Source organism: Austwickia sp. TVS 96-490-7B, from assembly GCF_019331795.1.
Classification (GTDB): domain Bacteria; phylum Actinomycetota; class Actinomycetes; order Actinomycetales; family Dermatophilaceae; genus Austwickia.
In genome coordinates, this window is record NZ_JAHPZL010000007.1 from 90,597 (window position 1) to 148,267 (window position 57,671).

The window sequence follows — 57,671 nt, forward strand, 5'->3', positions numbered from 1 at the left end:
CCAATGATCTCAAAGCGGCCGATGTTTTTATATATGTGTATGGCGACAGGTGTGTATCGATTGTTTCCCGGAGTGTAGGGGGTGGGTCGCTAACGCCTCGTGAATAACGCCCTAAGGTTACCACTAAAATTATACCCCAACATGCTCAGCTGGATAACCCTAAATCATCAACGAGCCAACCCCGCTGGACTGGAGACGGCGCCATCAATGCACCCTGCGAGGCTCCACGCGAATAGGATTTCCCCTTCACCAGTATCCTCGCGCCCTTAGATAGCGGAATCTGCAGTACGATGACGATGACGATGACCGTGCAGGCAATAATTGACCCATTCGCGACCCATGATAGGTCTGCATTGGGCCGCACTACCTACATGGGTATTGCCCCTCTAGGGTCCACCCCTGGAGATACATGAAATTTACACATATGACACTGCAATAAAGGTAGGGGTAGATAAGAAGGAGGCGAGTCGTCGACGCTGCTTTTTGCCGCGTAACGGGTGTTGGACATTCTGCGATCCGGGAGATGGGGTTCCATCCGCTCGACGGGGCGCGGCACCTCCAACGCTTGGGCATCGACGATGAAATCGTGCGCCTGGTTGCCTGGCATACGGGTGCGGGGTTCGAGGCCGAGCAGCGGGGGTTGATCGACGACTTGAACTGCTTTGCCCTACCGGAGCAGGTGGAACTGGACGCGTTGACGATGGTGGACTTGGCGACCGACCCAGACTGCACGGCTGTGTTGGACTCGCGACGCATCGTCGAGATGCTCAGTCGCTACGAGGACGTGATCCGGCGTATGAGGCCGTCACGCGATCTACGTCGTTCCTACTGGCGTCGTCAGCGAAGGCGAAGAGGCGATTGGGGCTACCGGAGGAATGGCCCGCCGTCTGCTAGGGCATCGTCGCTGGTGGCACGACTGCCGCCAATGTGCCTGGCGCGGAAGGCGGGCGAGAACTGCTGGCGCACCTCGCCGTTGTCGTAGGCCATGACGTGGTGTGGGTTGGTGTAAGTGCCGGTGGAGGTTTCGACGTCGATGTCGTAGCCCGTCTCTTCCTTGACCTCGCGGACGACGGTCTGGGTGATCGACTCGCCGGGTTCTTGGTCGGCGCCGGGGAGTGCCCACTTCTTGTTGTCGGTCTTGTGGATTAGGAGGATGCGCCCCTCATCGTCGCGAACGATCGCGACAACGGAGGGGACGACGCTGTTGATCGCGGGGGCGTTGGGGTCGTCGATGTGGTCGATGCGGGCCACGTCTCGACCGTACCTGACATCCGCTCTCAGGGCCTGTCAGGCACCGTGCGCACGAGAGCTCGGCGGGAGGCTCTGCGCAGATGTGGTGAAGAGGAGCGGGTGGCGCGAGGGGAGAGGAGGGGAGAGCTGTTCAGAGTGGGCCAGAGTTTGTGGGGTGCCTGACGGTTAGCTCGTAGGAGCGGTAACTGGTCGCGGTGGCGAGGGGAGGCAGAACTCGACCGTTCGGTGACGTCGTTCGCTCCTGTCTTGGAGCCAGACAGATTTGGCAGCGCGTGCTTCAGGCAGCGACGGCGGCCCATCTGCCGCCATTCGCTTGAGGCCATGGTCTTCCCACCACACACCCGTACGGTCGACACGCCACCTTCCGCACAAGTGACGGCGTCTCCTGGCAACCTTCGTAAAACTGCGGGCAGCAATGACCAAGCAGCCCTAGGCTCTGCTATTGGTGGCGCTACATCGGGCCGCGCTGCTCTCTGCAGGGTGGAAGGGGGCGGGATTCATGAAGGTTACTTCTCAGGTGACGAACACGAGCAACCATGCCGCATCACTGCTGGCTGGGGGCGTGCTCTTCAACTCGTCCATAACTAAGAGATGGCTGGAAGTGAGCTGTCTAGAGACAGCAACGGTGCGTCCTTGAAGGAGTAGTAAGCGGATCGCTCAGCGGAGTGGAACTGCTAATCCGATCTGCCGCCCGTCGGGGGCCGGTGACGGCGCCTTCTTTATGCAGGCGTCGTCACCGTGCTCCGATGCCGGGTTTGATCTGCTCCAGTTGCAGCGCGCAGGACCTTACCGATTCGATCGGGACAGGAATAATAATGTTCACTTTTGCGGCGGATGACTTCGCGTTCCGACAGGAATACTTTGGCGGACTATTGATTCGAAAGTCCAATAATGAAATCTTCGAAATTTCTAAATGGGACTATATCTTCTTGTCGTTAGTTCGTGAGGGAGTCTGGCCCGACCAGGCCGAATCCCTCATGTTAGGCAATTTCGGTGTCCACTTCCAGCCAGACCTCGAGGCTTATGAGCAGTCTGGATTCATTGTCGACCAATCCACTCACGGTGCGCCATTGCCATCCGTGCCATTGGGGGACATTGACGTGAGTCGGCTGTGGCTCGATCTGCCTCCTGGCTATCTTTGTGCTCCCGCCGAGGTTTCCATCTATCCTACTCTTCGCTGTCAGTTGTCTTGTGATTTCTGCTTCGCTGCTGAGCCAATGTCGCAGGGTTCTAAACGCTCGGAGGTTTCCGCTGCCACGTGGCTGCTAACGCTTGAGTCGCTAGCAGCGGCAGGGACTTACTCTCTCAGTGTCCTGGGCGGTGAGCCCATGCAGTACGGAGAGATTGTTCCACTCCTGGACGGATTGAATGGGCTTTTCCCAAAGATGGGACTCACCTCCAATGGGCAGTCATGGAGTAAGGAGCTTGAGGAGGCGGTAATCTCGTGCGGCAATCTTGTGCCATGTTTTTCCCTGCAGTCCTTGGATGATTTCAATGTCCGGTATATGGGGAGGAACTTCAGGATTAAACGCACGACAAGCCTTATTTCTCGGCTGCTCGCAGGGGGGCGAAAGTCGCGCATTAATGCTGTATATAGCGGACAGAGTTCCGCTCAGCTTCGTGATCTCGCTGACTTCTGCGATAAGAGTGAATGCGAGGCTCTTTCCATCGCATATAGATTTGACCTAGTTCACCATGACTCCTTTCGGGAGTTTCGTAACGTCGCTGAGTCTCTGCGGGAGTACATCGATCAGCGAGGTTACTGCTTTACCTTCCGGCCAGAGGGTTGCCTGACGTATACGGCGTACCCCGAGATTTCTGAGATCAAAGACCTAACCGCTTACCAGAAGCTTTATTTCGGATGTGACGCAGGGAAGACGCGGATGGAGATCCACCCTTCAGGGGACGCTTACGCATGCGCCGTCTTGACCGCTCCAGAAACCCGTTTGGGGAATGTCTTTGAATCGGGCTGGAGTGATGTCTGGAATGGTTCTAAGGTGGCTGCGCACTTGCGCACCGCTATGACCAAGGCAGACAAGTGTCACGGGTGCGGGTTGCTTGAAGCTTGCAACGGAGGGTGTGCAGCGGTCGTCCTGCATGCGACTGGCGAGCTGATTGGTGAAGCGGATCCCCGATGCCTCCTGTAGGCATGCGATGGATCGCTAGAGGGTTGTCTTCATCTAGCGGCATGAACCGATCGGTCAAGCTTCTTGTCGCTTTCAAAGTTGTGTCATCAGCCTCACTGCTTCCTGTAATTTTCGTGTTGTTTCTACAGGGGCGGGGATTCAGCTTCTTTGAAATCGCGTTGGTGAATTCGTTCGGATCACTCGTTACGGTCCTTGCGGAGGTGCCAGCCGGATGGATGGGCGACCGCTACGGATTGCGGAGGTCCCTTCTGTGCGGAGTTAGCGTGTCGGGCCTGGGCATACTGGCGCTAATCGGCTCGACCGAGCTCCTTCATGCTCTGGGGGCAGAGCTCATCTTCTGCGTCGGTGCGGCGCTCATTTCTGGTGCTGACACTGCTCTGATATACAATTGTCTAGAATCTTCCGGGGAAGAGGGTTCTTTCCTTAAGGTTACCTCTCAATATCGTTCGAACTCCTACCTGGCGAGTTTTGCAGCCAAACTTGTTGCACCTCCATTGTTCGGTTTGCTGGATATTCTTCCCTTGATTGTTTCGATTGCGCTCTGCTTCGTTGGCCTCCTTCTTCTGTCCGCTGTGAAAGATCCCGCCGTGGCAGCAAAAGGGGAGGGGGACGGCTCGGGGTCAGCGCGCGGTCGCGTGTGGGGGGAGTTGAAGAGGGGAAGATATCTTCGAGCATTTGGTGGAATGTGCCTAGCTAGCAGTCTCCTAACTGTGGGGGTTAGCAACTTTTCTGTTTATGTGGCGCCCTTCCTTCAATCCCTTGGAGCGGAGTCGAGCGCCCTTGGTTTGGCGCTGGCTGTAGGTAGCCTTGGGGGGTACTGCGGGTCACGCGTCGCTCCCCTGCTCGTAAATCGGTTCAGCGAGCGAAGTGTTTTGGTGTGGTCGGCGCTCGGGGGACTCTCTACTTTCGGCGTAGCGCCCGGGGCAGGGTCATGGCCGGTAGGGTCTGTTTTCTACTTCATAATCACCTGCTGTAGTGCCGGGTTCTATACTGTAGCTTCTCCGGTGATTAATAGGAGTATTCCTAGCCGGTGGCGGGCGACGGCCTTGTCGTCATTGGCCATGGTTGACGAGGCGATGTTCTTGTTGCTGGATCCTGTGTTCGGTTGGACTGTCGATTCGTTTGGGTATGACATTTATGCTGTGTGGGCAGCGGCTCTTGCGCCAGCTGTACTCATTCTCTTGTTGTTGGCGCTTTTCGGGCGTTTCGCTCCGGGAGGAATCGCTGGGATGTAAGGGCGTTATTCACGAGGGTTTCACCCCCTTGAGGAGAGTCAGGAAACCTGCAGGTCACAGGCCCTTGCAACGGACGGGTCGTCCGACTTCTAATCGCTCGTGAATAACGCCCTAAGCTAATGGCTCGGCAGTTCAGTAGAAAAGGTGATGTCGGGAACTTACGGCGTGTTGATGATGGGTGGTTGTTGCCTGCCTCGATGTCGACGGGTGCGCGCTGGAGTTCGTGAAGCGATTTTGGGGGCACTTGATGCATGCCTGCATAGAAGGTCTAAGTCCAGTGGGCCCTTGTATGTGATGAGGCGCCGTCCTGATCCGTCCAACCAGGGTCAGCTTCGAATTTTTTGGCGGAGCGGTCATCCGCTGGAGCAGGCTCTTGATCATGAAGAGGTTCTTTGTAGTGGAGCTTCGGAGGTTCCTGCAGTGTCACAAGTCTGCTCGAATCCCTGCAGGTAGTGCGAGAAGTGGCGCCCGCCAGTACTTAGGCGTAGGTGGAGAACGGCAGACCGCGATGTCGGGGTGCCATAGGAGTGGCAATTGACGAGGATGTTTTCGTCGAAGCGGAAGATGAGTTGTACAAGGAGCAACCGTCCGTGCTTCGATGCCGGGGTGTCTAGGCAGGGCTTGAGGTATTTCCAGCTAAGGGCGTAGCGGTGACCGAGGGATCCGTCCTGTGCAAGTCATGCGAGCGAATGGGCTGTCGTTACGTTTCCGATCGGGTACGGACGTGAGCGCGCCGGAGGCGGAATATCTGTTCCAGAGCGTGGCCTTTCCGCGAATGGGAGAGCACTCTGTTGTTCCTTAGGGCCTGCACTTATTCAGCCGTTTTCGAGCCGCGCTCACGAAGAGCCTAGTAGTTACCACGGAGTGCGGCGGCGAGACAGTTGGGCTGGCGCTGTTTGGCGTTGTGAGACTTCGGGAGTTGAACTTGTTGGGGGGCTGCGATAGGTCGCCCCGTGGTCCCCGCCGGGCTACTAAGAGCGTGGCGTCCTGGCACCGTCCAGGTCAATCGGTACTGGTGGGCTCTCATTGCTGATGAGTTGCGAGCCAGGGGTGTGCCCTTTGTGTCGCATGGAGGAGATAATGGGCTAGTTGATCCTGGGTACGTCCGCGTGCTCCTGGATAAGATGATTTGGGCAGAGCAGCTCGGAGTGCATGAGGGTGGGTCTAAGAATGACATATGGGTAAATCCGGCGTCGCCACCGTCTAGGTATGGGTTATACGCTGCCCGAGGAGGGCCGCATGGCTTGGTATTCGTCGAACTCGACAGCCAGTGTCGTTCGTTGGCGGCAGCGCTGAATGGACAAGTGGAACGCATGTTTGCTCAGGCGAGGTGGGATACTCATGAAGTTGCGCAATTCGGTTCTCATGGATAGGAATTTTCGGCTCTTTCTCGTTTCTCGTGGTGTATACACGATTGCCATTTCGGGGCTTCCTGCTTTGCTGGCAGTGTCAGTGGTAAGTCAGGGGGGTGGCCCTGGTGAGTTAGGGGTGGTGCTCGGCATCGGAGCACTGCCCGCCATATTGGGTGCCATAGCCAGCCCTGCAGTACTGCGTCGGTTCGATCAGCGGGCGCTTTTCCAAGCATCTTGCGTTGTGTGGGTGGGAGGATGCCTGACGGTAGGTCTCCTGGAACTAACGAGGGGAGTTAGTTACTTCGTTTATGTACTTGTGACCTTCTGTCTTGAGCTGGTGGCAGCCATGTTGTATGGCGCGATTGGGTCGTACTTGCCCAGCATTGTGCCGGAAGGGAAGCTGCAAGAGGCGAATGGGGTCAAATCGACTGTATTTGGTTTAGCTGGCGTCGCGGGCCCACTAATCGCTGTGCCAGTGACGGCGTCGGGTGATGGGGGCCGGTCGGCGGCTTGGTTTGGAGTGGCAGCCTTGATGTTCCTGGGGATGTTGTGTCAAACGCAACTGCCGAGTGGTAGGAGAGCCGATGGTTTGAGCGGGGAAGTTGGGAATCCCTTCTCGTCTAGTTGGGGATACCTCAGGAGATGCCCGGGAATGCTGGTGGTTATTTTCTACTCTGCGATCTGGCACGTACTGGGTTGGTCCTGCTACCTCGTGGGGATTCCGGTGTTACTCCGTCAGAACTATGACTCCCTGTGGGCGTGGGGAGTTATGCAGGCTTTCGTTTCTGGAGGGGTTGTTATTGGGGGCCTAGTCGCTGTGATGTATAAAGCCAGCACAGGGAGGGTCTGTATCACCTCCCTGTTGCCGCTTCTATTGCTCGTTCTGATGGTCGCAACTTCGGCGCCTTTATGGAGTGTCACGCTCATGTCTGCCGTGTCTGGAGTTGGACTGAGCGTCGGCGGCGTGCATTGGGCCACCCGGGTTCAGCGTGAAGTCCCGGAAGTGCTCATACCAGCCGTTTTTTCATTGGAATATGTGATGAGTGAAGGGGTTGGGCCTGTGGGTTACCTCGGCGTCCCCCTCGTGATGAGTGTTTTCGGGGTGGGTATGACGATGTGTGCAGCCTCTACATTGGCGCTTGCGCTTGGAGTTGCGGCGGTGCTCTTTTTTCCTCGCAGGTTTGCTTATCGCGAAGCGGGCAGCCAGAAGGAGGCCCGCTTGTAATCGGGTGTTAGCCAGCTTTTCTTAGTTGCCGGTCCCGCGAGTCAGGGCTGTCCAGGGGTATGTCGATGACCCATCTTCGACAACTGCTTCATTCTTCCGATCGTGCCGGTGAACCTCTCGCCGGTGTCGTGGGAAGGCAGCATCATCTGACAGGGTCACGGTGGTGGCCGGTGATTCGGCGCAGGTGGAAGCTGGCGGCGAAGGCGAGGACGTCGATCGACTCTCGGGCGTTGCGGGCCAGGGAGAACCACATGTCGTGGGGGACGGCGCCGCGGTTGGGGTAGAGGGTGACCAGTTCGGATTGTGCGGCGGTCAGGGACTGTCGGTCCTGAGCTGTGTCGGGCTAGAGGTACACGTCGTCGCGCCCCAGGATGCGGGCTGTGCTGAGCCGGTCGGCGCGAACGTCAAGGTCGTTCAGCAGATGCTCGGCCACGCGTCGGCGGCGATGACGCTCGACATCTACGCCGGGTTGTTGCTCGATGGCCTCGACCCGGTTGGGTGTGCGCTCGATGCGTGGGTGTCACAAACGTGCCGCCACGGTCCGGTCGGGGCCCTCGGGTCGGCGTCGACCGCTGACCAAAAGTGGCCGTGAGCTGCGGTGATGTTCGGTGCCCCCGGCGCGATTCGAACGCGCGACACCCGCTTTAGGAGAGCGGTGCTCTATCCCCTGAGCTACGAGGGCGTGACCCACGTAGCGCGGGCACGTCGACATCCTCTCATGGACAGTGGGGTGCCTGGTCACGGTTCGCGGGGGAGTGCTCACAGGTCGTACGGCGGACGCTGGGTCGTCGCTCGAGGGCTCCTCTCGGGTCGCCTGGTGTGGTCCACCGGTCACCTGCGATGACGTCGTACTGGACGACCCGCCGACTCCGGTCGCCCTTACGGCTCTTCGGTCGCCGCGGCACGTAGCCTGTGGGAGTGACGCCGACTCCTCCCCAGCCTCCTTCAGGGCGCGGAAGTGATACTGCGCGCCGCCGGACGACGTCGCGTGGCAACCGCTCCTCGGGGCCGACGCCGCGTCGCCATGACGAGGACACTGCCCCGGTGATCACTGGCGATGTGGTGCCTGACGTCGCCGAGCCCGGCGCGGTCGATGATTCGATCCGGCCCGACACGGATCAATCCGACGTGCCAAACACCGCTGTTGATGCCCCCCTTCCGACTGCTGATCCGTCCGGTTTGGCCGAGCCTGACGGACTGTCATCATCCCCGTGCGTCACGGTGGTCCCGCCGGATACGCTGTCCCCCAAGACTTCCGAGAAGCCGGAAGAGCAGTTCACCGCTGTGCTTCCACTGCAGGACAGCCCCACCCCCAGTTCTCCGATCACTTTCCCTACGACGGCCACGCCCGCCGACATCGGTACGGCGAAGCCGCCCAGCCCGACGACGCCCCGGTCGCCCTCGCCGAATGCCCCCTGCGAGTCCATGTCAGACACTCCGGTCGCAGCAGATCTTTCGACCTGCGACCAGAGCCGCACGGGTCATTTGACCAGTGACGACGGGGAGAAAGACAGCGCTCCCATCAGCACCGCGTCTCCCCTCGCGGCCGACCTGAGCCGCGTCATCGAACCCACTGAACCCTCCGTCACGTCTGGTCCTTGCGCCAGCACTGACCCGCCGGTCGTCACTGACCAGGAGGGAAGTCCATCCACGTCAGCAACACTGACTGTCGTTCCCGATCCGATACCGCAGCACGACGCGGCGGCGTCGCCGGTCTCAACGTCGCCGTACCCCACAGAGACGTCGTCCTCCCCGGCGGTCCCCCCAGCTCTGGACGCCACCTCGACGTCCACGCCGATCCGCCCGGAGATTCCCACCCGACCTATCGCGCAGCGCTACCCGACCCGCAGCGCCCGACGTACCGCCATCCTCGAACCGCATGACGATCTGGGTTATGAACCAGGCGCCACGTTGTCACGCAGCGAACGAGTCGGTGCGGCCCTGCGTCGCTGGCGAGGAGAACTCGCCCATGCCGGAGGCCCCAACGCCCTGCTGTGGTACCGAGACACCCCTGATGGGACCCTCGACCTGACCAACGCCCACCCCACGGGGGCGTCCATGCTGATGGCTGGCACGCGAGTGCGCCTGTCACATCTGGTCCGGGAGGCGGCAGCATTCCGGGAGGCCTTAGCTACGGCGCATCGGATCCGCGCGAAAGCCCTCGAACTGCATGAGGACCACGGCCTAGACACGGCGCACGTCTGTGTAGGTATGGCCACCTGGGAGATCCCCGGTGCGCGGCGCCGTCCGCAAGCCCCGATCATGTTGCGCACGGTGCGTCTGCACGCGGTGGACGCTGCCGAGACTGATCTGGAGTTGCAACTGCAGGAACGAGTGGAGATCAACCCGGTCCTGCTGCATTACCTCGTCTCGGAGCAGGGGATCCGCCTTGACGGGGACGCCCTGGCCGATCTGGCCCACTCCACCGGACGATTCGACCCGCTGCCGGTGTATCGAGAAATGCGGCGGCTGCTGCTGCACGTCCCTGAGTTCACCATCTCTGACCGGCGGGTTTTGTCGACTTTCCCGATGAGTAAAATGTCGATGGTCGCTGACCTGGCGGCGTTCGCGGACCGGCTGAGCGGTAACGATGTCATCGCAGCCTTAGCCGGAGATCCCGCTGCCGCGCAGGCGTTGCGTGCTGATGGTGATGGCGGTCTATCCGAGAGTTCGCGCCGCCGTGGTGAACCCGACCTGGCCCGTGAAGTTCTCGTCGTCGATGCGGACCCGGCACAGGCCGATGTCATCGACGTCGCTCGCAGCGGCCGCCACGTCCTCATCGACGCAGCCAGCGGCACCGGGTTGACGCAGACTTTGGTCAACATCGCAGCTGCTCTCGTCGGGTCGGACCAGCGGGTCTTGGTGATCAGTGAGAATTCCCGTCAACTCGGCGATCTGATCGGCCACCTCGAACGAGCCGGATTGTCCGATCTGGTCCTGGATGCCCGGGACCCACACGAGCTGCGGCACACCCTCCCTGGGGACATCCTGGCCCGCATCGACCCGCCCTCACCGGACACGGAGGCCCTGCACGCAGCCCCCGATCCCGCACCAGTAGCTGCCGCAGAGATCTCCAGCAGTGCAGGTGACTCAACGACAGCGCCTTCCTCGGCGGGTCGCGTCGACTCGTGTGCGCGACCAACGAACCAACGGATGGGCGCCGATGCTTTCGGCTGGCCTGCCCCGTTTAGTGGCTCTGGCGGTCACGTCGCTGAGCGGCACTTGAGCGACCTGCGGGAACTGCTGTCGACGCATGTGGAGAGCATGCACATTCGGCGGGATCCGTGGGGCGTGACCATCGTCGAGGCCCAGACAGCTTTGGCGGCTTTGGCGGCCCGAGAGGTCGTTCCGACGTCACAGGTGCGTCTCACCCGGGAGGCGTTGACCGGGCTGACCCATGTGGAAGTAGCTCGGGTCGGCGCGGAGCTCAGCTCGCTGGCCCAAGCCGGTGCCTGGCTGGTTGATCACGGCCGATCTCGCCTCACCGTGGAGACCGCGTCCTCCAGCCGGGGATCTCATGCTGACGATGAAGACCCGTGGTGGGGCGCCAGCCTGCACACGGATACCGACGTACGTCGGGCGCTGGAACTGGTCAGAGAGCTTTCTGGCGGGCGGTTGTCAGCAGATCAGCGCGCTTTGGACGCCGCTCTTGCCGACGCTGGGTTACCAGCGGCGCATTCGGCGTCGGATTGGGAGACAGCTTTCGTCTTATGTGAAGCGGTCCGTGAAACGTTGGGCACCTTCCGGGAGTCGGTCTTCGCCCAACCGTTGCGTCCGTTGATTGCGGCGACCGATCCGAGTTCGATTTCCGGGGCACGGTGGTGGTCCCGCAACGGAGCCAAAAAGACCGCTCGGTCGCTGCTGTTGCCGCACGCGCAGGTCGACTCGTTGTATGAGGCGTTGTGTGAAGCTGAGCGGCAACGTGAAGACTGGGTGAGCTTGGCAGGAGCGGATGCTGAGCCGCGCCTGCCGCGAGGGTACGACGCTGCCGCGGCACGGTGGGCAGCTTTGCACTATGACCTGCGGTGGCTCGATGAGGTGCTCGCCGGGACTCGGGACGGCGCTAGCCTGCTGGATCGAGGATTGGACGCGACGCGAGAACGGCTGGCGTTGTTGGCGGCGTCGCCGCGTCGTGCCGGGGTGCTGCCCAAAGTCCGGGACAGATTGGACGCATTGACCGGCCGAGGGCTGGGCGAACTTCTCGACGATCTTGCCGCCCGCAGAGTGCCTGCCGATCAGGTCCCCGCTGAAGTCGAGTTCGTCTGGTGGCGTTCGATCCTGGAGGTCGTCGCTGAGGACGATACGACGTACCGGTCGCATGACGGCGGGGCGCTGCGTGACCTTGTTGATCGCTATGTCCGTGCCGATCACAGCCTGTTGCAGCGCCGCGCCCGTCAGGTAGCGGCCCGCGCCCAGGCCCACGCGCGAGTGGAGATCACGACTCGTGGTGACCAGGTGGCTGCGTTGCGCGAAGCGGCACGGTCGGTCAAACCACCACGGCCGACCCGGACCTTGCTCGCGGAGACGGGTGAATTGGTGGCCGCCGTCGCCCCGATCTGGGTGATGAGCCCGTTGACGTTGGCCTCCATGGTGCCCACCCATCTGGTCTTTGACGTGGTCATCATCGATGATGCTGGTCGGATGCCCGTGGCGCATGCGGTGTCCGCGCTGGCCAGGGCGGTGCGTGTGGTCGCTGGTGGCGACTTGTGTGGTGTGGGTCCGCGTCCGTTCCGTACGTTGGCTTCAGCGGAGGAGGACGAACCACCCTCGGGTGTCCCCTCGGTGCTGGAAGAGTTGGCCAGACACCTTCCAGTGCGGCATCTTCCGCGGGCCTACGACGACCGGGATCCGCGTATCGGCGGCTTTGCGTGGCAGCAGCGGGAGGACACGGTCCAGGCGTGGCCGGTGGCGGGACGCGGTCCGGCGTTGCGACTGTTGCGCACCTGCGCGGTGATTTCGTCAGTCGATCAGGACGGCGAAGCTGAGAGCCGGGAAAACACGCGGATCGTCGAGGCTGTCCTCGACCACGCCAGACGGCGGCCAGACACCTCGCTGGCGGTGTTGACGGTCACGGCGGCGCAGGCAGACGCGCTCGGGCAGGAGATCAGACACGCGCTGAGCCGTGATGAGAAAGCCGCGGGGGCAGCGATGCTCGCCGAGGACTTCGATGAGCGTCTGCTGGTGTGCACGGTGGATGCCGCTGCCGGTCGGACCCGGCATACGGTGATTTTTGCCACGGGGTTGGCGCCGGGACCTGGGATGCACCTGAGGTCGCCGGAGCGATTGCAGCGTGCCGATGGGGCGGCGTTGATCGATCAGGTGGCGGTGATTGCGCGACGTCGGTTGGAGATCGTCAGTGCGTTGACCGCTGCCGATCTGGGTCGGATGGCGGATGTCTCGGTGGGGGTGGCCCGGTTGGCGCAGTTGTTGCGTCATGCAGAAGCAGACGGCTCAGTGGGGGATGAGGAGCCGGTGCAGCCGCTGCTTGCGGAGGTCTGTGCGCGGTTGCGTCAAGAAGGTCTGGTCGTGCGGCACGGATACGGCGTCGGCGCGTGTCGGCTGGATCTGGTGGTGGAGGATCCCTACGACCCGGGATGTTTGTCAGTGGCGGTCCTCACTGATGGGGTCCGTCATGCGGCGGTGCCGACGGTGCGAGAACGAGAACGTCTCATGCCGGAACAGCTCGCCAGGCGAGGCTGGCGGACGGTGCGGGTGTCCAGCACGGAGCTCTTCCGTGATCCGGCCCGGGATGTCGGCCGGATCGTGGAGACGGCTCGTCGGGAGCTGTCCTGACCCCTGGCGGGAAGGTCGGGCGGCCGGTCAGGTGGTGCGGGGACAATGAGTGCGTGAATGATGCTGCTCGTGAGGAACCGTCAAATGCTGTGGTGGACTCTGCTTCGGCGAGTCGTCCTCCGGTACGCCGGGTAGGGCGCCGCCGGGTAGTCACCTCGGATATGCCGGGGGTGTGTCCGCAGCTCGACCCGACGTACGACGATCGACCCGCTGATGGTGACCGAGGAGATGAGCCATCTCCCACGGCGGGGACGTCGTCGGGGGAGCCTGCGTTGGACGCGAGGGACCGGTGGATCGTGGAGCAGCGACCTCCGCATTGGGGATGAACGGGTCTGCATTGCGTGGACATGGCGAAGGGGTCCCACTGTGGTCAGATGGGACCCCTCCGCTGGGTGTGCGCAGTGGCTGCGCGGGCGCTCGCGTCGCGTGGTGATCAGTTGCGGGCGCGCAGGGCGTCGCGGATCTCCTGCAGCAGCAAGACCTCTTCGGAGGGAGCCTTCGGCTCCGGCTCAACGCCGGCTTTACGCCGTTCGGAGAGTTTGTTCATCGGGACGACAAACACGAAGTAGACGACGGCGGCAGTCATCACAAACACGATGACTGAGTTGATGATGGTGGAGAAGTTGATCAGGGTGTTGGGTTTACCTGCGACGAGCTGGAATCCCCACCCTTCAACCTTTGCTCCGGGCATGGCGTTCAGCAGCGGCGTGATGATGGCGGTCACGAAGCTGTCGACGACTTTCTGGAAAGCACCACCGACGACGACCGCGATGGCCAGTTCGACGACGTTGCCGCGCAGAATGAAGTCCTTGAATCCCTTGAGCATGATTGTCCTGTTCTGGGGAGAGGGGGAGTAGTGATCGTCCGCTGACCCGGAATTCCACCTCATTGTGCGGTGCGGCACGACCGCGTAGATCGTACCGGGGGTTGACGTCATGCTGCGGTCGTCGGTCTTGTCGTGCCTGAAAGTGGGCGTTGTGAGCGCTGACTGGTGCGCGTCAGCGGGTGATCCCACCGGAATCAAGGGTGACGGGAAACAATGTGTACGCCGCCACGAGATGCATTTCCAGCGGATAGCGCGGCTGAGGTTAACGGCCCGACTCGGTCGGCTGGAACCGCTACAGAGAGCCCTCGAGTGGTGCCGCTCTCCGCGACAAGGGAGGTGGAAGAAGGCCGGTCCACGTCAACGACCACCACATCTGAGGCGACCACAGTGCCGGTGGCGACGGCGATGACATCCACGTGATGGCCAGCGCCTAAACGGTGTAACGAGGCGGTGTCAAGAAGGGGGAGATGGACGACCCGCGTTGACGGTGTCATCCCGGTCAGGGCAGCCCCAGCGGTAATCCGTGGTTCGGTGAGGACTTCACTCTGGCTCACCGCTGCGGTGAGGCTTTGACCGACGGCAGCCCGAAGATCCCGCACTGCGCGGGAGGGCGCCGCACCTGCCGGCAGCATCCGCATCGTCAGATCCTGTTCAGTGAGGACGTGCCCCAACGGGAGATCGGCTCCGGCCACGACCACGCGCGTCCCGGAAGATGACGGGTCAGTTGTCAGCGGTCCCAACGCGATCCAGCACGCCACCGACAAGCAGATGCCAGCCAGAGTCCGCCGTAACACCAGTCGACGCCATATCGCGGCCCGTCCTGGCGGGCGGCGCCGAAGCTGACTGGGCGACGTTCGGGCGGTGCTTGATGCGCGGTGGGCAGTGGGCAACGACAAGAACGAAGGGCGGCTCATGGCGGCAGGCTAGGCAGCGGTACGTCGGTGCCACTGTCTGCGCGGACCGCAGATGTGGACGACCTCATCGACGCCTTGAGGGTGTGGACGAGGTCAGCTCAGGACGCCGCAGTGGTGCCAGCCGAGGCGCTGCTTGAGGCGGATGAGCCGGACGAGGTCGTGCTGCTTCCCGACGTGGTGGAGCTGCTGTCTGATGACGTGGATGACGTCGAACTGGCCGGGATTGACCCCCCTGACCGAGAGTCGGTGCGGTAGAAACCCGAACCCTTGAAGACCACGCCGACCGCGTTGAACAGCTTGCGTAGCCGCCCGGTGCATTCGGGGCAATCGGTGAGAGCGTCGTCGGAGAACGACTGGCGCACTTCAAATTGGTGCTCGCACTCGGTGCAGGCGTAGGCATACGTGGGCATGCAGCATCTCCGTGGGGTGGTCGGGGTTCCTGGACAATTCTACCGTCGGCTCACCCAGGGCTTGTGCCGCGGTGCAGGTCACGCCCTGAAAGCTGCTGGTGATCAGGACACCTGCCCTGCTGGGGTAGCCACCCTGCGAGACGACCCCGGGCATCAATGGCATGCAACTGCCACTCCGCCTGACGCCGGGTGCCAGGAGCCGCCACGATCAACAACTGATCCCGATGACGCAACACCGTCGTCGGTGTGGGGACCAGTGCTTGCTGATCACGCACGATCAACGCGACCTGCGCGCCCACTGGGAGCCGCAGTTCAAACACTTCGGTCCCATGCAGATGGGAATGCTCACCGATACGGACCTGCAACAAGTCGGCACCCACCTCCTCCAACGGAACGGCGTCGACCTCCAACGCAGTGGTCCGCTCCGTGACGGTCACCCGCAACCATCGGGCCACCCAGGGCAGCGTCGGCCCTTGCACCACCGTAAACACCACTACCAGCACAAAGACCAGGTCAAAGAGCCAATTCACGCCGCGTACCCCAGAGATGAAAGGCACCGTCGCTAGGACGATCGGCACGGCCCCGCGCAAGCCAGCCCAGGACAAGAACACTTGATCGCGCCAGGTCAGACCGGATCCCCAGCAGGAAACGAAGACCGACGTCGGCCTGGCCACCAGCAAGAGCACCAGCCCTAAAACCACCGCTGGAACCAACTGGTGCACCAGATGTGACGGTGTGACCAGCAACCCCAACATCACGAACAACCCGATTTGGGCCAGCCATCCAGTCGCCTGCGCGAAACCCCGCACTGCCAGTCGGTGCGGCAACGCCATGTTGCCGAGCAACAAACCCGCGACGTACACGGCGATGAACCCGGAGGTGTGGGCCACCGATGCCGCGCCGTAAGCCACCATCACCCACGCCAACACCCCGAGGGGAAATAGCCCGGCATGCCCGGCGACGATCCTGCTCATCACTTGCGCGCCGCACCACCCCACCACTGCGCCGATGACCACGCCGCCGACCAGCTCCATCACGATCGATCCAATCAGCAGAGCGACCGTCCCCACGCTCCACTGCCCGGCGCCACCGGAGGCTTGCTCGGACAAGGCCACCACCACGAGAACCACCGGGGCGTCGTTGAAACCGGACTCCGCCTCCAAGATCCCGGTCAGTCGATGTGGCAGCGGCAACGACCGCAACACAGAAAACACAGCTGCGGCGTCGGTGGACGCCAGAATCGCGCCCAGGAGCAAGGCCACCGGCGCATCGATTCTCAAAATCAGATGGGCAGCTGCGCCGACAACTAACACGGACAAGGCCACGCCGACGGTCGATAACAACGCAGCTGGCGCCACGGACGCACGGATCTCGTCCCAATCAGTGGTCAGGCCGCCTTCGGCAAGGATCAACGCCAACGCGAGATATCCCAATACCCTGGTCAACGCCATCGATTCGAATTGCACGCCGAAGCCTTCGCCGCCCAGGGCCACTCCGATCAGCAGGTAGATCAGCAAGGAGGGCAGCCCGGTCCGGGTCGACAGGCGCACCGCAGCAACCGCGACGACTACGACGGCAGCGCCGACAAGCAACCAGACCCCCAAGTCCCACACGGTGACACTTTCCAGGGTCGACAGATCCGTCTCCTTCGACGATGGACGTGCAGTCGGCTCACTTATTCTGACAAACAGCTGCCTGCTCTGGCAGGAACGTCCATCCAGCGGTGGGTCGGACGACCGCCTGCACCGGCAGGTCATGAGCGTCTGTGGGGACTTCATCGACCAGAGCATCGTCGTCAACGAGCGCGATGACCGGCGCGTCAGGAGAACGACGAGTCAACGCCCGGTCATAACACCCGCCGCCCTGCCCCAACCGCATCCCGCGCCGGTCGATCCGTAACGCCGGGACCATCACCATGTCGGCATCCGCGATAGCACCGACTCCCAACAAAGGCGGATCAACCTCCTCGGCAGGCCACCACGTCCATTCGAGGTCCAAGTCAGGTAGCACCACTGGCACCATGATGCGCACTCCCGCTGCGTGCCAGCGCTCATGCAAGGCGGTGGTCGGCGGCTCCCCCGGCATCGACACGTACGACGTGACCGTCTCCACTCGCCGTACCCGTCCGGCATCCTGCAACGCCTGCACCAACTGAGCCATGGTCTCTGCCACGGCTTGCGCCTCCTGGAGTCGGGCGGGGGAGTCCGGTGGCAGCGCGGCTCGGACCCGGCGCTGGGAGCGCACCTCCCGCCGCGCCACTCGTTTGGCGTCCATGATGTCCACAGCAAGGGAATCAGCAGTGTCACGTTCGTCGCTCACTGGTCCAGTCTGCCCGCGCCGATAAGGTGCAGACATGTCGTCCCGCACCTGTCTTCCCGCCATCTCTCCCCTCCAGCTGGAGGTGACACGGTGATCAGCGTCGAGCAACACCTGGAACGCATCCTGGCCAGCGTCGAACCGCTGCGCCCCAGCAGGCTTCGACTGCTCGACGCACAAGGGTGTGTGCTCGCCGAAGACATCGAAGCTCTGGTGGATCTGCCTGGCTTCGACAATTCCGCGATGGACGGGTATGCGGTGGGGCAGGAGGAGGTGATGGGAGCCGACCGGGAACACCCCGTCTATCTCGATGTCGTCGGTGACATCGCTGCCGGCGACACCCGCCGCATCACCTTGCCCCCCGGCCGGACCTATCGCATCATGACCGGGGCGCCCGTTCCCGATGGTGCCGAGGCCATCGTCCCGGTAGAAGATACCGACGGCGGAGTCGACGTCGTCGCCATCAGGGACGAGCCGCTGCCTGGCCGACACATCCGCCGTACCGGCGACGACGTACGGCGCGGCGATATTGTGGCCCGCTGCGGCACCCGGCTCGGGCCACGCCAGCTTGCTGTGATTGCCGCCGCTGGCCACGGTGACGTCGTGGTCATCCCGCCGCCGCGAGTGGTGGTGATCAGCACCGGCGACGAACTCGTCGAGCCAGGAATACTGCCCGGCCTGGGACAGGTCGTCGACAGCAATTCGCTGATGCTGGTCGCCGCGGTCCGCGAACTCGGCGCCCTGCCCTACCGAGTCAGCGGTGTCGCCGATGACGCGGAGACTTTCCTACGCACGTTGCAGTCCCAACTGGTGCGGGCCGACGCGATCATCACCACCGGGGGAGTGTCAATGGGAGCTTTTGACGTGGTCAAGGAAGGACTATCCCGGCTGGGCACGGTTCACTTCGACCAGGTCGCGATGCAACCGGGCAAACCTCAAGGCTTCGGCACCATCGGCCGTGACGACACCCCTGTCTTCACCCTGCCCGGCAACCCGGTCAGCGCCCTGGTCTCCTTCGAAGCGTTTGTCGCCCCGGCGTTGCGGGTCATGGCAGGCCGGTCTGCCCGTGAGGGAGAACTCGTCAGGGCCACCGTCACTGATGGATGGACCTCACCCGCAGGGAAGGTGCAATACGCCCGGGTCTATCTGACCCGCACCCCCACTCGCCACCAGGTGCGGCTGGCGGGCGCCCAGGGAAGTCACATCCTGGGAGGACTCGCCGAAGCCAACGCATTGGCAGTCGTCCCTGCCGATGTCACCGAGGTCTGCGTCGGTGATGTGCTGCCATGCCTCCCCATCGGCCCCGTGGAGGACGCCCGCGAGGAACAAGGCGGACCAGCATGACCGAGCCTCGAACCGACCTCACCCACGTCAGGCCGGACGGGACAGCCCACATGGTCGACGTCACTGCCAAACAGATCACCGCCCGCAGCGCCACCGCCGTCGGCACCGTCCTTCTCGACGCCGCGGCAGTCACCGCGCTGCGTCACGGCGCCGTCCCCAAAGGCGACGCACTCGCCGTCGCTCGAATCGCGGGGATTCAAGCCGCCAAACGCTGCCCCGATCTGATCCCGCTCGCCCACCCCATCGGCGTCCACGGCGTCGAAGTGGACCTTGAGGTGCAGGACGACGGCGTGCACCTCCGAGCCACCTGCCGCACCGCCGACCGCACCGGCATCGAAATGGAAGCGTTGACCTGCGTCACCGTGGCCGCCTTGACCGTGATTGACATGGTCAAGGCCGTCGACCGACACGCCCGGATCACCGACGTCCGGGTCGTCGCCAAATCCGGTGGCCGCTCCGGAGATTGGAGCGAATCATGACCGACACTGAATCGCAGGACCATCAACTCGGATGCCAAGGACGCCGGGCACGTGTCGTGGTCGCCTCCACCCGCGCAGCCGCCGGAGTTTACGCCGACCGCAGCGGCGCCCTCGCGGTGCGCCAACTGCGGGACTGGGGCATGGACTGCCCCGACGCGATCGTGGTCGTCGATGGCGAACCCGTCGGCCAGGCCCTGCGTGCTGCCCTCAACGATGAGGTCGATCTGGTGCTGACCAGCGGCGGCACCGGTCTGTCCCCGACCGACCGCACTCCGGAATACACCGCTGCGCTCGTGGACCGGCAGATCCCCGGACTGGCTGACGCGATCCGGCGCATCGGCGCCGACAACGGCGTGCCCACCGCCGTACTCTCCCGAGGCATCGCCGGCATCGCCGGCCGCACCGTCGTGGTCAACCTTCCCGGATCCACCGGCGGAGTCAAAGACGGACTGCGCGCCCTTGAACCGATCCTCGCCCACCTGCTCGACCAAGTCCGTGGCGGCGATCATTGAGCGGTATATGGCCCAGCACCGTGCACGTCCGGGCGACAGCTCACCGCCCTGGGCTAGTGCTGCGCGCACTGACCACCCGGGACCGGCGCGCCTGGGAAGCACTCCGCGCGGCGAACGCTGACTGGCTGCGCCCCTGGGAAGCGAGCTCACCACTGCCCACCCGCCGTATGTCCTTCTCCCAACTGGTCCGTCACCTCGACCGGGAAGGTCGAGCAGGCCGAGCCCAGCCCTTCGTCATCGAATACGACGGCCGCCTCATCGGCCAGATGCACCTGAGCCAGATGCTCTGGGGCGCATCCCGCAGTGCCCGAGCTGGATACTGGATAGATCACCAGATGGCAGGACAAGGCATCGCACCCACTGCGCTCGCTGCCGCCGTCGATCACGCCTTCGTCGGACTGGGCCTGCACCGGGTGGCTGTGGACGTGCGCGTCGACAATGCCCCGAGTGTGCGGATGGTCCGCAAACTCGGTTTCCGCGATGAAGGCATCAGACGCGCGGCGCTCTACGTCGACGGCCAATGGCGCGACCATCACGAGTTCGCCCTCACCGTCGAAGACCTCGACGGTGAATCTCTCGTGCACCGATGGAACCTTCGGGCAGCTCTGGAACGTTAATCTGGACCTTCCAGAGCGCCTTCCCCGTCATGACGTCGGAAAACACACAGTTGTAAGTAAATTCGCTGAGAAAACGGTGTGTCACCGGCGTTGCTCGATATCGAGGCCGTAACGTGATCTTCGTGTCCCCGAGCAGTGTCATCCTGGTGGTCGTCCTCCTGATATGGGCGGCCTATTGGCTCCTGGACGTGTTGCGCCGCAAAGACCACTCGTCCGCTTCCCGGTCAGTGGACCGGTTCTCGGCGCAGATGCGCGTCCTAGAGCGTCGAAGCGTCTCCTCCGTGCCGCGATCCGTGCTGCACTCTTCCTCCGGGGCGACCCGCACTTCCCTCCTAGCTGCCGGTGCCATGAACGGCGAACAAGGCCAGGCCTACGCCGCGGCACCAACCCCCGCCGCTGCCGCGACCCGCCCCCAAAATGCCACCGTCGAAGCCGCCGACATAGGCGCCAGCGACGAACTCAACGAGATCGTCCACGGACACTCCCACCAGGACCACCAGACGCCGTACGGCCACCACACCGACACCATCACCACCGAGACACCCACCACCGCCGTCCCCGGCGCAGCACCCAGCGATCCCGCGCGACGGCGCGTCATCACGCTTAGCCGCGCTCGCGGTGTCACGCTCTTGGGGTTCGCTGGCGCCAGCCTGGCCACCGCGCTGGCTGCGGTCCTCGGCAATGCGCCATGGAACGTGCCACTGAGTTGCGCTGTCATCACCGTCGCCCTCTTCACCTGGGTGCGCCAAGATCGTCTGGCGGCACAGACTCGCCGCGCTCAACAGCAGCGGATGGCCGCGGCTCGCCTGCGCGTCGAAGCTGCCCGGACTGCCTCCCATCCGAGCGTCACCACCGCCCCCATGACCCAATGGCGTCCTCAGCCGCGGACCGCCCCCACCGCGCGTCCTCGCACTGTGCCGCGCGAGCAGGTGCCTTTTGATGTCGCCGCCTACGACGCCCCGCCACGTCAGAGCGAGTCAGGTCTTTCCCCTTCGGATCCTGCCGATGTCACCGTGCCGGTCCCGGTAGGAGTCGGAGCCGACGATCCCCTCGTCCGTGAGGACAGCTGGCAGCCCGCCCCCGTGCCTCGACCGACGTACGCCGTCAAGGCCCGGGCTGCGCACAGTGACCTGCCGGTGCCGGTGCCCATCGACATTGAGGACGACCCCTCGGAGGACTTCTTGCCTCCGCCAGCCCGCGCAGTGGGCAGCTGACGTCGGATGCATGGTGGGAGGATGGTTCTTCGCTGACGAGGGCTCTCCAGCCAGGGATTTCGGTGGATCCCACGCTGGATGCTAAGGTGTCACTCGCACCAAGGGGCTGTAGCGCAGCTGGTAGCGCACCTCGTTCGCAACGAGGGGGTCAGGGGTTCGAGTCCCCTCAGCTCCACCACCTCTTTCAATCCGGGCTCATCGTCATGATGGGGCCGGATTTTTTTGTCTCGCTGCTGTCCGAGCGACCCGGACGTCCCTGCAGGTCCGCCGCTCGGCGAAAGGCCAACCGGTCAGTAGGGGGCACGTGATATGGTCCTCCGCAGGTGTCGTCCTGTGTACGCCGAAAATCATCTGTGGGCCCCGAGTTCTCGGGGCCCACGATTCATTCCTGGGCCGTCAGATCCCAGCCCGTGGTGCCATCGGTCGGGCTGGTGGGCTTCCACACTCACGGCGCCCGATGCCTCGCGATCGCCCTGCGCAGATCCCCGATCGGGCTAGCCCTGCATGGAACACTGGAACACGTGGCCCTGTCATCAGCGGACCTGCCCTCACCACCGCCGCCGGACTCCTGGCCCGGTGCACACGGGCGACGATCTGTCGCTCCCGAGGTGCCATCCTGGCCTGGCCAGAAAACAGGACCCGCCGGTGCGAGCTGGCCTGGCGCGACCCAGCCGACTCGCCATCGTCCCCCCACACTGACCGCAGGTCGGCGCCCCGGCGGTGTCGCCCTCATCATGCTGCCTGCGCTGGTCGGTCTCGTCTTGATGGCCCTGATCGGGATCTGGGCGTGGCTTGATGGCGAGCGCCGAGCTGTTCAGGCCGTGCTCGTGCTGGTCATTGCTCTCGGCGCGCTCGTGATGTTGGGGATGGTCGCTCTGCGGCAACGGACCCGCAGGTGATTGAGGTTTCTCTCAGATCCATGACGGGAACCACATGTGCCATTGCCACTGTTCGTAGGGGATCACCTGCGCGGTCCAGATTGGCCACCACAGCACGAAGAACACCGCAGTGAGCACCACATAACTGCCGGACAGGGCCACCCCCCATCGGCGGCGTCGTACTGAGGCATCGATGCGACCGACGATCAGCCCCAGCACATACACCACGGCCAACACGATCCATGGCACGAATGCCACCGCGTAGAACGCGTAGATCGTACGCTCCTGGAACAGGAACCACGGGAACCACCCCGCAAACAATCCTGCCAGCACCGCTCCGGCCCGCCAGTCACGACGCAGTGCCCAACAGAAAAACACGATCGGGATGGCGATGGCGGCAGCCCACCAGATGGGGATGGTGCCGATGTTGGTGATCGCTTTGCTGCACTGGGCGACGGCGCATCCTTGCTCGCCGAGCTTGGGGCTTTCGTAGTAAAAGCTGGTCGGGCGACCCATCACGATCCACGACCAGGGGTTGGATTGGTAGGTGTGGGGTTGTGACAGCCCCACATTGAACGCCCACACCTGTTGTTCGTAGTACCACAATGAGCGCAACGCGTCTGGGACCAGGCCGCCCAAGGCAGTCTGGGGCGGGTTGGTTTGTGCCCAATGCCGCCCCCAGCCGTCGTTGCTGAGGAACCAGCCCGTCCAGCTCGCGATGTACACCACGAGTGATGTCCCGACCATCAGGAATCCCGCGGGGACTGCGTCACGCAGGAAAGTCCCTGCTACCCAGTGCTTCACCCGGATCGATCGGCGCGCCCCGAGGTCCCAGGCCACTGTCATCAATCCGAACACCGCCAAGAACCACAGCCCTGACCATTTCGTGCCGATGCACAATCCCAGGCACACCGCGGCCACCCACCGCCACGGCCGCCATCCGGTCCACGGGCCGAGACCGTCCAGATCCGCGCCACCGGCGACGGCCACCGCTAGCCGGTCCCGGGTGCGATCCCGGTCGATGAGCAGCGCGCAAAACGCCGCCAGGGCGAAGAACATCACGATTAGATCGAGGATCCCGATCCGGCTCATCGTCAGGTGCATCCCGTCGAATGCCAACAGCAACGCGGCGCAGGTGGCCAGGTACGTCGACCCGAACAGTCGGCGTGCGGCGCGACCCAGCATCAGGATTGACAGGGTGCCCATCACTGCGACGGCGAATCGCCAGCCAAACGGGTTGTTGATCCCGAAGAGCCACTCGCCGGCACCGATGACCCACTTCCCGACGGGGGGGTGCACCACGAAATCGCCGTCGTGGCTGAGGAAGATCTTGGACGGATCGAACGTCCCGGCGTTCCACAGGACGTTTTCCTTGTTGACCTGGTTGTCCCGGAGCTCGACGCCGTACAACATCATCGAGTAGCCCTCTTTGACGTAATACGTTTCGTCGAAGATGAGCGTGTTGATCCGCCCTAGCTCCCAGAACCTCAAGAATCCGCCGATGACCGCCGCCATCAACGGACCTAACCATCCGAGGAGCCGGTCAGAGGGCCGGACCCCCGATAACCTCAGGCGCCACGTCTGCGCATCGAAACCCGGGCGTGCCCCGTCGCGGCAGCCTGAAGCTGCGGGGGCACGCCGTGCCGAGGAGGGATTCGCGTCCACCGCCGTCATGGCCCCAGGGTACGGGCCCGTCCTGACAATCTTCGGGGGAGCACGAGGATCATCCGTCGACCTGGCAAGATGCCGTGCATGGATGACGGTCTCCTCATTTTGGCAGCCACCCCTATCGGGGACCCTGGTGATGCGTCACCCCGGCTGCGGGCCGCCATCGCCGATGCTGCCGTGGTCGCGGCGGAGGACACCCGTCGATTGCACCGGCTCTGCACTGAACTTCAGGTGCGTCCGCGGGGGGAGGTGGTCTCCTACCACGAACATAACGAAGCTGCCCGCACCGGTGATCTGCTCACCGCGCTCCGCGAAGGCCGACACGTGCTTGTCGTCACGGATGCGGGGATGCCCAGTGTCTCCGATCCGGGATATCGCTTGGTCACCGCGGCGGTGGAGGCGGGGGTCCGCGTCACCTGTGTTCCGGGGCCGAGTGCAGTGCTCATGGCGTTGGCGGTGTCCGGTCTGCCGGTGGACCGGTTCTGCTTCGAGGGGTTTCTGCCTCGCAAGGGCGGTGAACGGGCGCGTGCGTTAGCTGACCTTGCTGATGAACGACGTACCCTCGTCTTTTTTGAGGCACCGCACCGGCTGGCGGCCACCCTTGAGGCGATGGCGCAGGCTTTCGGCGCCGATCGACGTGCCGCGGTCTGTCGTGAACTGACGAAGACCTACGAGGAGATCCGTCGCGGCACGCTCACTGAACTCACTGAGTGGGCTCAGGAGCAGGTGCGTGGAGAGATCACGGTGGTCGTCGCGGGGGCTGCGGCCCGCAGTCTCGACATAGCGACGGCGACCGCACGGGTCCAGGATCGTGTCGCCGCTGGTGAACGACTCAAGGACGCGTGCAAAGCTGTCGCTGCTGAAGGTGGGCTCTCGAGCAAAGAGCTGTACGCCGCTGCGCTGTCCTCACGGTGAAGAAGCCTCATCTGTCACGGTGACGTGTGGTGGCGCACAATCTGACTGAATCGCCTGACGGGAGGCGGCGCTATTCCTAGGCTCGCTTTGTAGCGGGGGACACCCGCGATACGCCGTCGCAGTACCGGCGCCACGAGCACAGGTCGCATTCAGGAGGGTCGCAGTGAAGATCGGCATTCCGACCGAGGTCAAAAACAACGAGTTCCGCGTGGGGATCACCCCGGTGGGCGTCCATGAGCTCGTCCGCCACGGGCACACCGTCTACGTCCAGGAGGGCGCCGGGCTCGGGTCGTCCATCACGGACGAGGAGTACGTCGCAGAGGGTGCGACCATCCTGCCCACCGCCGATGAGGTGTGGGGTCAGTCGCAGATGGTCATGAAAGTCAAGGAACCGGTCGCTGAGGAATATCACCGGCTTCGTGATGATTTGCTGCTGTTCACCTACCTCCACCTGGCGGCTGACCGCCCGCAGACTGAGGAGCTGTTGGCGAAGGGCACCACGGCGATTGCGTACGAGACCGTTCAGCAGCCCAGCGGCCTGTTGCCGTTGCTCTACCCGATGTCAGAGGTTGCTGGCTGTCTAGCTCCTCAGGTTGGCGCGCACGCCCTGATGAAAGCTCAGGGGGGCCGTGGTGTCCTGATGGGTGGCGTCGGTGGAGTGGCCAATGCCAAGGTCGTCGTCCTCGGTGGGGGCGTCGCTGGGCAGAATGCCGCGAACATTGCTCTGGGCATGGGCGCCGACGTGACGATCTTGGACACTGACCTCGATAAGTTGCGGATGAGCTTCTGGCGATACAGCAACCGTGTCCACGGATTGGCCTCCTCAACCCTGGCTATTAAACAGCAGGTGATGCAGGCAGATCTGGTCATCGGTGCCGTCCTGATTCCTGGGGCGAAGGCTCCCCGGTTGGTCACGAATGAGCTGGTGGCACAGATGAAACCGGGAAGTGTCCTCGTCGATATCGCCATCGACCAGGGGGGCTGTTTCGAGGACTCCCGCCCCACCACGCACGCTGATCCCACTTTCGCAGTCCACAGCTCGACCTTCTACTGTGTGGCCAACATGCCCGGCGCTGTCCCTAACACCTCAACGTGGGCGCTGACCAACGCAACGCTTCCTTATGCGTTGCGGTTGGCAGATCAGGGATGGAAGAAGGCCTGTCAGGACGACCGCGCCCTCGCTCTGGGGTTGAACACCTTCGGCGGCGAGATCACTTGTCCAGGAGTTGCCGACGCTTTCGATATGTCGTTGACCCCCCTGGAGAAGGTGCTTGCCTGATACCTGTCACCGCAGGTGGGGGCCGGTCGTTGCCGACGACCGGCCCCCACCGGCGTACAGGGCTGTCATCCGACGATGATGGCCCGTGAACAGGAAAGGACCAGCCTCGTGACCGCTGTACCGCCGTCGCGTCCCTTCGAGCAGACTGTTCCGAGCATGCTGGGCTCGCTCGAGCACATGGCTTTGAGTGAGCGTTTCGCAGCCCGAAACTATTTGCCTCTCCCCGTGGTGCTGCGTAGCGGATCCGGCGCCTGGGTGATCGATGTCGACGGGCGACGTTATCTGGATTGTCTGGCTGGGTATTCAGCGCTGAATTTTGGGCATTGTCATCCGCGGATCTTAGCCAGAGCTATGGAGCAACTGACTCGGATCACTTTGACCTCGAGGGCATTTCATCATGACCAGTTCGGCGCTTTCGTGACCGACCTGGCTCGGTTGACTGGCAAGGAATCGGTGCTGCCGATGAACAGCGGCGCCGAGGCGGTCGAAGCCGCGGTGAAGGTGGCCCGCAGATGGGGCCGCCGAGTGAAGGGCGTCCCGGAGAACTCCGGGACGATCATCACGATGAGCGGGAATTTCCACGGTGGGACCACCAGCGTCGTCTCCTTCTCGACCGATGAGACGGTGCGGGCTGATTTCGGGCCGTTCACGCCCGGTTTTCGGCCGGTGCCCTATGGCAATCTGGCGATCCTGGACGCTGCGATGACCAGCGATGTGGTGGCGGTGATCCTGGAGCCCATCCAAGGCGAAGCCGGAGTGATCATCCCGCCGCCAGGCTACTTGCAGGCGGTCCGGGAGCTGTGCACCGCCCGGGGGGTGTTGATGATTGCCGACGAGATCCAGTCCGGTCTGGGGCGTACCGGCCGACTATTCGCCTGTGATCACGAGCAGGTCGTTCCGGACGTCTATGTTTTGGGGAAATCCTTGGGGGGCGGGGTCGTTCCCGTGTCAGCAGTGGTGGCGGATAACCCGGTGATGTCGATGTTCACTCCGGGGTCTCATGCCTCCACCTTCGGGGGGAATCCGTTGGGGTGCGCAGTCGCTCATGAAGTGGTCGGGTTGTTGGCTGAGGGGGATCTCATTCGGCGTGGGGCGATGTTGGGGGAGCGCTTGGCTTCCGGGTTGTTCCCACTGATCGGACGGGGGCTGACCGAGGTGCGGATGCGGGGGTTGTGGGCCGGAATCGATGTGGACCCCTCGGTGGGTACCGCCCGAGCTGTCTCAGAAAGGCTTCTTCAGGCAGGAGTGCTGGCCAAAGAGACGCAAGGCTTCACATTGCGATTGGCGCCGCCGCTCGTCATCTCGGAAGCTGAGATCGATCTGCTCATCGATGCGTTGAGAACCGCGGTGTCAGGCTGATCGGCATAGGGACTTTCGGCACGATTCCAGTGCTGGAGCGAGGAATACCCGCAGGGACGATCTAGGATTGAAGCGGCAGCAGGGCATGGGCGAAGGGAGCGGCGATGACATGTCGACGCACCGTCGGGGTTACCTCGCCCTTGTCTGGCGGCACCTACGGTGTCGATACCGGCTGAGAAGTGCGACGGTCGGGTATGCCCACAGCCCCGGCCGGCGAGTCAAAGCAACCGGTATTCCGACCGCCGTGGGCACCGACAATCCGTAATCCCACTAGAACAGGGCAGACTGCGCTCGTGGCTACTTCGACTGTGACTCCCTCTCGGCCGAGTCCGACCCATTCGTCCGTCTGGATGAAAATCGCGATGGCGATCTCGGGTCTGTACTTCGTCTTCTTCGTGCTGTTCCACATGTATGGGAACCTCAAGATCTTGTACGCCGGGGTGACCGGGTACGACGAGTACGCCCATCACCTCCGGACGATGTTCGAGCCGATCCTTCCGTACCAGGGTTTCCTCTGGATCTTCCGTATGTCCCTGATCCTGGCGATCATCGTGCACGTCTGGTCGGCGTCCCAGCTGTGGCGTCGCGCCAAGCAGGCCCGTCCCGTCCAGTACGCCGCCACCCCGACCGTCAAGAAGGGCGTGTCCACCCTGGCCATGCGCTGGGGCGGTGTCGCGCTGCTGCTGTTCATCGTGTTCCACCTGCTGCAGTTCACGGTTGTGAAGTTCAACGTCAACACCGCTGTCCCGCAGAGCGACCTGATGATCAACGGAGTGGAGAGCCCCGGCAAGCTGCTCATCGCCAGCTTCCAGGTGTGGTGGCTCTTCGTGGTCTACGCGATCGCACTGCTCGCTCTCGGTGTCCACCTGAACCACGGCACGTGGAGCGCCATCCAGACGCTCGGCTGGACCAACACCGCGAAGTCCCGGGCCATCGCCAAGACGTGCGCCATGGCTATCGCAGTGGTCGTGGTGGTGGGCTTCCTGATCCCGCCGTTCCTGATCCTCGTCGGCGTCATCAAGTAAGGGTTGATTCGACTCATGACTGAACTGATCAACGGCCTCTACCGTGAGGGTGAGCCGGTCAAGGACACCAAGGCCCCCGGTGGGCCGATCGAGCAGCGCTGGACCAAGCGCAAGTTCGAGGCCAAGCTGGTTAACCCTGCGAACCGTCGCAAACTGACCGTCATCATGGTGGGCACCGGTCTGGCCGGTGGTGCCGCTGCGGCCACCCTCGGCGAAGCCGGATACAACGTCAAGGTGTTCTGCTACCAGGACAGCCCGCGGCGCGCGCACTCCATTGCCGCGCAGGGTGGAATCAACGCCGCGAAAAACTACAAGGAAGACGGCGACTCGACGTTCCGTCTCTTCTACGACACCGTCAAGGGCGGTGACTACCGCGCTCGGGAAAACAACGTCTACCGACTCGCCGAGGTCAGCGCCAACATCATTGACCAGTGCGTCGCCCAAGGCGTCCCGTTCGCCCGCGACTACGGCGGCCTGCTGGACAACCGCTCCTTTGGTGGTGTCCAGGTCTCTCGCACCTTCTACGCCCGTGGCCAGACCGGTCAGCAGCTGCTGATTGGCGCCTACCAGGCGTTGGAGCGTCAGGTGAAGGGCCCGGACAACACGACCGGCACGGTCGAGATGTTCTCCCGCCACGAGATGGTCGAGCTGATCGTCGTTGACGGTCGCGCTCGCGGCATCATCGCCCGTGACATGGTCACTGGTGAGGTCGAAACTCACCTCGCTGACGCGGTCGTCCTGGCCACCGGTGGATACGGCAACGTGTTCTTCCTGTCGACCAACGCGATGGGCTGCAACGGTACGGCGATCTGGCGGGCCCACCGCAAGGGCGCCTACTTCGGCAACCCGTGCTTCACCCAGATCCACCCGACCTGCATTCCGGTGCACGGCGACCAGCAGTCCAAGCTGACGCTGATGTCGGAGTCGCTGCGCAACGATGGTCGTATCTGGGTGCCTAAGCGCGCCGAGGACTGCGACAAGGACCCGCGTCAGATCGCTGAGGAGGACCGCGACTACTACCTGGAGCGGATCTACCCGGCCTTCGGCAACCTGGTCCCGCGTGACATCGCTTCCCGGCAGGCGAAGAACATGTGCGACGAAGGTCGCGGCGTCGGCCCAGAGGTCCTTGAGCGTGACCTCGACGGCAACGAACGTCGTGTCCGCCGTGGCGTGTACCTCGACTTCGCCGACGCCATCGCCCGGCTCGGCAAGGACGCGGTGTCCGCCAAGTACGGCAACCTGTTCGACATGTACGCCGAGATCACCGGCGAAGACCCGTACAGCACGCCGATGCGGATCTACCCCGCGGTGCACTACACCATGGGTGGCCTGTGGGTCGACTACGACCTGCAGTCCTCGGTGCCAGGCCTGTTCGTGACCGGAGAAGCCAACTTCTCCGACCACGGCGCCAACCGGCTGGGTGCATCTGCGCTCATGCAGGGACTGTCCGACGGATACTTCGTGCTGCCGAACACGATCCGCGATTACCTGGCTTCCGGGCCGTACCCCGCGGTCGACGCCAACCACCCTGCGGTGGTCGAAGCGGCGGAGAATGTCCGGGCCCGCCTGGCGCACTTCCTGTCCAGCAATGGCACCCGCTCCGTCGACAGCTACCACAAGGAGCTCGGCGCGATCATGTGGGAGTACTGCGGCATGGAGCGCAGCGAATCCGGGCTGAAGATCGCGATTGAGAAGATCCGCGAGCTCCGCAAGGAGTTCTGGTCCAACCTGCGGGTCCTCGGCAAGGCCGACGAGCTCAACCAGTCTCTGGAGAAGGCCGGGCGCGTCGCCGACTTCCTGGAGCTCGGTGAGCTCATGTGCATCGACGCGCTGCACCGCCGTGAGTCCTGCGGTGGTCACTTCCGCGCCGAGAGCCAGACAGAAGATGGCGAAGCACTGCGCCACGACGACCAGTTCTGCTACGTCGCGGCCTGGGAATGGGGCGGGGAGAACGAGGCCCCGGTCCTGCACAAGGAAGACCTGGTCTACGAGTTCATCGAGTTGAAGCAGCGGAGCTACAAGTGAAAATCACTCTGAAGATCTGGCGTCAGGCGGGCCCGCACGCCCAGGGGAAGCTGGCCACCTACCAGGTGGACAACATCTCGCCCGACATGTCCTTCCTCGAGATGCTCGACCAGCTCAATGAGGACCTGAACGCGCGTGGTGAAGAGCCAGTGGCTTTTGACAGCGACTGCCGTGAGGGCATCTGCGGCATGTGTGGCGTGGTCATCAACGGCCGCCCACACGGCAAGAAGGGTGTCACCACCTGTCAGCTGCACATGCGCAACTTCAACGATGGCGACGAGGTCATCGTGGAACCATGGCGGGCTACCGCCTTCCCGGTGTTGCGTGACCTGGTCGTCGACCGGAACGCGCTGGACCGGATCATCGGTGCGGGCGGCTTCATCTCCGCGAACACTGGTTCAGCACCTGAAGCGAACTCACTTCCGGTCGGTAAAAACCTAGCGCTCCGTTCTTTCCATGCGGCTGAGTGTATCGGCTGTGGCGCGTGTGTCGCGGCCTGTCCGAACGCTGCCGCGATGCTCTTCATGGGTGCCAAGGTGACGCATCTGGGTCTGTTGCCCCAGGGCCAGCCGGAGCGATGGACCAGGGTCAAGGCGATGGTCAAGCGGCACGACGCCGAGGGCTTTGGTGGCTGCACCAACGTCGGCGCCTGCGCCGATGCGTGCCCGAAGGAGATCCCGATGGACATGATTTCCTTCCTGAACAAAGACGTACGTCGGTCGTCTGTGCACTGACCTGACTCGTCTCACACGTTCGATCCACCGAGGCCCACGCTGAAATCAGCGTGGGCCTCGGTGTCCTTTATCTCGATACATTGACTGTTCGATGATGAGGCTGTGCTGATTGTCCTCGTTACTAACATAGAAGAACGAAGGTGAACAGCTGGGGATTTAGACGCTCCTGAGACTTGAGTGTGGCTTTATGGGGTGGGTCTATTGGCGAGGAGCAGGCAAGGTAGGGGAAGTTGCCGCGGTTGGGGAAACCTCGGACGATGCGTTGGTGGAGCTTAATGAGACCATTGTCAGCTTCGGTGCCACCGTTGGATGCCCCGTCGGCGTCGATGTATGCGAGCAGGGGTCCAGCCCACTGCGCTTCAGGATGTGACCGAGTCGACGGACATTCAGGATGGGACAGGCAGTCAGGATCCTCGGGAGTCGTTGCACCGCGGCCTTGCCCTGGACGAGGGTGGGGTGTGGGACAGGGCCCGCACGTCCTGGGCGACCTGCCGGGAGACCGCGAGTTCCATGTTGGACTTATGCGCGGTGAACACTGCTGTGAGGTCAGCGAGTTGGTGGTCGGTGGGGTTCTCGATGCGCGCGCAGAAGCATTCGCGCGTCGTGCGAGGGGTCGCTCCTGCTGTCACGGTGTCCCTGGGTGTCCTGCTGCACGCGGCGACGCCTTCCAGTTCCCCACCGCCGGACACTTCGCCGCACTCATATGCCTGTCACGACGCCGCTGTGACGTCCTGTTCACCAGGATCATGGAAAGAAGATTCTTACCGAGCATCCGCTCCGACCCTATAACCATCACGTATGCCCCTCACCGCTTGACGAGAGACATAGAGACACATCCACACACGGCCCGATCACTCCGCTTTGCGTAACCCACACTTAAATCCACAAGAGCCGGGTAGCCAGAGAAACAAAGGCAAACTATATCATCTCCACTCCATCACAAACCTGGATTAGGCGTGCATCAAAATTTCACTGACTTCATCCTTCAAAATGGTTCTACGGACTGTGATTTTGCCCACTTGGCATAACGCCGCTTCAAGTTCTAGACGAAGTCTTTGCTATGAGTTTGCTCATTTATGACTCTTGTTCGCCTATCTTATCGAATAAGGGGGTATTCACGGGCGGGTCGTCCGACTTCTAACCGCTCGTGAATAACGCCCAAAGAAGAAATAGGCAACCAACGGAGTCTTCGCTTATCTAGTATTTCTAATATGCCCTAAAAGCAGAACGTGCAGTAAAAGCATTATTCGGTGCGGAAAAAGATGGTCCAGGCAAGCTTGCAGCAAAACAAGCTCTGTTCTAAAGAGATCAGTTACTATCAGAACTCATCAAGGAGAATGAAAGCCGTGAAACAGTTTCTTCCTGAAGGCGACATTGATGCAATCAAATCGAATTGGGGTCGAAGTTTAACGCATTTTAGGTTAAATGAATCGCTAGGTTCATGGGATCAACAAACTGTCATCGATTTAATTTCAAGACCTTCTTATTTTGAAAAATTCCCTGTCTTTGCTCGCAACCATAAAGAGGAATTAAATGGGCGGCTTCACGATCTCTGTTCATGCATTGAAGCGATTAACTTAGGTTGTAGTCTCCAATTGCGAAATATAGAAGGAGCCCTAAGTGTATTTAACCCTATTAATTGCCTCGCTAGTGAGCTAGAAAAATTAGGTAAATTACCGCTCTCCACCATCACATTATTCTATACCCCCCCGGGAGAAAAAGCGCTTCCTATGCACTCAGGGCGTTATTCACGAGGCATTTCCAGGTCATTCTTGGCTACCAGCCAAGTCGATAGAGCTCGAGTCGGGTAATGACGGCAATGATATCGGGGAGTTCTGTGAGTCTGCCTCGATGTCTAACCCAATGATCTCAAAGCGGCCGATGTTTTTATATATGTGTATGGCGACAGGTGTGTATCGATTGTTTCCCGGAGTGTAGGGGGTGGGTCGCTAACGCCTCGTGAATAACGCCCTCAGATGAGACAGAAGTAATTGCGATACAAATATCTGGGAGTAAAATCTGGAAGATCGACGGTTATAGACACATATTAAAACTTTCACCAGGTCAAGGACTATATATTCCATCCGATGTGATGCATGAAGTTGTTAGTTCTGCAGATGAAGCATCAATCAGCCTAGCCATAGCATTTAGCAATATCACGATTGGCGAAATTTTGACAACTGCACTCAAAACCCAAATTGGAGACGAATTGTACTATAAGCCTGTCTCGGCACGATTCACTCAAGGTGATCCTGAATCATTATTAAGCACATCGATATCACAACATTTCCAAGAATGTTTTTCAGATACACATTTGATGAAGTCAGCTCTAAAATTAGCGCAATCAAAGTGGATTTATTCCGAAAATCTCATTCCAAAAAACTGAAAGGAAATACCGATATGCTTCCTGAGTTAATTGAGTTCTCTAACCTCAATCTCAGTAACATTGTTGAATCATCAGAAGAATGGTGGGATAAGTCTGTAGTTTTATGGAAAAAGTGCGCTTCCCCCCAAATATTTAATTACAAACTATTCGAAAGTCTTCTCAACATGCCAGTTCCATATAATGAAAAAAATATAAGACTAGCATCATGGCCCAGAACTGATAATTCAATTAATAATGATATAGTAGTACTTAGTCCTCGTGAACTATTGTTAAATATATCTTATGGTAAATCAATTGTACTTAATCATATGGACCGATATTTATATCAAAATCATGAGCTTATGGAATTATATAGAGATCTTTCAATGCACACAGGTACTGTAGCCCATGCAGGGCAGCTTGCCGCTTTTTATACTCCTGAGTCATCACAAGCATTTGGTAGTCATTTTGATGAAAATCACGTATTCACCTTGCAGATAAGTGGTACTAAAGTATGGAGATTCGGCGTAGAAGATGCTATAAACGTAAATTTATCAAGTGGTGATGTCTTGTATGTTCCGTACGGATTACACCATGAAGTTTTGACTACAGCGGAGCCAAGTCTCTCAGTGGCAATTATCCTTGAAGCACCAAGCCGTTCTTGGTTCAATGGTGAAATGGCTGCCAGAACTGCATATTTATCAGCTTCAGAAGGAGTAAAAGGAAGTATAGGTTCTGACTGGATGCATCTGCCTTCAGGGTTTAATGAAATCCCAATTTGCCAAATTGAACCCAAATTATTACACCAAACACAAAACTCTCTAATAGGAGAAATATGGGAGGGGTTGCCATGTAATTATTATGATTTTTTCGCAGATTCATATTCAAGATCTAGCTCTCAATCAAGTCTATTTACAAAATATAGTTTAAGATTAGGCAATCGTGCTGATATTTATTCAATAAATGAAGATTGGTACATCAGGTCTCCTGGGCTCAGTCCGGTGTTGTTGCCAAATCGCTACAAACAAGTCTGGAAATCGCTTGCAGTTGATAAAAAGGCGACATTGCAGTGCAGTCTCAATGATTCTCATGAATTAAATAAGTTATTAAATCATTTGCGCATTGGCGCCTACTTGTATGCGGATGGAGAATACTATGATAAATAGTATGGAGATCAGGGCGTTATTCACGGGGGTTTTACCCCCTTAAGGAGAGTTAGAAAACCTGCAGGTCACAGGCCCTTGCAGCGGGCGGGTCGTCCGACTTCTAACCGCTCGTGAATAACACCCTCAGTAAAATTTCAGCCAATTTTGAGTCGAGTCGCATGTCACACTTTGCTATTGATCCGTCATTTATAAATAGCGTCATTGAAGAGTTTAGTCTCGATGCAAAGGAAGGCTTATATGATTTCTTGAAAAACAGAATGCGCGAGCTACTTTATTCAAAGAGGTAAGTAGTGTTGATGTACAAGAAGTTGTTAATGTGCGAGATTTAAGTTGGCAGGATATCACTTCGGGCACATTGGTTATTGAAGATATAGGTAAATGCAGTATGCAAATTCAAGAAGTTGCTGGCTGGCTTCATCATAATCTAGGTTATGCAAATGATGCTGGGTCGGTCGCTTTGACTATCACGGCTCCTAATCACACGGTCCCTCTTCATTACGATGGCTGCGAAGTCTTAACTTTACAGCTCACCGGTGAAAAAAAATGGTCAGTTGGCCGCGCCTATGAAGTTGATTGGCCCGATAGAGCCCTTTTTCTAAACTCACGTGATTCTGGGGCGCGCGATGGTAATCAACCGCCGAAGATATCACTTCCAGCGAATTTTTATTCCATCAATGAACTTGATGAATTTATTTTGACTGCAGGGTTTGGGGTGGCATTGCCGAGGGGGTGGTGGCACAGTACTAAAGCGGGAAATCCCAATAGAACAGGCGTAAGCGCGGGATTAATATTCAAGATTCCATCGCTATCCCTAGCTCAAAGAATCACACCTTTAATCGGCGATGAGTTATCCAGGATTCCTAATTTCAGACGCCCATATTTGACGGGTGGAAAAAGTCGACACGGCTTGTTAGATGGAGGTGATGCTGCATCATTGATTCAAGTCGTCTCTAACATTGCTAATTCTTTGTGTTATGAGACGTCTATAGAGTTGTCTGAGTAGATCAGAGATGATTAGAAGGAGTCTAGTAGATGACTAGCAATATTGCGGCGAACCGGAACAACAACTGGGGTTCTGAGGTTGGTGCGGCGAACCGGAACAACAACTGGGGTTCTGAGGTTGGTGCGGCGAACCGGAACAACAACTGGGGTTCTGAGGTGGTGCATCCCTAGCCACTGGTATATTTGTCAGATTTTCATGCAAGATATGACTAGGCCCGGAGATACCAGCGAATTGTTCGCTGGTATCTCCGGGCCTAGTTGTACTTTAATACTGATTCTTGCTGTGGAGGATTTGGTGGAGGGTTTTTTGGTTTTGCGCCAGCATGCCGCGTTGAGGTATCTACTGCTGGCTCAAGTGATCACTAATTTCGGTAACGGCTTAGCGCCAGTGGCGGTGGTGTTCTATGTGATGGATCGCAACCTTGGTCCTGAAATTCTTGGCATAGCCGGAGGGATCTATGGGTGCTGTCTTGCCGTCATGCTGCTCATAGGCGGTCATATAGGAGATTCATATGACCGCTTAACGGTGGCTTCTCGTCTCAGCCTAGTTCGAGGAATTACTCAAGGCGGTATTGCCTTATATCTTCTCTGTGTCGCGGATGGGACTTTCGGTCTTTATCTGGGGAACGGGATCCTGGGAGCTGCTGCGGGTTTGTCCATTCCATCCTCGCAGGGTGCAATGCGAGAGGTTCTCCCTCGCGAGCAGATTCATATAGGAGTCAAATTACGTTCAATTCTCCAAGAAGGTTCTCGTGTCGCTGGGACGGGGTTGGCTGGGCCGTTGTGTATTTTGGTGGGAGCCCCGGCAGTTCTCTTCGTGGATGCGCTCACGTTTTTGATCGCCTGCGTGGGATTTTGGTTAGCATCGCAGCGCAGGGTTGATACGGTTCAGCGGCGAGAGGGTGCCACCATTCGCCTGTCGGACGGTTTTCATGAAATCCGGAAAACGACATGGCTGATGGTGCTCATGATTCAGAGCGTCATCACTCAGCTGTGCTTTTCAGGTATTGAGTCAGGGCTCCTGCCGGTCTGGGTAGGGTCCCGCTACGGAGTTGAAGTCTGGTCGGTGACCAGTGCGCTGATGATGGCGGGGAGTATTGTCGCTGGGGTGGCGCTCCTCAGGTTTGACACGCGCCCATCGCCAGCAAGTGCTTGCCTGTGGCTTGGTTTAGGATGTGCCTCCGCTCTCCTTTTCGTCCCGCCATTACCAGTCTGGGTGATTTGGGCATGTGCGTTGTCGCAAGGAGTCCTGGTGCAAATCTACAACATCCAGTGGGATATTCTTGTCATGGCCCGCATTCCATCCGATCGCTTGAGCGGTGTGATTGGTTCTTATCAAAGTGTGAACTTCATGGGGCGTCCTGCTGGATTGTTTGCTTTTTCTGTAGCCATAGGGAGTGTGGGGCAGGCTCGATGGCTTGTCATCGCTTCCCTGGTGAGCGCTTTAGTCCCACTGTGTGCTGCATTGTATCTTTGGGGGAAGAGCCAGGTGGCAAAGAGGTAGGGCTGACGACACCTAGGTAGATCTGACTTGCTTTCGGTTTGCGACAGGCTGCCGCCACTGCTGGTGTTCTTCAGCCTCGACGTACCGCCTGTTCGGAGGAGGATGAAGGTATGGAGATCACTGTGGTCGGCTACAAGAGAGCGAGCGTCCCTGCGGAGCGGGCCACCGTTCATCTGATGGCGGGGTTCGAATCCGGTGACAAGAGCGAAGCGATGACCAGGGCGACGTCCCTGGTTGGCAAGCTCACCGCGCATATCCAGGTTTTGGAAGGCGCCGGAAGCTCACCTATCACCTGGTATGCCGTCCTCCCGATGGAGACTCGATCCTGGCGGCCCCATTCGGACAGCGGGGCGATCCTGCCGCTACGTCATCAGGTCTCCGCGGAGGTCAAGGTCAAGTTCCGGGACTTCGCCGCCCTGGCGCATTTTGTCCAACAGGTCGGCGGGACAGCTGGCGTGACGTTGCACCACGTGGAGTGGACGTTGACAGAAGTCACTCAGGAGCGACTGCGTCAACAACTTTTGGCTCAAGCAGTCGCGGAAGCTACGTCGCGGGCGGTGACCCTCGCGACCGCAGCAGGGGCGGCAGAAGTTGTTCCTCTCGAGATCGCAGACCCTGGGCTGTTGTCTGGGGTGGGTGGGGCCATGACGACGCTGTCGGTAGGTGGGACCTCTTGGCGCGGCGCCCATTTGAGTGATTCCTCCCCCTCGGGGGAAGGAGTGCGGGTCCTCCCTGAAGACATCGTCCTCGAGGCTGAGGTGCACGCCCGTTTTGGCGCGACCTGAGAGGGTCGCTGACGGCCCTGGCCGCGGCGGAAGGTGCGGTAGCGCGCCACTAGACTCATGGTCATGACCAAGGTGCTCTCCGCTGTCGCGTGGCCGTATGCCAATGGCCCCCGCCACATCGGGCATGTCGCAGGTTTCGGCGTGCCCTCCGACGTCTTTAGCCGGTACATGCGAATGTCCGGGCATGACGTGTTGATGGTCAGTGGCACCGACGAGCACGGCACACCCATCTTGGTTGCTGCGGATCAAGCTGGAGTGACTCCACGGGAATTGGCCGACGTCAATAACCGCATCATCGTGGAAGACCTGGTCAACCTGGGTCTGTCCTACGATCTGTTCACCCGCACCACCACCCGCCACCACTATGCCGTCGTCCAGGAGCTGTTCCGCCAGGTCCACGCCAACGGCTACATGATCGAGCAGACGACGTACGGGGCGATCTCCCCGAGCACGGGACGGACCCTGCCAGACCGATACATCGAAGGCACCTGCCCGATTTGTGGAGCCACGGATGCCCGCGGTGACCAGTGCGACAGCTGCGGCAATCAGCTCGACCCCACTGACCTCATCAATCCGAAGAGCCGCATCAACGGGGAAACCCCGAAGTTTGTCGAGTCCCAGCACTTCTTCTTGGACTTGCCTGCTTTGGCGGATGCGCTGGCCGGATGGTTGGGGGAGCGGGAAGCTGACGGGTCGTGGCGCCCCAATGTCATCCGTTTCTCCCAAGGTCTGCTCAAAGACATGAAGCCGCGAGCGATGACCCGCGACATTGACTGGGGCATCCCGATCCCGCTGGACGGCTGGCGCGACCAGCCCGGCAAACGGTTGTATGTCTGGTTCGACGCGGTCATCGGTTATCTCTCCGCGTCCATCGAATGGGCCCGCCGGACTGGGGACCCCGAGCGGTGGCGCGAATGGTGGAACGACCCGGCGGCCGTGTCTTACTACTTCCAAGGTAAGGACAACATCACCTTCCACTCTCAGATTTGGCCAGCAGAGCTACTCGGGTCGATGGGTCGGGGAGACAAAGGCGGCACACCGGGTGTTTTCGGTGAACTGAACCTGCCCACCGAGGTCGTGGCCAGTGAGTTCATGACGATGGAAGGCAAACAGTTCTCCAGCTCCCGTGGCGTGGTCATCTATGTGCGCGACATGCTGTCCCGTTATCAGCCGGACGCATTGCGATATTTCATCTGTGCCGCCGGGCCGGAATCCAGCGACTCCGATTTCACCTGGGCCGAGTTCGTCACCCGCACTAACTCTGAACTGGTCGCAGGTTGGGGCAACCTGGTCAACCGCACGGCCACGATGATCGCGAAGAACTTCGGGGAGATCCCCGCATGTGGTCCGTTAGAAGCTGGTGACGAGGAGGTGCTCACCGCAGTCCGAGGTGGCTTCGACGTCGTCGGTGATCTCATCGGGCGACACCGCCAGCGGGCCGCGATCGCTGAGGCGATGCGCCTGGTCGGTGAGGTCAACGCCTACATTTCCCGGACCGAACCATTCAAGCTCAAGAGCGCCGATCAGCGGGAACGCCTCGGCACGATCCTGCATGTAGTGGCACAGTGCGTCGCTGACCTCAACGTGATGCTCAGCCCGTTCCTGCCGCACTCGTCCAACCAGGTCCACCGGGCGTTGGGAGGCGACGGCACCTTGACCCCGATGCCGCGCATTGAGGAAGTCACCGACTTCGACGACGAGGTCGAAGGCATCGACGGGCAGTTGCACACCTACCCGATCATTACCGGCGACTACACCGGCCCTCACGGGTTCCGCAACTGGGCCTCGACGCCCATCGTGGTGGGGACGCCGGTCGCGAAGCCCAGCCCGATTTTCACCAAACTCGATCCATCAGTGGTCGAGGAGGAGACAGCCCGGCTGCGCGGTGACGTCACGGACGGCGCACCAGCGTGAGCGCGGCCGATGGACCGTTGCGGCCCGCTGACCCGCTGCCCCTGCCAGTCGTTGACAACCACTGTCACCTCGACATGGGCCGAGCGGGAGAAACACCTCCGGACGTAGCGGAGGTGCTGCGGGCCGCCCGGGCCGTCGGCGTGGACCGGGTGGTCCACATCGGATGCGACCGACCCGCCATTGCCGCAGCGGTGGCCTTGGCTGAGCAGCATCCCCGCCTGGTGGCTGGAGTAGCGATCCACCCCAACGAGGCGCCGGAACTGGCCGCTCAAGGCCACCTCGCGTCCGCCTTGGATGACGTGGAACTCGCCGCTCGACATCCACGGGTACGGGTCGTCGGTGAGACAGGTCTGGACTATTTCCGCACCGAACCCTCCGGGCGGGCAGCGCAGCAGGAGGCATTCCGGGCGCATATTGACATTGCCAAGCGCTGTGAACTGCCGTTGCAGATCCATGACCGGGATGCCCACGACGATGTCTTGCGGATCCTCGCCGCAGAGGGCGCGCCAGCACACACCGTGCTGCACTGCTTCTCCGGGGGGATCGACATGGCCCGAGAGTGCGTGGACCGCGGCTACTATCTCAGCTTCTCCGGCACGGTGACCTTTAAAAACGCCCGCGAGCTGCGAGACGCACTCGCAGTGGTGCCCTTGGGGCAGTTGCTGGTGGAGACGGACGCGCCGTACCTAGCGCCGACGCCGTATCGGGGGCGAACGAATGCGCCAGCGCTGGTGCCGTTTACGGTCCGGGTGATGGCATCGGTGAAGGCCGTGGATGTGCCGACGATGTGCGCGGCGCTCTCTGACAACGCGGAGCGACTGTACGGCCCGTGGTGATCCACGAGGGCTAGCCCCCTCCGCCGAAGGCGCCAGGCAGACCCATCCTGGCCCATGCGGCATCGTCTCCCTTGTCGAAGTAGCCCAAGCATCAGCGGCGAGACGAAGGACTCCCGGCCTTGACAGGACATGCTCACAAACTGTCGACTAGTGCCTTGACGGTCGTCGATGTCCTGTCCACTGGCCGTTCACTGCACCGTGCGCTCCTTCCGAGCGCATGCACCAGTGCCCTCGGGGGCACGACGACGAAGGAGTTGTCACGATGGCCGAGCGCGTACGAGTAGGTCTTCTCGGCATCGGACGAATCGGCATTGGACACGCCCAAGCGCTCCGGGACCTGCCCCGCGTCGAAGAGCTCGTCCTCGCCGACGTGGCACCAGGACGCGCCGCCCAGGTCGCTGCCCAACTAGGCGTCTCCCACGGGGATGTCGACGACGTCTTCGACACCTCCCGAGTCGACGCCTTAATCATTGCCACCGGCACCGACACCCACGCCGACCTGCTGATCAGGGCTGCCCACGCCACGATGCCAGTGTTCTGCGAAAAACCAGTCGCGATGGACATCGCCGAAGCCCGCCGAGCCATCGAAGCCCTCGAAACCGCTGGCATCCTCAACCACATCGGCTTCCACCGCCGCTTCGACGCCGGATACCTCGAAGCCAAACGACGACTCAGCTCCGGAGAACTCGGCGAACTCCGCCGAGTGCACATGCTCACCTGCGACATGGACACCCCGGACCCTTCGTTCATCCCCACCTCAGGCGGCATCTTCCGGGACTGCCTCATCCACGACTTCGACATCCTGCGATGGATGACCGGGCAGCGGATCGAAACGGTCTACGCCCTCGGCACCGCTAAAGGAGACCCCGTCTACCAAGCCTCCCACGATGCCTCCGACGCCGTACTCGTGCTGACCCTGGAAGACGGAACCCTCGGCACCGCACACACCTCCCGCTATAACGGGGCCGGTCACGACGTACGAATGGAACTCTCCGGCACCCGAGGCGGCGCCATCGTCGGCCTTGACTCCCGCGCACCACAGTTCTCCACCGAACCCGGCCACACCGACCTCCCCGGGCCGGTCTGGGTGAACTTCCTAGAACGGTTCGAACCGTGTTACGCCGCAGAACTCGCCGCTTTCATCGACGCCGTCTGTGATGGCACCCCCAGCCCATGCACCGCCGCCGACGCCCTGGAAGCCCTCTACGTCGCGATGGCCGCGACAGTCTCCTTCACCGAAGGACGACCCGTCCACGTCGACGAGATTCGACGCTCCTGACACACCCCCAGCACCACCTCTACCCATCACCGCATCACACCTTCAGTCAAGGGAGACCGACATGGTGAACGTCGCCGTCATCGGCGCAGGCCGCATCGGAACTGTGCACGCCCGGGCCGTGGCCGATAACCCGCACACCCGGCTGACCCTGATCGCCGATCCGTTTGGCGACGGCGCACAACGCCTGGGAGAGCAGTACGGCGCTCGCCACACAACCGAGGTGGATGATGTTTTCGCTGCCGACGACGTGGATGCCGTCATCATCGGATCCCCCACGCCACTGCACGTCGATCACATCCTCGCCGCCGCCGCCGCGGGGAAGAAAATCATGTGTGAGAAGCCCGTCGACCTGGACATCGCCCGTGTCGACGAGTGCATCGCCACCTTGGGTGAGCGCGCCGCGCAGGTGATGATCGGGTTCAACCGCCGCTTCGACCCGGGGTTCGCGCAGATCCAGGCGCGCGCTGCAGCCGGTGAGATCGGAGAGATTGAGCAGGTCACCATCATCAGCCGGGACCCGGCAGCACCTCCAGCCAGCTATGTCGCTCAGTCCGGTGGCATCTTCCGGGACATGACCATCCACGACTTCGACATGGCCCGGTTCCTGGTGGGTGACATTGTCGAGGTCAGCGCCGTGGGGCAAAACCTGGACCCGCAGATCAAAGCAGCAGGTGATTTCGACGCTGCGGTCGTCACGTTGACTGCGGCATCCGGTGCGGTTGCCACGATCATCAACAATCGGCACTGCCCGTCGGGCTATGACCAGCGGTTGGAAGTCAGCGGATCCACCGGCATGTTGGACGCGGCGAACCACCGGGCGACCTCAGTGCGCTATTCGGGCGCGCGGTACACCGAAGCCGCCGCACCGTATCTTGACTTCTTCCTGGAGCGGTACACCGCCGCGTACGCTGCGGAACTGGCAGCTTTTGTCGCATCCTGCGAATCCGGTGGCCCGGTGACCCCCAATGTCCTTGACGGTCGCGCCGCCCTGGCGCTGGCCGACGCCGCGACCCACAGCGCGCGAACTGGGGAGCGGGTCCGTCTGTCTTGACGGGTCCGGCCCCCGCGCCGTCCCGTGCGTTCCCCGAGTTGAATCGTCTTGTTGCAAAGGAGCACGTCCATGAAGATCGCCGGTGCCCCCATCTCTTGGGGTGTGTGTGAGGTTCCCGGTTGGGGCTACCAACTGACGCCGGAGCGAGTCCTGACCGAGATGAAAGAGGTCGGTTTGACCGCCACCGAGTTCGGCCCGCAGGGCTGGCTCCCCGAAGCGCCCGCAGAGCGCGCGGCCGCATTGACGCCGTACGGTCTGGCGGCAGTGGGGGCCTTCGTGCCGGTCGTGTTGCACGACCCGGACCACGACCCGGTCCCAGAGGTGGCGCGAGAGCTGGACAGCTTTGAGGCGGCGGGCGGCGACGTCCTGGTTTTGGCGGCAGCGACCGGTCAGGACGGGTACGACGACCGTCCGGTCCTCGACGACTCCGGGTGGGCGGCGTTGTTGGGCAACCTGGACCGGTTGAAGGAGCTGGCGGAGTCGCGGGGCGTCAAAGCCACCTTGCACCCCCACGTCGGCACCATGGTCGAGAAAGCCGACGAGGTCGAGCGGGTCATGGCGGGTTCGCAGATCGGGCTGTGCTTGGACACCGGTCACCTGATGATCGGTGGGACCGACCCGGTGGATCTGGTCCGCCGGTATGCGGGCCGGGTCAACCACGTGCACACCAAGGACGTCCGCAAGGATGTGGTGGCGCAGGTGCAGTCCGGTGAGTTGACCTACACCGACGCGGTGCGCGCCGGGATCTATGTCCCACTGGGCACGGGAGACGTGGACTTCGCTTCGATCATCGGCGATTTGAACGCTGCTGGGTTCGACGGTTGGTATGTCTTGGAGCAGGACACCATCCTGCCGGGCGAGCCGGAAGGCGAGGGCCCCGTTGCCGACGTACGAGCGTCGATCGCCTATTTGACGAGCCTGGCCTGAGGATCTGTCACTCATCTCGGTGGGTGCGCCCTGGATGTGTCGGGGCGCACCCACCGGGGGTGTCCGGGTGCTGGTGAGCGCGCGACGGTCAGCAGGTGGTGGCCACCCTGGATAGGCTGGTGACCATGTCGTACACCGAACCTGGGGACCGTGCCGCTGAGGACCTGACTGGTCAGGAAGCCGCTTTGGTGCATTCGGGGCATGAGTTGTTGGGGGCCGCGTCGATCCGAGAGATTGCCGGTCGGTTGGGGATTCGACCGACGAAACAGTGGGGGCAAAACTTCGTCGTTGATGCCAACACGGTGCGGCGGATCGTCCGGTTGGCGGGGGTGGGTCCGCAGGACAGCGTCGTGGAGATCGGTCCGGGGTTGGGATCGTTGACATTGGCCCTGTTGGAAGTTGCTGAGCAGGTCACGGCGGTGGAGATCGATCCGGTGCTGGCAGCGGAGTTGCCGCACACCGTGGCACGGCTGCAAGCGGCGCATGCGGGGCGGTTGCAGGTGGTGCAGGCTGATGCGATGACCGTGACGGAGCTGCCGGGGGCGGCGCCGACAGCGTTAGTGGCGAATCTGCCGTATAACGTGTCCGTCCCGGTGTTGTTGACGTTTTTGGAGCGCTTTTCGTCGTTGCAGCGGGCGTTGGTGATGGTGCAGTGGGAGGTCGCTGAGCGGTTGGCGGCTCGTCCGGGCAGCAAGGCGTACGGCGTGCCCAGTGTGAAAGCTGCCTGGTACGGCGATGTCCGGTTGGCGGGGACGGTGCCTCGAGCGATTTTTTGGCCGATTCCGCACGTCGATTCGGGATTGGTGGAGTTTGTCCGTCGCCCGGGGCCGTTGGCGGTGCAGGATCGTGATGGGCAGCCAGTGTCGCCGCCACGTTCGGCGGTGTTTTCGTGTGTGGATGCGGCGTTCGCGCAGCGTCGTAAGACCTTGCGGGCGGCCTTGGCAGGGTGGGCTGGCGGAGCGGATCGCGCGGAAGCAGCATTAGTGGCGGCGGGAGTGGATCCGCGGACCAGGGGGGAGCAGCTGGGTGTGGAGGACTTTGTGCGGGTGGCTGCTGCGCATGGTGAGGGGCGGGGCGGCGCGAGCGCATAGGGTGGGCCCATGAGCAGCGCCCTTCCGAGTTCGGTGACCGTGCGGGTCCCCGCCAAGATCAACCTAGAACTCGTGGTGGGGCCGTTGCGCCCGGATGGGTATCACGACCTGTCGACGGTGTTTCATGCAGTGAGTGTCTTCGACGAGGTGACGGTGACTCCTGCTCCCGCATGGTCGGTGCAGGTCAGCGGGCCGTACGCCGATCTGGTGCCGGTGGGCGATGACAATCTGGTGGTGCGGGCAGGCCGGTTGCTGGCCGAGCGGTGCGGCGCGGCGGAGGCGGGGCCCGCGCTCGTGCATATCGCCAAGGAGATCCCGGTGGCGGGGGGGATGGCTGGCGGATCGGCGGACGCGGCGGCGACGTTGGTGGCTTTGGACCACCTGTGGGGTGTGGGTGGGCGGCGTGATCTGTGGGATGAGTGCGCCGCAGAGTTAGGCAGTGACGTGAATTTCGCGTTGGTGGGGGGGACGGCGATCGGGTCGGGACGGGGTGAGCAGATCGCTCCGGTGTTGGGGCGGGGTCGCTACCACTGGGTGCTGGTGCCCAGTGCACAGGGTTTGTCGACGCCGACGGTCTTCGCGGAATTGGACCGGATGCGGGGTGCGGAGGCCACCACGGTGGCGCAGCCGCGGCCGGGGGAGTCGATGATGCAGGCGCTGCGTTCTGGTGAGGTGGAGGCATTGGCGGCGGCGCTGCGTAATGACCTGCAAGAACCAGCGTGTGTGTTGCAGCCTCGGCTGCGTGAGGTGGTGGCGGCGGGGCAGGAGTTTGGTGCCCTGGGTGCGGTGGTGTCAGGGTCGGGTCCGACGGTGGCTTTCCTGGTGGACGGCCCGGAAGGGGCCTTGGACCTGGCGGTGGCGTTGACGGCGTCTGGGGTTGCCGATGAGGTGGTCCGGGCGGTGGGTCCGGTGCATGGTGCGCATGTGGTGACATCGGCGACGCCCTGACGTGGTGTTTCAGTCCGGTGATGAGTCTCGGCCGCCCCGGTGGGTGCGGCCCCGTGTGGAAACGAAGGATGTATGGCGAATCTGATCTCGGTGGAGAAAGCCGATCTGTCCCTGGGAACGACGCATCTGCTTGATGAGGTGTCCTTGGGTGTGGCTACCGGCGACCGGATCGGGGTGGTGGGTCGCAATGGGGGCGGCAAGTCCACGTTGTTGCGGGTGCTCAGCGGAGACCGGGAGATCGATTCTGGGCGGGTGGCACGGACGACGGGTCTGACCATGGGGGTGTTGCAGCAGAGCGACGCCCTCGATCCGTCCTGGACAGTACGCCGCGCGGTGCTGGGTGAGCAGGCCGAGCATGAGTGGGCCGCTGATCCGAGGGTGCGCACGATTTTGGATGGGCTGCTCGGCGGGATCGACGCAGCTGGCGTGGGTGGGTTGGATTCAGTGATCGGGCCCATGTCTGGTGGGGAGCGACGCCGGATCGCGTTGGCGGCTTTGCTGGTCGCTGACCCGGATGTGTTGCTGCTCGACGAGCCGACCAACCATTTGGATGTCGAAGGGGTGGCGTGGTTGGCGTCGTACCTCTCGCAGGTGCGTTCCCGTGGTGACGCGGCGCTGGTGGTGGTCACGCACGACCGGTGGTTCTTGGATGCGGTGGCGACATCCACCTGGGAGGTCGTTGACGGGCGAGTCGAGTCGTACGAAGGTGGTTATGCGGCGTACGTGCTGGCTAAAGCGGAACGGGCGCGGATCGCGTCGGTGACTGCAGAACGGCGGGACAACCTGCTGCGTAAGGAACTGGCGTGGCTGCGCCGGGGTGCGCCAGCTCGGACGAGCAAACCGAAATTCCGTATCGAAGCGGCCAGCGCGCTCATCGACGACGAGCCACCGCCCCGCGACGAGGTGTCGTTGGTGAGTTTCGCAACCCGGCGTCTCGGCAAGGACGTCATCGACCTGCTCGACGCGACAATCCGGTGGGGCGAACGGACTTTGCTGGATCGGGTGACGTGGCGACTCGCGCCCGGCGACCGAGTCGGCATCGTTGGTGTCAACGGCGCCGGGAAATCCACTCTGCTGCGGGCGTTCCTCGGCGAGGTCGACCTGACCGCGGGGCGCCGTAAAGTCGGCAAGACCGTCGTGACGGCGTTCTTATCTCAGGAAGTCACCGAACTCGAGCGCCTCGCCGACACTAAAGTCATTGACGCCATCAGCGAGGTCCGCAGCTACATCGCCCTCGGCAAAGGCGAGATCAGTGCTAGCCAACTCGCGCAGCGGCTCGGGTTCACTGGGTTGCGCCAGCAATCTCTGGTGGGTGAACTCTCCGGTGGGGAACGTCGCCGCTTGCAGTTTCTCCGGCTGCTCATGACCGAACCCAACGTGTTGGTCCTCGACGAGCCGACCAACGATCTGGACATTGAGACGCTCACCTCCATGGAAGACGTTTTAGACGGCTGGGCTGGCACGCTCCTAGTCGTCAGTCACGACCGTTACCTGCTGGAACGCATGTGTGACCGGCAGGTGGCGCTGCTCGGTGACGGCAAAGTCCGTGACCTGCCCGGTGGTGTCGAGCAGTATTTGGAGTTGCGGCATCAGATGGCGGCCAGCAGCACCGGCAGCGGGGGGGCCAGTGGCGGCGGCAGCGCTGGCAGGGCACCAGCAGCGTCGGGGGCAGCCCCGTCCACTCAGGCGCAGATTCGTGAAGCGCGGCGCGAACTCAACCGGGTCGATCGGCAGCTGTCCAAACTGTCGCAGGCTGAGGAAAAACTGCACACTCAGATGGTGGCGCAGGCCGCTGACCACGCGGCCGTCTTGGAGCTCAACGAGAAGTTGCGAGCCATCGTCGAGGAACGTGAAGAGCTGGAACTGGCGTGGCTGGAAGCTGCGGAGATCGCCGAACCCTGATCGGTGACGCGTGGCCTGGCGGGGTCAGTGTTCGCACAGCCAGGTCAGTGCTCGAAAGCCGCCATGATTCGGGCGAGCATCGCTGCGAGCTGGCGACGCTCGTCCGGATCGAGGTCTTCCAGCAGGCCCCGTTCATGGTCAAGGAGCCCCGCCAGGGCATCCTCGGTGATGCGGCACCCTTGGGTGGTCAGCCGCACCCGCACGCCACGACGGTCGGCGGGGTCGGGGCGGCGGTCAACGAGGCCGCGCCGGGCCAGCCGGTCGATGCGGTTGGTCATGGTGCCGCTGGTGGACAGGGTCGCCTTCACCAGGTCGCCGGGGGAGAGCTCGTACGGCGCTCCAGAGCGTCGTAGCGCCGACATCACGTCGAACTCCCATACTTCTAAGCCGTGCTCGGCGAACGCGGTCCGACGGGCGAGATCGAGGTGCCGTGCGAGCCGCGTGAGTCGGGATAAGACGTGGAGCGGTTCGACGTCAAGATCCGGTGCTTCACGGTGCCACGCCGCGACGATCGTGTCGACCTCGTCGTTCCCGGTGCTGCTCGACCGCTGGTGACTCATGTCGACAGCCTAACGAGCGGGTCTGTCGGCCCACCGCTCCGGAGGCCTCTCGAGGTGGAATATCTCGATATCAAGATCAACTGGGGTGGGAACGCTGGTCCTCCCCAGGCCGACGCTCCCGCAATCGCGGGTTCGGTTCCACCCGGGACAGGCCATTCCACGCGAGGTTCACCACATGCGCGGCAACCTCCTCTTTCGGGCGGCGAGGTGAGTCCAACCACCACTGCCCACACAACGCGACCATGCCCACCAACATCTGCGCATACATCGGCGCCGTCAACGGATCCAACCCCCGCTGGCGGAACTCCTCAACCAGCAGATACTCCACTTGCCGGGTGATGTCGCTGATCAACGTGGCGAAACTTCCCGTGGACTGCCCCATCGGAGAATCCCGCACCAAGATCCGGAAGCCATCACTGGACGACTCGATATAGTCCAGCAGCGCCAACGCGGCCCGCTCCACCAAGGCATACGGGCTACCAGCGCTCGTCAGCGCTTTCGTGATCAACCCCAGCAGCACCTCCATCTCCCGGTCCACGACCACGGCATACAACCCCTCCTTGCCACCGAAGTGCTCGTAGACCACCGGCTTGCTCACGCGAGCCTGCGCCGCGATCTCCTCCACCGTGGTCCCCTCGAAGCCCTTCTGAGCAAACAAAGTCCGCCCGATGCCCAAGAGTTGCTCACGTCGCTGCTTCCCGGTCATCCGTGCACGGGGCAAGGGCGTGCCTTTCGTCGTCGTCACTCAGCCATTCTCTCCCGAGGACCGGAGTCGTTCGCGCACCTCCAGTTTCGGGACGGTGACGTTCGTGCAGCGGAACGTGGTCCAAGGCACTCTCGGACTCGACTAGGCTGTGGGGGTCGTCGCTACGGCGAAGACACCTTCCCCGGTTGGTCTGCTGGCAGGGCCCGCCTGACTTTGAATCAGGACTAGCGACGATGGTTCGATTCCATCCCGGGGAACCACTCACGTAGGTCAGCGTCTCGCGATGGCCTACGGTCTCGGCGTACCTGGGCGCCTTGCTAGCAGCAGCCTCACCGAGACAACTCCTCATCGCGCAGATCGGCGAACGACTGCGCCGCGTTCCACGTCTGATCCCGCAACACGTGGGCATACACGCGCAGGGTGATCTCCAGGTCCATATGCCCCAGTCGAGCCGCGACGACATGCACCGGGACGCCGACAGCAGCGCGGTCTGGTATCGCGTGGGCCTCGACCTCGCACTCAGCTCCTGTTTTTCACACTCAGCCCCCGGTCGATGACGGCGGGGAGTGGTAGGAACAGGAGCTGAGTGCGGCATGCTCAGGCGGGCTGAGGTGGGCGGCAGGATAGCACCGACGTCGCCCGCCTCAGCTGACGGATCTCAGGTCAGTTGTGGTTCTTCGCGAGCCAGGCGCCAAATTTTTCTGCGCCATCGATGTTGCGGGGCCCGGAGATGCATTCGTTGTAGTCGATGACATAAAACTTGTCGTTTTTCACGGCGGCGACCTTAGCCAAGGCAGGGTTCGCTTTGAGTGCGGCGATCTTTTCCTCAGCGGGCTTGTCGCGGTAAGACATGATCATGATGACGTCCGGGTCAGCTTTGACCACGGATTCCCAGCTGGTTTTGGTCCACCGTTGGTTGAGGTCGGCGTAAATGTTGGTCCCACCGGCGGCGTCGATGATTTCTTGCACAGGCACCTGGTTGCCTGCGGTGGCGGGCTGGTCAGTGCCGGAGTCGTACAGGAAAACTTTCGGTTTGCTGGGCAGTTCGGATCCGGTTTTGCGGACCTTGTCCATGCGGTCCTTGAATTCGTTGACTTTGGCGGTGGCGCGGTCCTCGACGTGGAAGATCTTTCCCAAGCGTTCAAAATCGGCGTAGAGCGCGGGGAGCGGTTTCATCGTCTCGGGGTGGCCGGGGTAGGCGAAGCACGATTCGGTGTGCATAAAACTGGCGATGCCTAGCCCGTCGAGGATCTTCGGGGTGATCCCGCGTTTTTCAGAGAAGCCGGAGTTCCATCCGGCGATGACCATGTCGGCTTTCTTGTCGACGACCAGTTCCTTGTTGAGCAGGTCGGAAGACAGCAACGGCACTTTCGCGTAGTCCGCGGCGTACGGCGAGGTGGCCGGGTCAGGGTTGGTGGGGGTCATCACGTAGCCGAGGACCCGATCAGTGAGGCCCAGGGCAAACATTTTGTCGGCGGAGCCACCTTCATAGGCGATGACTTTGCGCGGGTCACGGTAGGTGACGGTTTCGCCGCACCGTTGGACCTGGACTTCGGCGGCGGTGGAGCTGCTGCCGCCGGCATTGTCGGCGACGGTCGCGCCGCAGGAGGTGGTCATGGCCAGCCCAGCGATCAGCGCGAGGGCGGTGGCGGTACGGCGGGATGCCCGGGCTGTGCTCATCGGGTTCGCTCCAGGGGTTCGAGGGTGTGCAGGATTTGGGGTCGGCCGGTGACGGGGTGTTCGACGATGAGGACGTCGACGTCGTAGACCTGTCGGATGATCGGTGTGGTGATGACCTCGGCCGGGGTGCCAGAGGCGACGATCCGGCCGTCGTGGAGGAGATAGATGCGGTCGCACGCTGCCGCGGCGAGGTTGATGTCGTGCAAGACCGCCAGGACGGTGGTGGTCCCACCGCGCAGCAGCGACAGCAGTCGCAACTGGTGGGTGATGTCGAGGTGGTTGGTGGGTTCGTCGAGGACGAGCAGGGTGGGTTCTTGGACCAGGGCGCGGGCGATGAGGACGCGTTGACGTTCACCGCCGGACAGGCTGAGGATCCCGCGGTGGCGCAGATGGCTGACACCGAGACGGTCCATGGCGGTGTCAGCCAGGTCGAGTTCGCGGGTGGTGAGGCGGCGTCCGCGGTCTTGGTGGGGGCTGCGGCCGAGCCGGACGATCTCTTCGACGGTGAAGTCCAGGTCGGAGCTGCTGTCTTGGGCGAGTGCAGCGACCCGTCGGGCGCTATCGCGGAGCGATAACGAGGTCAGGTCGTCGCCGTCCAGCACGAGCGCTCCGGCGTGTGGGGTTAGTGACCGGTAGACGGTGCGGAGCAGGGTGGATTTGCCGCTGCCGTTCGGTCCGAGGAGTCCGACGATGTCGCCGGCGGGGACGTTCAGGGTGAGGTCGCGGACGATGTCGTGGCCGCCGAGGCGGACGGTCAGGTCGCGAATGTCCAGCTGACCGGTCATCGGTGGCCTCCGAGGATGTGACCGCGCCGCCGGAGTAGCACGATAAAGACGGGGACGCCGATGAGGGCGGTGATGGCGCTGAGGGGGAGTTCGCGCGGGGCGACGAGGGTGCGGGCGATCAGGTCAACCCAGACCATCAGGATCGCACCGACGAGAGGAGCGACAGCTAGCACGCGAGCGTGGGTGGCGCCGACGAGCATCCGCACGATGTGGGGGACGACGAGTCCCACGAAGCCGATGCAGCCGCTGACGGCGGTGACTGCGCCGGTGGTCAGCGAGAGGACGACAAAGAGAGTACGGCGGGCCGCGGTGGCGTCGACGCCGAGGCTGGCGGCAGTTTCGTCGCCAAGGGAGAGGACGTCGAGGGTGGAGGCGTGGCGGCGGTAGACCACGAGGCCGAGGGCCACGAAGACGGTGACGACCGGCAGGAGCGCCCAGGCAGCAGCCCCGAAGGAGCCCATTGACCAGAACAGCACCGTGGAGGTGGATTCGGTGTCGGGGACGAGATAGATGAGCACGCTCATGATCGCTTGGAATCCGGCGGCGAGGACCACCCCGGTCAGGACGAGTCGCACCGGGGTCACGCCGCTGTCGCGTTGCCAGGATGCCGCCCAGACGAGGGCGCTGGCGCCGAGAGCACCGAGGAAGGCGCCGCCGGTGACGAAGAAGACGCCGAGGGTGGAGGCTAAAGCGCCCATTCCCAGGGAGCTCATGCCGACGGCGGCGAGGGTGACACTGACGGCTCCGACGGAGGCTCCGGAGCTGACGCCAAGCAGGAACGGGTCGGCGAGGACATTGCGGACCATGGCTTGGATGACGGCGCCGGTGGCGCTGAGTGCAGCACCGACGAGGGCGGCAAGAAGGACGCGGGGCGTGCGTACCTGCCAAATGATTTGGTATGACGACACCTCGTCCCGGGCGATGGTGCCGCCGGTGATGGCCTGGGTCAGGTAGTGCACGGTCTGCGACAGGGATACGTCGGCGCCACCGCTGGCGATGGCGGTCACGATGGACACGCCCAGCAACACGGCCAATGCGAGACACAGCAGCGGGAGGCGGGCTGGGCGGTCGATCCAGCGGGGGGCGGGGGGAGCAAGAGCCTGGGCCGACACGTCGCCGATCGTACCTTCATCGAATATGAGAATCATGCGCAACAGGCGTCCAGTTCAGTGGGCTCGTTCCTGCACCCGACGTGCAGGTCCCCCACGGATGGACGCACACCGTCCCAGTTCGACGGGTGAGGCAGGTTCGGAGCCGCCCCGGCGGTACGATGACGAGCGGTGCTGGCGCTCCAGACCAGGTCCGGGCGTCTTCAGTCCGTTCCCGTTCAGATGGTCACGCCACGCTGCCCGTCTACCCCCGACCTCCGGAGCACGCCTGTGACCACCAGTCGTCCCGCCGCTGTCGTCATCCTCGCCGCAGGCGAGGGGACGCGCATGAAGTCCTCCACACCCAAGGTGTTGCATCCGATCGGGGGTCGCTCCCTCCTCGGCCACGCCATCGCCGCTGCTCGCGGTCTCCAACCACACCACCTGGCCGTTGTCGTCCGCCACGAGCGTGACCGCGTCGCCGCGCATGTCGCCGACGTCGCACCAGACGCTGTCATCGCCGACCAAGACGAGGTCAAAGGCACCGGGCGTGCCACCGAATGCGGTTTGGACGCCCTTCCCAGCCCATTGACCGGCACTGTCCTGGTCACGTACGGCGACGTACCGCTGTTGACCACCGACACCTTGGCCGCGCTGCTCGACCGCCACGACAGCGCCGGTTGCGCTGCCACCGTCCTGACCGCCCACGTCCAAGACCCCACCGGCTACGGCCGAATCCTGCGGGACTCTGATGGCACCGTGACAGGGATCGTCGAGCAAAAAGACGCCACCGAAGAGCAGCGGCAGATCACCGAGATCAACTCCGGGATCTACGCTTTCGACGGTGACCTGTTACGCGATGCGCTCGCGGAGGTCGGCACTGACAACGTCCAGGGCGAGAAATACCTCACGGATGTCCTGGGGCTGGCGCGGTCCCGCGGCTTGAGCGTGCAGACCCACCTCATCGAAGACCTCTGGCAGACCGAAGGCGTCAACGACCGGGTGCAGCTGGCCCGGATGGGCGCTGAGCTCAACCGTCGAGTCGTCGAGTCGCATCAGCGCGCCGGGGTGACCATCGTGGATCCGGCGACCACGTGGATCGACGTGGACGTCACCATCGGGCAGGACACGGTGATCCAGCCCAACTGCCAGTTGTTGGGGGCGACGAGCATCGGCACCGAGGCTCGTATCGGGCCGGACTGCACGATCGAGTCCTGCGAGATTGGCGACGGGGCGGAGGTCAAACGCACCGAAGCTCATCACGCAGTGATCGGGGATGGCGCGACTGTCGGGCCGTTCAGCTACCTGCGTCCCGGCACCGAGTTGGGTGTCAAGGGCAAGATCGGTGGATTCGTCGAGACCAAGAACGCCCAGATCGGGGATGGCGCGAAGGTGCCGCACCTCACGTATTGCGGTGATGCTGTCATTGGTCCTGGGGCCAACATCGGCGCTGGCACGATCTTCGCCAACTACGACGGGGTCGCCAAACACCAGACGTACGTCGGTGCGGATTCCTTCGTGGGGTCCCAGACCGTCCTGGTGGCGCCAGTGTCTGTCGCCGATGGGTGTTACGTCGCCGCAGGATCTGCGCTGACCGATGACACTCAGCCTGGGCAGATCGCCGTAGCGAGGGGCAGACAACGCAATATCGATGGGTGGGTGGCTCGACGTCGCGCCGGCACCAGGACCGATGCGTCCGCGCGAGCGGCGGCAGCGGCGACCGAGCAGACCGGCCAGACGACTTCGCAGGAGACCCAGAAGTGACCTCGTTGAAACGCACCACCGAGAAGAGCCTGATGATCCTGTCCGGCCGAGCGCATCCTGCGCTGGCTGATGAGGTCGCCGAATGTCTGGGTATCCACCCTGTCCCCACCACGGCTTATGAGTTTGCTAACTCTGAGATCTATGTCCGTTTCGAAGAGTCGGTTCGTGGTTCGGATGCTTTCTGCATCCAGAGCCATACGGCGCCGATTAACGAGTGGATCATGGAGCATCTGATCATGGTCGACGCCCTGAAACGGGCTTCGGCGAAGCGCATCACCGTGGTGCTGCCGTTCTACGGTTATGCCCGTCAGGACAAGAAGCACCGTGGTCGTGAGCCCATCTCCGCCCGATTGATGGCTGACCTCTTTAAGGCCGCCGGAGCTGATCGGCTCATCTGCGTGGATCTGCATACTGCGCAGATCCAAGGATTTTTTGACGGACCGGTCGATCATCTGCAGGCGTTGCCGATCCTGTCTGATTATGTCGCCGGAAAATATGGCCATGAGCAGTTGGCCGTAGTCTCCCCGGATGCCGGACGTATCAAGGTGGCCGAGCAGTGGAGCAAACGGCTCGGCGGGGCGCCGCTGGCGTTTATCCATAAGACTCGCGACATCACCCGGCCTAACCAGTCCGTGGCCAACAGGGTCGTCGGTGATGTCAAGGACCGGATGTGTGTGCTCGTCGACGACATGATCGACTCTGGGGGCACGATTTGTCAGGCCGCCGATGCCTTGCTGGCTGCTGGGGCCAGTGGAGTGGTCATCGCCGCGACCCACGCGATCTTCTCTGACCCAGCTGTCGAACGGTTGCGTCGTTCGCCGGTGCAGGAAGTGATCGTGACCAATACGCTGCCTATTCCTGCCGAGAAGCATTTCGACAAGTTGCAGGTGCTCTCGATTGCCCCACTGATCAGCCAAGCGATTCACGAGGTGTTTGAAGACGGATCGGTCACGAGCCTGTTTGATGCCCCCAACTGATCCGCCCGAACCCGGTCGGTTCGCACGGCATACGTCGTCGGGACCGGCCTCGGCTCGGATTTCTGGTGCTGTCCTCGGAGCAGATACCATGAACCGTTGCCTCGGCGAGGGATGATGCGCGGCCGCTCTGCGGTCTAGTGATCCGTGATCGACGCGGCCCGGTTCGGGCATGGCCTTGTGGTTTGTGCTCGCTGCGGCGTCCGCGTGATGTCCCATTCCGAGGCTGCGTGACACTCACACCGGACGTTCCGGTGCCGTATCTGGGCAGGGTCGATGCCTTGTCCGTCCCCGAGGAGGTCGGCTATGGCCGAGAACACCACGATCGCTGCTGAGAAGCGCACCGAGTTTGGCAAGGGCGCGGCCCGTCGCGTCCGGCGTGAGCACAAGATCCCCGCCGTCCTGTACGGCCACGGCTCCGACCCGATCCACCTGAACCTGCCCGGCCACGAGATGATGCTGGCCGTGAAGGTCCCCAACGCCGTGTTGACATTCGTCGTTGACGGTGAGGAGCACTTGGCCCTGGTCAAGGAGGTCCAGCGGGACGTCATCAAGCCGATCATCAAGCACATCGACCTGGTCGCGGTGCGTCGGGGCGAGAAGGTCGTCGTCGACCTGGTTGTCTCCACCGTGGGTGATGCAGCTCCGGAGACTGTCGTCAACGTGGAGACGCAGACCGTTCACGTCCAGGCGGAGGCCACGCACATCCCCACCGGCCTTGAGGTTTCGGTTGAGGGCTTGGCACCAGGCACCCAGATTCACGCCCGTGACTTGGTCCTGCCGACTGGCGTTGAGCTCGTCACCGAGCCTGACACCCTCGTCGTGAACGTCAGCCAGGCGATCTCCGCCGAAGCGCTGGAAGCAGAGCTGGGTGAGGCTGCGGAGTCAGACGAGGACGCCGAGGCCTGATCTGGTCGAGAGGGAGGGTGGCCCAGGCTGCACTCCGACATCAGAGCTGAAGGGGGTGACCGTCGTGACGGTCACCCCCTTCAGGGTGCAAAGCCTGGTGCCATCAGCCGTGGTCGGTGGCGTCGGCGTCCCCCGATAATCTGGGGCTGTGACCGAGATCTCAGCTACGAAGCCTCTGGACCCGGCATTGGTCGTGGGGCTGGGCAATCCGGGTGGGCAGTACGCCGGGAACCGACACAACGTGGGGGCAATGGTCCTGGATGCCATTGCCGAGCAGCATGGGGCCACGCTGCGCCGGCATCGGGCGCGGGCTTCTATCGCCCAGATTCGATGGGGCACCCTCCCCGGGGGACGCCCTGGCCCACAGGTGATCTTGGCGCGGCCGACGACCTACATGAATGAGTCTGGTGGCCCGGTGAAGGCCCTAGCGACGTACTATTCAGTGGCTTCGCCAGCAGTCGTGGTCGTGCATGACGACCTGGAGTTGGCCTTCGGTGAGGTGCGGTTAAAACGTGGCGGTGGTGAGGCAGGGCACAACGGGTTGAGGTCGGTCTCCTCGGCGCTGGGATCACGTGACTACTGTCGATTGCGCGTCGGGGTGGGTCGCCCGCCGGGGCGTCAATCTCCCGGCGATTTCGTACTGCGAGATTTCACTCCCGCTGAGCGCAAGGAGCTGCCGTTCGTCGTTGCGGATGCGGCGGAGTTGCTGGAAGCGTTGATCGTCCGAGGTCACACTGTGCTCGACCTCCCGCGGTGACTGGGCATCGTCCGTCCGCGCATTCCCTTTGCGACCAGGGATGCTCATGTCGCGGTCCTGGCGTTGGCGCTGTGTGAGCACGGAGATGGCCCTCAACCAGATGCTGAGTCTGGGGATGCCTCTCGGCCCGTTCTGTCCGTCGGTCAGGGTACTCTTGGAC

Annotated in this window: 49 protein-coding genes, 3 tRNA genes and 2 pseudogenes; 40 read left to right on the top strand and 14 right to left on the bottom strand. The window is 62.2% G+C overall.

What is annotated here, in order from left to right; all coding sequences use genetic code 11:
* Positions 1-864: 864 nt before the first annotated feature.
* Positions 865-1,251, bottom strand: coding sequence for an NUDIX domain-containing protein (locus KEM60_RS08555; protein WP_219107117.1), 387 nt, complete (start codon positions 1,249-1,251; stop codon positions 865-867).
* 746 nt (positions 1,252-1,997) lie between these two features.
* On the opposite strand from KEM60_RS08555, the gene KEM60_RS08560 reads away from it, so the two are divergent.
* The 4 genes from KEM60_RS08560 to KEM60_RS16910 all read left to right on the top strand — a co-directional run bounded on the left by KEM60_RS08560 (position 1,998) and on the right by KEM60_RS16910 (position 7,802).
* Positions 1,998-3,398 carry a radical SAM/SPASM domain-containing protein gene (locus tag KEM60_RS08560; RefSeq protein WP_219107118.1) on the top strand — a complete coding sequence of 467 codons (1,401 nt, stop codon included), beginning with the start codon at positions 1,998-2,000 and terminating at the stop codon, positions 3,396-3,398.
* A gap of 41 nt (positions 3,399-3,439) precedes the next feature.
* Positions 3,440-4,633: an MFS transporter gene (locus KEM60_RS16905; RefSeq protein WP_370626335.1), complete on the top strand. Its 1,194-nt coding sequence runs from the start codon at positions 3,440-3,442 to the stop codon at positions 4,631-4,633.
* Between the two features lie 1,365 nt (positions 4,634-5,998).
* Positions 5,999-7,210 carry an MFS transporter gene (locus KEM60_RS08570; protein ID WP_255574503.1) on the top strand — a complete coding sequence of 404 codons (1,212 nt, stop codon included), beginning with the start codon at positions 5,999-6,001 and terminating at the stop codon, positions 7,208-7,210.
* 163 nt (positions 7,211-7,373) lie between these two features.
* Positions 7,374-7,802 carry a hypothetical protein gene (locus KEM60_RS16910; protein ID WP_370626336.1) on the top strand — a complete coding sequence of 143 codons (429 nt, stop codon included), beginning with the start codon at positions 7,374-7,376 and terminating at the stop codon, positions 7,800-7,802.
* Between the two features lie 17 nt (positions 7,803-7,819).
* Here KEM60_RS16910 and KEM60_RS08580 read toward each other — a convergent pair.
* Positions 7,820-7,892 (bottom strand) — tRNA-Arg (locus KEM60_RS08580).
* A 236-nt stretch (positions 7,893-8,128) separates the two neighbouring features.
* Here KEM60_RS08580 and KEM60_RS08585 point away from each other — a divergent pair.
* A complete protein-coding gene (locus KEM60_RS08585) occupies positions 8,129-13,003 on the top strand; it encodes a hypothetical protein (RefSeq protein WP_219107121.1) in 4,875 nt (1,624 codons plus the stop codon).
* A 53-nt stretch (positions 13,004-13,056) separates the two neighbouring features.
* On the top strand, positions 13,057-13,329 hold the full coding sequence (locus KEM60_RS08590) for a hypothetical protein (RefSeq protein ID WP_219107122.1): 273 nt from the start codon (positions 13,057-13,059) through the stop codon (positions 13,327-13,329).
* A 107-nt stretch (positions 13,330-13,436) separates the two neighbouring features.
* Here KEM60_RS08590 and mscL read toward each other — a convergent pair whose 3' ends face one another.
* Both mscL and KEM60_RS08600 read right to left on the bottom strand, forming a co-directional pair.
* A complete protein-coding gene (mscL, locus tag KEM60_RS08595) occupies positions 13,437-13,829 on the bottom strand; it encodes a large conductance mechanosensitive channel protein MscL (protein ID WP_219107123.1) in 393 nt (130 codons plus the stop codon).
* Between the two features lie 194 nt (positions 13,830-14,023).
* On the bottom strand, positions 14,024-14,743 hold the full coding sequence (locus KEM60_RS08600; RefSeq protein ID WP_219107124.1) for an SAF domain-containing protein: 720 nt from the start codon (positions 14,741-14,743) through the stop codon (positions 14,024-14,026).
* Positions 14,744-14,770: 27 nt separating this feature from the next.
* Between KEM60_RS08600 and KEM60_RS16915 the strand changes: the two genes are divergently transcribed.
* A complete protein-coding gene (locus tag KEM60_RS16915) occupies positions 14,771-14,998 on the top strand; it encodes a hypothetical protein (protein ID WP_370626355.1) in 228 nt (75 codons plus the stop codon).
* Positions 14,999-15,012: 14 nt separating this feature from the next.
* Here KEM60_RS16915 and KEM60_RS16920 read toward each other — a convergent pair.
* The 3 genes and pseudogenes from KEM60_RS16920 to KEM60_RS08615 form a co-directional block, all read right to left on the bottom strand.
* Positions 15,013-15,153 (bottom strand): annotated as a pseudogene (locus KEM60_RS16920) (FmdB family zinc ribbon protein); the annotation flags it as partial.
* A gap of 50 nt (positions 15,154-15,203) precedes the next feature.
* On the bottom strand, positions 15,204-16,766 hold the full coding sequence (locus tag KEM60_RS08610) for a potassium/proton antiporter (RefSeq protein WP_255574407.1): 1,563 nt from the start codon (positions 16,764-16,766) through the stop codon (positions 15,204-15,206).
* 58 nt (positions 16,767-16,824) lie between these two features.
* Positions 16,825-17,472: a 5-formyltetrahydrofolate cyclo-ligase gene (locus tag KEM60_RS08615; protein WP_219107126.1), complete on the bottom strand. Its 648-nt coding sequence runs from the start codon at positions 17,470-17,472 to the stop codon at positions 16,825-16,827.
* A gap of 90 nt (positions 17,473-17,562) precedes the next feature.
* Here KEM60_RS08615 and glp point away from each other — a divergent pair, with 90 nt between their 5' ends.
* The 7 genes from glp to KEM60_RS08650 all read left to right on the top strand — a co-directional run bounded on the left by glp (position 17,563) and on the right by KEM60_RS08650 (position 22,534).
* Positions 17,563-18,813, top strand: a complete 1,251-nt coding sequence (gene glp, locus KEM60_RS08620; protein WP_219107127.1) for a gephyrin-like molybdotransferase Glp — start codon at positions 17,563-17,565, stop codon at positions 18,811-18,813.
* Positions 18,810-19,292 (top strand): cyclic pyranopterin monophosphate synthase MoaC, encoded by a 483-nt coding sequence (gene moaC, locus KEM60_RS08625; RefSeq protein WP_219107128.1) that lies wholly within the window; start codon positions 18,810-18,812, stop codon positions 19,290-19,292. Before glp ends, moaC begins: the two co-directional genes overlap by 4 nt.
* Positions 19,289-19,804, top strand: a complete 516-nt coding sequence (locus tag KEM60_RS08630; protein ID WP_219107129.1) for a molybdenum cofactor biosynthesis protein B — start codon at positions 19,289-19,291, stop codon at positions 19,802-19,804. The genes moaC and KEM60_RS08630 overlap by 4 nt, the downstream gene beginning before the upstream one ends.
* A 56-nt stretch (positions 19,805-19,860) precedes the next feature.
* Entirely contained in the window at positions 19,861-20,421 is a 561-nt protein-coding gene (locus KEM60_RS08635; RefSeq protein ID WP_255574408.1) for a GNAT family N-acetyltransferase, read from the top strand.
* A 122-nt stretch (positions 20,422-20,543) separates the two neighbouring features.
* Entirely contained in the window at positions 20,544-21,635 is a 1,092-nt protein-coding gene (locus tag KEM60_RS08640; protein ID WP_219107131.1) for a hypothetical protein, read from the top strand.
* A 102-nt stretch (positions 21,636-21,737) separates the two neighbouring features.
* Positions 21,738-21,813: transfer RNA gene (locus KEM60_RS08645), tRNA-Ala, on the top strand.
* Between the two features lie 343 nt (positions 21,814-22,156).
* Positions 22,157-22,534 carry a hypothetical protein gene (locus tag KEM60_RS08650; RefSeq protein ID WP_219107132.1) on the top strand — a complete coding sequence of 126 codons (378 nt, stop codon included), beginning with the start codon at positions 22,157-22,159 and terminating at the stop codon, positions 22,532-22,534.
* A 12-nt stretch (positions 22,535-22,546) separates the two neighbouring features.
* Here KEM60_RS08650 and KEM60_RS08655 read toward each other — a convergent pair whose 3' ends face one another.
* On the bottom strand, positions 22,547-24,187 hold the full coding sequence (locus KEM60_RS08655; protein WP_219107133.1) for a dolichyl-phosphate-mannose--protein mannosyltransferase: 1,641 nt from the start codon (positions 24,185-24,187) through the stop codon (positions 22,547-22,549).
* 78 nt (positions 24,188-24,265) lie between these two features.
* On the opposite strand from KEM60_RS08655, the gene rsmI reads away from it, so the two are divergent.
* From rsmI to KEM60_RS08685, 6 genes are all read left to right on the top strand, one after another.
* Positions 24,266-25,096 (top strand): 16S rRNA (cytidine(1402)-2'-O)-methyltransferase, encoded by an 831-nt coding sequence (gene rsmI / locus KEM60_RS08660; RefSeq protein ID WP_219107134.1) that lies wholly within the window; start codon positions 24,266-24,268, stop codon positions 25,094-25,096.
* A gap of 163 nt (positions 25,097-25,259) precedes the next feature.
* Positions 25,260-26,375 carry an alanine dehydrogenase gene (ald, locus tag KEM60_RS08665; protein WP_219107135.1) on the top strand — a complete coding sequence of 372 codons (1,116 nt, stop codon included), beginning with the start codon at positions 25,260-25,262 and terminating at the stop codon, positions 26,373-26,375.
* A 156-nt stretch (positions 26,376-26,531) separates the two neighbouring features.
* Entirely contained in the window at positions 26,532-27,734 is a 1,203-nt protein-coding gene (gene rocD, locus KEM60_RS08670; RefSeq protein WP_219107551.1) for an ornithine--oxo-acid transaminase, read from the top strand.
* A 293-nt stretch (positions 27,735-28,027) separates the two neighbouring features.
* A complete protein-coding gene (locus KEM60_RS08675) occupies positions 28,028-28,759 on the top strand; it encodes a succinate dehydrogenase cytochrome b subunit (RefSeq protein ID WP_255574409.1) in 732 nt (243 codons plus the stop codon).
* 15 nt (positions 28,760-28,774) lie between these two features.
* The gene (locus KEM60_RS08680) at positions 28,775-30,784 is read left to right on the top strand and encodes a fumarate reductase/succinate dehydrogenase flavoprotein subunit (protein ID WP_219107136.1); all 2,010 of its coding nucleotides are present in this window, start codon (positions 28,775-28,777) and stop codon (positions 30,782-30,784) included.
* Complete coding sequence (locus KEM60_RS08685; RefSeq protein WP_219107137.1) at positions 30,781-31,518, top strand: succinate dehydrogenase/fumarate reductase iron-sulfur subunit; 738 nt, start codon at positions 30,781-30,783, stop codon at positions 31,516-31,518. Before KEM60_RS08680 ends, KEM60_RS08685 begins: the two co-directional genes overlap by 4 nt.
* A gap of 404 nt (positions 31,519-31,922) precedes the next feature.
* On the opposite strand, the gene KEM60_RS08690 is transcribed toward KEM60_RS08685, so the two are convergent.
* Complete coding sequence (locus KEM60_RS08690; protein WP_219107138.1) at positions 31,923-32,147, bottom strand: hypothetical protein; 225 nt, start codon at positions 32,145-32,147, stop codon at positions 31,923-31,925.
* A 717-nt stretch (positions 32,148-32,864) separates the two neighbouring features.
* Here KEM60_RS08690 and KEM60_RS08695 point away from each other — a divergent pair.
* The 15 genes and pseudogenes from KEM60_RS08695 to KEM60_RS16930 all read left to right on the top strand — a co-directional run bounded on the left by KEM60_RS08695 (position 32,865) and on the right by KEM60_RS16930 (position 48,288).
* Positions 32,865-33,329 carry a hypothetical protein gene (locus tag KEM60_RS08695; RefSeq protein ID WP_219107139.1) on the top strand — a complete coding sequence of 155 codons (465 nt, stop codon included), beginning with the start codon at positions 32,865-32,867 and terminating at the stop codon, positions 33,327-33,329.
* 484 nt (positions 33,330-33,813) lie between these two features.
* Positions 33,814-35,049: a cupin domain-containing protein gene (locus KEM60_RS08700; protein ID WP_219107140.1), complete on the top strand. Its 1,236-nt coding sequence runs from the start codon at positions 33,814-33,816 to the stop codon at positions 35,047-35,049.
* A gap of 316 nt (positions 35,050-35,365) precedes the next feature.
* A complete protein-coding gene (locus KEM60_RS08705; RefSeq protein ID WP_219107141.1) occupies positions 35,366-36,052 on the top strand; it encodes a cupin domain-containing protein in 687 nt (228 codons plus the stop codon).
* Positions 36,053-36,081: 29 nt separating this feature from the next.
* Positions 36,082-36,222 carry a hypothetical protein gene (locus tag KEM60_RS08710; RefSeq protein WP_219107142.1) on the top strand — a complete coding sequence of 47 codons (141 nt, stop codon included), beginning with the start codon at positions 36,082-36,084 and terminating at the stop codon, positions 36,220-36,222.
* Positions 36,223-36,334: 112 nt separating this feature from the next.
* The gene (locus KEM60_RS08715; protein WP_219107143.1) at positions 36,335-37,555 is read left to right on the top strand and encodes an MFS transporter; all 1,221 of its coding nucleotides are present in this window, start codon (positions 36,335-36,337) and stop codon (positions 37,553-37,555) included.
* A gap of 110 nt (positions 37,556-37,665) precedes the next feature.
* Positions 37,666-38,340 carry an SIMPL domain-containing protein gene (locus KEM60_RS08720; protein ID WP_219107144.1) on the top strand — a complete coding sequence of 225 codons (675 nt, stop codon included), beginning with the start codon at positions 37,666-37,668 and terminating at the stop codon, positions 38,338-38,340.
* Between the two features lie 63 nt (positions 38,341-38,403).
* A complete protein-coding gene (metG, locus tag KEM60_RS08725) occupies positions 38,404-40,254 on the top strand; it encodes a methionine--tRNA ligase (protein WP_219107145.1) in 1,851 nt (616 codons plus the stop codon).
* Entirely contained in the window at positions 40,251-41,090 is an 840-nt protein-coding gene (locus KEM60_RS08730) for a TatD family hydrolase (RefSeq protein ID WP_255574410.1), read from the top strand. The genes metG and KEM60_RS08730 overlap by 4 nt, the downstream gene beginning before the upstream one ends.
* A 262-nt stretch (positions 41,091-41,352) precedes the next feature.
* Complete coding sequence (locus KEM60_RS08735) at positions 41,353-42,369, top strand: Gfo/Idh/MocA family oxidoreductase (protein WP_219107146.1); 1,017 nt, start codon at positions 41,353-41,355, stop codon at positions 42,367-42,369.
* A 61-nt stretch (positions 42,370-42,430) separates the two neighbouring features.
* Positions 42,431-43,420, top strand: a complete 990-nt coding sequence (gene iolG, locus KEM60_RS08740; RefSeq protein WP_219107147.1) for an inositol 2-dehydrogenase — start codon at positions 42,431-42,433, stop codon at positions 43,418-43,420.
* 69 nt (positions 43,421-43,489) lie between these two features.
* Positions 43,490-44,347 (top strand): TIM barrel protein, encoded by an 858-nt coding sequence (locus KEM60_RS08745; protein ID WP_219107148.1) that lies wholly within the window; start codon positions 43,490-43,492, stop codon positions 44,345-44,347.
* A 125-nt stretch (positions 44,348-44,472) separates the two neighbouring features.
* Positions 44,473-45,438: a 16S rRNA (adenine(1518)-N(6)/adenine(1519)-N(6))-dimethyltransferase RsmA gene (gene rsmA, locus KEM60_RS08750; RefSeq protein ID WP_219107149.1), complete on the top strand. Its 966-nt coding sequence runs from the start codon at positions 44,473-44,475 to the stop codon at positions 45,436-45,438.
* A 9-nt stretch (positions 45,439-45,447) separates the two neighbouring features.
* A complete protein-coding gene (locus KEM60_RS08755) occupies positions 45,448-46,386 on the top strand; it encodes a 4-(cytidine 5'-diphospho)-2-C-methyl-D-erythritol kinase (RefSeq protein WP_219107150.1) in 939 nt (312 codons plus the stop codon).
* Between the two features lie 72 nt (positions 46,387-46,458).
* Positions 46,459-46,945, top strand: a pseudogene (locus tag KEM60_RS16925) (ATP-binding cassette domain-containing protein); the annotation flags it as partial.
* 443 nt (positions 46,946-47,388) lie between these two features.
* On the top strand, positions 47,389-48,288 hold the full coding sequence (locus KEM60_RS16930) for an ATP-binding cassette domain-containing protein (RefSeq protein WP_370626350.1): 900 nt from the start codon (positions 47,389-47,391) through the stop codon (positions 48,286-48,288).
* A gap of 44 nt (positions 48,289-48,332) precedes the next feature.
* Here the strand turns inward: KEM60_RS16930 and KEM60_RS08765 are convergent, their stop codons facing one another.
* Positions 48,333-48,848, bottom strand: coding sequence for a MarR family winged helix-turn-helix transcriptional regulator (locus KEM60_RS08765; protein WP_219107152.1), 516 nt, complete (start codon positions 48,846-48,848; stop codon positions 48,333-48,335).
* A gap of 76 nt (positions 48,849-48,924) precedes the next feature.
* Positions 48,925-49,554 (bottom strand): TetR/AcrR family transcriptional regulator, encoded by a 630-nt coding sequence (locus KEM60_RS08770; RefSeq protein WP_219107153.1) that lies wholly within the window; start codon positions 49,552-49,554, stop codon positions 48,925-48,927.
* Between the two features lie 178 nt (positions 49,555-49,732).
* On the opposite strand from KEM60_RS08770, the gene KEM60_RS08775 reads away from it, so the two are divergent.
* A tRNA-Gln gene (locus KEM60_RS08775) sits at positions 49,733-49,814 on the top strand.
* A 403-nt stretch (positions 49,815-50,217) separates the two neighbouring features.
* Here KEM60_RS08775 and KEM60_RS08780 read toward each other — a convergent pair.
* The 3 genes from KEM60_RS08780 to KEM60_RS08790 are packed head-to-tail and all read right to left on the bottom strand — an operon-like array spanning position 50,218 to position 53,131.
* On the bottom strand, positions 50,218-51,234 hold the full coding sequence (locus KEM60_RS08780) for an ABC transporter substrate-binding protein (RefSeq protein ID WP_219107154.1): 1,017 nt from the start codon (positions 51,232-51,234) through the stop codon (positions 50,218-50,220).
* Positions 51,231-52,019 carry an ABC transporter ATP-binding protein gene (locus KEM60_RS08785; protein WP_219107155.1) on the bottom strand — a complete coding sequence of 263 codons (789 nt, stop codon included), beginning with the start codon at positions 52,017-52,019 and terminating at the stop codon, positions 51,231-51,233. Before KEM60_RS08785 ends, KEM60_RS08780 begins: the two co-directional genes overlap by 4 nt.
* A complete protein-coding gene (locus KEM60_RS08790) occupies positions 52,016-53,131 on the bottom strand; it encodes an iron ABC transporter permease (protein WP_255574413.1) in 1,116 nt (371 codons plus the stop codon). The genes KEM60_RS08785 and KEM60_RS08790 overlap by 4 nt, the downstream gene beginning before the upstream one ends.
* Before the next feature lie 267 nt (positions 53,132-53,398).
* On the opposite strand from KEM60_RS08790, the gene glmU reads away from it, so the two are divergent.
* From glmU to pth, 4 genes are all read left to right on the top strand, one after another.
* Entirely contained in the window at positions 53,399-54,871 is a 1,473-nt protein-coding gene (gene glmU / locus KEM60_RS08795; RefSeq protein WP_219107157.1) for a bifunctional UDP-N-acetylglucosamine diphosphorylase/glucosamine-1-phosphate N-acetyltransferase GlmU, read from the top strand.
* Entirely contained in the window at positions 54,868-55,848 is a 981-nt protein-coding gene (locus KEM60_RS08800; RefSeq protein ID WP_219107158.1) for a ribose-phosphate diphosphokinase, read from the top strand. The genes glmU and KEM60_RS08800 overlap by 4 nt, the downstream gene beginning before the upstream one ends.
* A gap of 303 nt (positions 55,849-56,151) precedes the next feature.
* Positions 56,152-56,754: a 50S ribosomal protein L25/general stress protein Ctc gene (locus tag KEM60_RS08805; RefSeq protein ID WP_219107159.1), complete on the top strand. Its 603-nt coding sequence runs from the start codon at positions 56,152-56,154 to the stop codon at positions 56,752-56,754.
* Between the two features lie 148 nt (positions 56,755-56,902).
* Positions 56,903-57,511, top strand: coding sequence for an aminoacyl-tRNA hydrolase (gene pth / locus KEM60_RS08810; RefSeq protein WP_255574414.1), 609 nt, complete (start codon positions 56,903-56,905; stop codon positions 57,509-57,511).
* The last annotated feature ends 160 nt before the right edge of the window (positions 57,512-57,671 follow it).

What these genes read in the sequence shown, in the direction of transcription:
- KEM60_RS08560 (WP_219107118.1), top strand. Translation starts at nt 1,998, where the DNA reads ATGCCGGGTTTGATCTGCTCCAGTTGCAGCGCGCAGGACCTTACCGAT.
- KEM60_RS16905 (WP_370626335.1), top strand. Translation starts at nt 3,440, where the DNA reads ATGAACCGATCGGTCAAGCTTCTTGTCGCTTTCAAAGTTGTGTCATCA.
- KEM60_RS08570 (WP_255574503.1), top strand. Translation starts at nt 5,999, where the DNA reads ATGGATAGGAATTTTCGGCTCTTTCTCGTTTCTCGTGGTGTATACACG.
- mscL (WP_219107123.1), bottom strand. Translation starts at nt 13,829, where the DNA reads ATGCTCAAGGGATTCAAGGACTTCATTCTGCGCGGCAACGTCGTCGAA.
- KEM60_RS08600 (WP_219107124.1), bottom strand. Translation starts at nt 14,743, where the DNA reads ATGAGCCGCCCTTCGTTCTTGTCGTTGCCCACTGCCCACCGCGCATCA.
- moaC (WP_219107128.1), top strand. Translation starts at nt 18,810, where the DNA reads ATGACCGAGCCTCGAACCGACCTCACCCACGTCAGGCCGGACGGGACA.
- KEM60_RS08630 (WP_219107129.1), top strand. Translation starts at nt 19,289, where the DNA reads ATGACCGACACTGAATCGCAGGACCATCAACTCGGATGCCAAGGACGC.
- KEM60_RS08655 (WP_219107133.1), bottom strand. Translation starts at nt 24,187, where the DNA reads ATGACGGCGGTGGACGCGAATCCCTCCTCGGCACGGCGTGCCCCCGCA.
- rsmI (WP_219107134.1), top strand. Translation starts at nt 24,266, where the DNA reads ATGGATGACGGTCTCCTCATTTTGGCAGCCACCCCTATCGGGGACCCT.
- rocD (WP_219107551.1), top strand. Translation starts at nt 26,532, where the DNA reads ATGCTGGGCTCGCTCGAGCACATGGCTTTGAGTGAGCGTTTCGCAGCC.
- KEM60_RS08680 (WP_219107136.1), top strand. Translation starts at nt 28,775, where the DNA reads ATGACTGAACTGATCAACGGCCTCTACCGTGAGGGTGAGCCGGTCAAG.
- KEM60_RS08700 (WP_219107140.1), top strand. Translation starts at nt 33,814, where the DNA reads ATGTTTTTCAGATACACATTTGATGAAGTCAGCTCTAAAATTAGCGCA.
- KEM60_RS08710 (WP_219107142.1), top strand. Translation starts at nt 36,082, where the DNA reads ATGACTAGCAATATTGCGGCGAACCGGAACAACAACTGGGGTTCTGAG.
- KEM60_RS08720 (WP_219107144.1), top strand. Translation starts at nt 37,666, where the DNA reads ATGGAGATCACTGTGGTCGGCTACAAGAGAGCGAGCGTCCCTGCGGAG.
- metG (WP_219107145.1), top strand. Translation starts at nt 38,404, where the DNA reads ATGACCAAGGTGCTCTCCGCTGTCGCGTGGCCGTATGCCAATGGCCCC.
- KEM60_RS08735 (WP_219107146.1), top strand. Translation starts at nt 41,353, where the DNA reads ATGGCCGAGCGCGTACGAGTAGGTCTTCTCGGCATCGGACGAATCGGC.
- iolG (WP_219107147.1), top strand. Translation starts at nt 42,431, where the DNA reads ATGGTGAACGTCGCCGTCATCGGCGCAGGCCGCATCGGAACTGTGCAC.
- KEM60_RS08745 (WP_219107148.1), top strand. Translation starts at nt 43,490, where the DNA reads ATGAAGATCGCCGGTGCCCCCATCTCTTGGGGTGTGTGTGAGGTTCCC.
- rsmA (WP_219107149.1), top strand. Translation starts at nt 44,473, where the DNA reads ATGTCGTACACCGAACCTGGGGACCGTGCCGCTGAGGACCTGACTGGT.
- KEM60_RS08755 (WP_219107150.1), top strand. Translation starts at nt 45,448, where the DNA reads ATGAGCAGCGCCCTTCCGAGTTCGGTGACCGTGCGGGTCCCCGCCAAG.
- KEM60_RS08765 (WP_219107152.1), bottom strand. Translation starts at nt 48,848, where the DNA reads ATGAGTCACCAGCGGTCGAGCAGCACCGGGAACGACGAGGTCGACACG.
- KEM60_RS08770 (WP_219107153.1), bottom strand. Translation starts at nt 49,554, where the DNA reads ATGACCGGGAAGCAGCGACGTGAGCAACTCTTGGGCATCGGGCGGACT.
- KEM60_RS08780 (WP_219107154.1), bottom strand. Translation starts at nt 51,234, where the DNA reads ATGAGCACAGCCCGGGCATCCCGCCGTACCGCCACCGCCCTCGCGCTG.
- KEM60_RS08785 (WP_219107155.1), bottom strand. Translation starts at nt 52,019, where the DNA reads ATGACCGGTCAGCTGGACATTCGCGACCTGACCGTCCGCCTCGGCGGC.
- KEM60_RS08805 (WP_219107159.1), top strand. Translation starts at nt 56,152, where the DNA reads ATGGCCGAGAACACCACGATCGCTGCTGAGAAGCGCACCGAGTTTGGC.